Annotated in this window: 51 protein-coding genes, 2 tRNA genes and 1 riboswitch (1 of these 54 cut by a window edge); of the genes, 32 read left to right on the top strand and 21 right to left on the bottom strand. The window is 68.4% G+C overall.

Going from position 1 to position 56533, the window contains the following annotated elements:
* Window positions 1-276, bottom strand: the beginning of a protein-coding gene (locus tag ACWF82_RS00265) for a hypothetical protein (protein ID WP_452496443.1). It extends 369 nt beyond the left edge of the window; 276 of the gene's 645 nt are visible here — the first part of the coding sequence; it begins with the start codon at window positions 274-276; its stop codon lies off the left edge, out of view.
* A gap of 67 nt (window positions 277-343) precedes the next feature.
* Here ACWF82_RS00265 and ACWF82_RS00260 point away from each other — a divergent pair, with 67 nt between their 5' ends.
* Window positions 344-775 carry an NUDIX hydrolase gene (locus ACWF82_RS00260; RefSeq protein ID WP_452496441.1) on the top strand — a complete coding sequence of 144 codons (432 nt, stop codon included), beginning with the start codon at window positions 344-346 and terminating at the stop codon, window positions 773-775.
* Here the strand turns inward: ACWF82_RS00260 and ACWF82_RS00255 are convergent, their stop codons facing one another.
* Complete coding sequence (locus tag ACWF82_RS00255) at window positions 776-2062, bottom strand: hypothetical protein (protein WP_452496440.1); 1287 nt, start codon at window positions 2060-2062, stop codon at window positions 776-778. It abuts the gene before it with no gap.
* A gap of 171 nt (window positions 2063-2233) precedes the next feature.
* Here ACWF82_RS00255 and ACWF82_RS00250 point away from each other — a divergent pair, with 171 nt between their 5' ends.
* Window positions 2234-2437, top strand: a complete 204-nt coding sequence (locus ACWF82_RS00250) for a cold-shock protein (protein WP_452496438.1) — start codon at window positions 2234-2236, stop codon at window positions 2435-2437.
* Here ACWF82_RS00250 and ACWF82_RS00245 read toward each other — a convergent pair.
* Window positions 2434-2709, bottom strand: coding sequence for a hypothetical protein (locus ACWF82_RS00245; RefSeq protein WP_452496436.1), 276 nt, complete (start codon window positions 2707-2709; stop codon window positions 2434-2436). The two genes, ACWF82_RS00250 and ACWF82_RS00245, sit on opposite strands and share 4 nt — an antisense overlap.
* Before the next feature lie 74 nt (window positions 2710-2783).
* Window positions 2784-3566, bottom strand: coding sequence for an MHYT domain-containing protein (locus tag ACWF82_RS00240; RefSeq protein ID WP_452496435.1), 783 nt, complete (start codon window positions 3564-3566; stop codon window positions 2784-2786).
* Window positions 3567-3962: 396 nt separating this feature from the next.
* Here ACWF82_RS00240 and ACWF82_RS00235 point away from each other — a divergent pair, with 396 nt between their 5' ends.
* Window positions 3963-4166, top strand: a complete 204-nt coding sequence (locus ACWF82_RS00235) for a cold-shock protein (RefSeq protein ID WP_014987157.1) — start codon at window positions 3963-3965, stop codon at window positions 4164-4166.
* A 59-nt stretch (window positions 4167-4225) separates the two neighbouring features.
* On the opposite strand, the gene ACWF82_RS00230 is transcribed toward ACWF82_RS00235, so the two are convergent.
* A complete protein-coding gene (locus ACWF82_RS00230; RefSeq protein ID WP_452496433.1) occupies window positions 4226-5035 on the bottom strand; it encodes a nucleotidyltransferase domain-containing protein in 810 nt (269 codons plus the stop codon).
* A 132-nt stretch (window positions 5036-5167) separates the two neighbouring features.
* Here ACWF82_RS00230 and serA point away from each other — a divergent pair, with 132 nt between their 5' ends.
* Together serA and ACWF82_RS00220 are read left to right on the top strand one after the other, a co-directional pair.
* Window positions 5168-6766 (top strand): phosphoglycerate dehydrogenase, encoded by a 1599-nt coding sequence (gene serA / locus ACWF82_RS00225; protein WP_452496431.1) that lies wholly within the window; start codon window positions 5168-5170, stop codon window positions 6764-6766.
* A 210-nt stretch (window positions 6767-6976) separates the two neighbouring features.
* Window positions 6977-7984, top strand: coding sequence for a 3-isopropylmalate dehydrogenase (locus tag ACWF82_RS00220; RefSeq protein WP_357160421.1), 1008 nt, complete (start codon window positions 6977-6979; stop codon window positions 7982-7984).
* A gap of 154 nt (window positions 7985-8138) precedes the next feature.
* On the opposite strand, the gene ACWF82_RS00215 is transcribed toward ACWF82_RS00220, so the two are convergent.
* Window positions 8139-9263: an MFS transporter gene (locus tag ACWF82_RS00215; protein WP_452496979.1), complete on the bottom strand. Its 1125-nt coding sequence runs from the start codon at window positions 9261-9263 to the stop codon at window positions 8139-8141.
* Between the two features lie 356 nt (window positions 9264-9619).
* Here ACWF82_RS00215 and ACWF82_RS00210 point away from each other — a divergent pair, with 356 nt between their 5' ends.
* The 4 genes from ACWF82_RS00210 (at window position 9620) to ACWF82_RS00195 (ending at window position 12248) form a co-directional block, all read left to right on the top strand.
* Complete coding sequence (locus ACWF82_RS00210; protein WP_452496429.1) at window positions 9620-10393, top strand: fumarylacetoacetate hydrolase family protein; 774 nt, start codon at window positions 9620-9622, stop codon at window positions 10391-10393.
* A gap of 18 nt (window positions 10394-10411) precedes the next feature.
* Window positions 10412-11887, top strand: a complete 1476-nt coding sequence (gltX, locus tag ACWF82_RS00205; protein WP_452496427.1) for a glutamate--tRNA ligase — start codon at window positions 10412-10414, stop codon at window positions 11885-11887.
* A gap of 188 nt (window positions 11888-12075) precedes the next feature.
* Window positions 12076-12147, top strand: a tRNA-Gln gene (locus tag ACWF82_RS00200).
* A 28-nt stretch (window positions 12148-12175) separates the two neighbouring features.
* Window positions 12176-12248 (top strand) — tRNA-Glu (locus tag ACWF82_RS00195).
* 45 nt (window positions 12249-12293) lie between these two features.
* Here ACWF82_RS00195 and ACWF82_RS00190 read toward each other — a convergent pair.
* Window positions 12294-12995, bottom strand: a complete 702-nt coding sequence (locus ACWF82_RS00190) for an IclR family transcriptional regulator (protein WP_378851355.1) — start codon at window positions 12993-12995, stop codon at window positions 12294-12296.
* 63 nt (window positions 12996-13058) lie between these two features.
* Between ACWF82_RS00190 and leuC the strand changes: the two genes are divergently transcribed.
* The 3 genes from leuC to ACWF82_RS00175 all read left to right on the top strand — a co-directional run bounded on the left by leuC (window position 13059) and on the right by ACWF82_RS00175 (window position 15940).
* Window positions 13059-14483, top strand: coding sequence for a 3-isopropylmalate dehydratase large subunit (gene leuC / locus ACWF82_RS00185; RefSeq protein ID WP_452496424.1), 1425 nt, complete (start codon window positions 13059-13061; stop codon window positions 14481-14483).
* 34 nt (window positions 14484-14517) lie between these two features.
* A complete protein-coding gene (leuD, locus tag ACWF82_RS00180) occupies window positions 14518-15126 on the top strand; it encodes a 3-isopropylmalate dehydratase small subunit (protein WP_189024488.1) in 609 nt (202 codons plus the stop codon).
* A 157-nt stretch (window positions 15127-15283) separates the two neighbouring features.
* Window positions 15284-15940 (top strand): HU family DNA-binding protein, encoded by a 657-nt coding sequence (locus ACWF82_RS00175; RefSeq protein WP_189024485.1) that lies wholly within the window; start codon window positions 15284-15286, stop codon window positions 15938-15940.
* Between the two features lie 122 nt (window positions 15941-16062).
* Here the strand turns inward: ACWF82_RS00175 and ACWF82_RS00170 are convergent, their stop codons facing one another.
* From ACWF82_RS00170 to cofC, 3 genes are all read right to left on the bottom strand, one after another.
* Window positions 16063-16983, bottom strand: coding sequence for an NUDIX hydrolase (locus ACWF82_RS00170; protein WP_452496422.1), 921 nt, complete (start codon window positions 16981-16983; stop codon window positions 16063-16065).
* Window positions 16984-17003: 20 nt separating this feature from the next.
* Window positions 17004-19160 (bottom strand): RNA degradosome polyphosphate kinase, encoded by a 2157-nt coding sequence (locus ACWF82_RS00165; protein WP_452496420.1) that lies wholly within the window; start codon window positions 19158-19160, stop codon window positions 17004-17006.
* 83 nt (window positions 19161-19243) lie between these two features.
* Complete coding sequence (gene cofC / locus ACWF82_RS00160) at window positions 19244-19924, bottom strand: 2-phospho-L-lactate guanylyltransferase (protein ID WP_452496418.1); 681 nt, start codon at window positions 19922-19924, stop codon at window positions 19244-19246.
* A gap of 31 nt (window positions 19925-19955) precedes the next feature.
* Here cofC and ACWF82_RS00155 point away from each other — a divergent pair, with 31 nt between their 5' ends.
* Both ACWF82_RS00155 and ACWF82_RS00150 read left to right on the top strand, forming a co-directional pair.
* Window positions 19956-20951, top strand: coding sequence for an NAD(P)H-dependent glycerol-3-phosphate dehydrogenase (locus ACWF82_RS00155; RefSeq protein WP_452496416.1), 996 nt, complete (start codon window positions 19956-19958; stop codon window positions 20949-20951).
* Window positions 20952-20994: 43 nt separating this feature from the next.
* Window positions 20995-22089 carry a D-alanine--D-alanine ligase family protein gene (locus ACWF82_RS00150; protein ID WP_452496414.1) on the top strand — a complete coding sequence of 365 codons (1095 nt, stop codon included), beginning with the start codon at window positions 20995-20997 and terminating at the stop codon, window positions 22087-22089.
* A 179-nt stretch (window positions 22090-22268) separates the two neighbouring features.
* Here ACWF82_RS00150 and ACWF82_RS00145 read toward each other — a convergent pair whose 3' ends face one another.
* Window positions 22269-23180 (bottom strand): DUF3515 domain-containing protein, encoded by a 912-nt coding sequence (locus ACWF82_RS00145; protein ID WP_452496412.1) that lies wholly within the window; start codon window positions 23178-23180, stop codon window positions 22269-22271.
* A 95-nt stretch (window positions 23181-23275) separates the two neighbouring features.
* Here ACWF82_RS00145 and ACWF82_RS00140 point away from each other — a divergent pair, with 95 nt between their 5' ends.
* The 3 genes from ACWF82_RS00140 to ACWF82_RS00130 are packed head-to-tail and all read left to right on the top strand — an operon-like array spanning window position 23276 to window position 25276.
* Window positions 23276-24280, top strand: a complete 1005-nt coding sequence (locus ACWF82_RS00140) for a thiamine-phosphate kinase (protein WP_452496977.1) — start codon at window positions 23276-23278, stop codon at window positions 24278-24280.
* Between the two features lie 11 nt (window positions 24281-24291).
* Window positions 24292-24975: a uracil-DNA glycosylase gene (locus ACWF82_RS00135; protein ID WP_452496411.1), complete on the top strand. Its 684-nt coding sequence runs from the start codon at window positions 24292-24294 to the stop codon at window positions 24973-24975.
* Between the two features lie 49 nt (window positions 24976-25024).
* Window positions 25025-25276, top strand: coding sequence for a hypothetical protein (locus ACWF82_RS00130; protein WP_378849454.1), 252 nt, complete (start codon window positions 25025-25027; stop codon window positions 25274-25276).
* A 182-nt stretch (window positions 25277-25458) separates the two neighbouring features.
* Here the strand turns inward: ACWF82_RS00130 and ACWF82_RS00125 are convergent, their stop codons facing one another.
* The 3 genes from ACWF82_RS00125 to rpmB all read right to left on the bottom strand — a co-directional run bounded on the left by ACWF82_RS00125 (window position 25459) and on the right by rpmB (window position 26991).
* Window positions 25459-26247, bottom strand: coding sequence for an enoyl-CoA hydratase/isomerase family protein (locus tag ACWF82_RS00125; protein WP_452496409.1), 789 nt, complete (start codon window positions 26245-26247; stop codon window positions 25459-25461).
* A 9-nt stretch (window positions 26248-26256) separates the two neighbouring features.
* Window positions 26257-26718 carry a GNAT family N-acetyltransferase gene (locus ACWF82_RS00120; RefSeq protein WP_452496408.1) on the bottom strand — a complete coding sequence of 154 codons (462 nt, stop codon included), beginning with the start codon at window positions 26716-26718 and terminating at the stop codon, window positions 26257-26259.
* Window positions 26719-26799: 81 nt separating this feature from the next.
* On the bottom strand, window positions 26800-26991 hold the full coding sequence (rpmB, locus tag ACWF82_RS00115) for a 50S ribosomal protein L28 (protein WP_011210730.1): 192 nt from the start codon (window positions 26989-26991) through the stop codon (window positions 26800-26802).
* A gap of 306 nt (window positions 26992-27297) precedes the next feature.
* On the opposite strand from rpmB, the gene ACWF82_RS00110 reads away from it, so the two are divergent.
* Together ACWF82_RS00110 and recG are read left to right on the top strand one after the other, a co-directional pair.
* Window positions 27298-29100, top strand: a complete 1803-nt coding sequence (locus ACWF82_RS00110) for a DAK2 domain-containing protein (RefSeq protein ID WP_452496406.1) — start codon at window positions 27298-27300, stop codon at window positions 29098-29100.
* Window positions 29100-31364 carry an ATP-dependent DNA helicase RecG gene (recG, locus tag ACWF82_RS00105; protein ID WP_452496404.1) on the top strand — a complete coding sequence of 755 codons (2265 nt, stop codon included), beginning with the start codon at window positions 29100-29102 and terminating at the stop codon, window positions 31362-31364. Before ACWF82_RS00110 ends, recG begins: the two co-directional genes overlap by 1 nt.
* Before the next feature lie 3 nt (window positions 31365-31367).
* Here recG and ACWF82_RS00100 read toward each other — a convergent pair whose 3' ends face one another.
* Window positions 31368-32792, bottom strand: a complete 1425-nt coding sequence (locus tag ACWF82_RS00100) for a short-chain fatty acyl-CoA regulator family protein (protein WP_452496402.1) — start codon at window positions 32790-32792, stop codon at window positions 31368-31370.
* A gap of 183 nt (window positions 32793-32975) precedes the next feature.
* Window positions 32976-35240 (bottom strand): 5-methyltetrahydropteroyltriglutamate--homocysteine S-methyltransferase, encoded by a 2265-nt coding sequence (gene metE / locus ACWF82_RS00095; protein ID WP_452496400.1) that lies wholly within the window; start codon window positions 35238-35240, stop codon window positions 32976-32978.
* Window positions 35241-35383: 143 nt separating this feature from the next.
* Window positions 35384-35582: riboswitch (cobalamin riboswitch) on the bottom strand.
* A gap of 277 nt (window positions 35583-35859) precedes the next feature.
* Here metE and ACWF82_RS00090 point away from each other — a divergent pair.
* The 3 genes from ACWF82_RS00090 to coaD are packed head-to-tail and all read left to right on the top strand — an operon-like array spanning window position 35860 to window position 40307.
* Window positions 35860-39258, top strand: coding sequence for a pyruvate carboxylase (locus ACWF82_RS00090; protein WP_452496398.1), 3399 nt, complete (start codon window positions 35860-35862; stop codon window positions 39256-39258).
* Window positions 39255-39818, top strand: coding sequence for a 16S rRNA (guanine(966)-N(2))-methyltransferase RsmD (gene rsmD / locus ACWF82_RS00085; protein ID WP_452496396.1), 564 nt, complete (start codon window positions 39255-39257; stop codon window positions 39816-39818). Before ACWF82_RS00090 ends, rsmD begins: the two co-directional genes overlap by 4 nt.
* A gap of 3 nt (window positions 39819-39821) precedes the next feature.
* Window positions 39822-40307 (top strand): pantetheine-phosphate adenylyltransferase, encoded by a 486-nt coding sequence (gene coaD / locus ACWF82_RS00080; RefSeq protein ID WP_452496394.1) that lies wholly within the window; start codon window positions 39822-39824, stop codon window positions 40305-40307.
* On the opposite strand, the gene ACWF82_RS00075 is transcribed toward coaD, so the two are convergent.
* Window positions 40304-40834, bottom strand: a complete 531-nt coding sequence (locus ACWF82_RS00075; RefSeq protein ID WP_452496392.1) for a GtrA family protein — start codon at window positions 40832-40834, stop codon at window positions 40304-40306. The two genes, coaD and ACWF82_RS00075, sit on opposite strands and share 4 nt — an antisense overlap.
* A 251-nt stretch (window positions 40835-41085) precedes the next feature.
* On the opposite strand from ACWF82_RS00075, the gene ACWF82_RS00070 reads away from it, so the two are divergent.
* The 5 genes from ACWF82_RS00070 (at window position 41086) to mutM (ending at window position 44406) form a co-directional block, all read left to right on the top strand.
* Window positions 41086-41859, top strand: coding sequence for a DivIVA domain-containing protein (locus tag ACWF82_RS00070; protein ID WP_452496391.1), 774 nt, complete (start codon window positions 41086-41088; stop codon window positions 41857-41859).
* 85 nt (window positions 41860-41944) lie between these two features.
* Complete coding sequence (locus tag ACWF82_RS00065; protein ID WP_452496389.1) at window positions 41945-42628, top strand: YceD family protein; 684 nt, start codon at window positions 41945-41947, stop codon at window positions 42626-42628.
* A gap of 2 nt (window positions 42629-42630) precedes the next feature.
* On the top strand, window positions 42631-42813 hold the full coding sequence (gene rpmF, locus ACWF82_RS00060; RefSeq protein WP_040708879.1) for a 50S ribosomal protein L32: 183 nt from the start codon (window positions 42631-42633) through the stop codon (window positions 42811-42813).
* A gap of 3 nt (window positions 42814-42816) precedes the next feature.
* Entirely contained in the window at window positions 42817-43551 is a 735-nt protein-coding gene (rnc, locus tag ACWF82_RS00055) for a ribonuclease III (RefSeq protein WP_452496387.1), read from the top strand.
* Window positions 43552-43554: 3 nt separating this feature from the next.
* A complete protein-coding gene (gene mutM, locus ACWF82_RS00050) occupies window positions 43555-44406 on the top strand; it encodes a bifunctional DNA-formamidopyrimidine glycosylase/DNA-(apurinic or apyrimidinic site) lyase (RefSeq protein ID WP_452496385.1) in 852 nt (283 codons plus the stop codon).
* Window positions 44407-44559: 153 nt separating this feature from the next.
* On the opposite strand, the gene ACWF82_RS00045 is transcribed toward mutM, so the two are convergent.
* Both ACWF82_RS00045 and ACWF82_RS00040 read right to left on the bottom strand, forming a co-directional pair.
* The gene (locus ACWF82_RS00045) at window positions 44560-45165 is read right to left on the bottom strand and encodes a class I SAM-dependent methyltransferase (protein ID WP_452496384.1); all 606 of its coding nucleotides are present in this window, start codon (window positions 45163-45165) and stop codon (window positions 44560-44562) included.
* A 165-nt stretch (window positions 45166-45330) separates the two neighbouring features.
* Complete coding sequence (locus ACWF82_RS00040) at window positions 45331-46539, bottom strand: RNA-guided endonuclease InsQ/TnpB family protein (protein ID WP_452496382.1); 1209 nt, start codon at window positions 46537-46539, stop codon at window positions 45331-45333.
* Between the two features lie 190 nt (window positions 46540-46729).
* Here ACWF82_RS00040 and ACWF82_RS00035 point away from each other — a divergent pair, with 190 nt between their 5' ends.
* The 5 genes from ACWF82_RS00035 (at window position 46730) to ACWF82_RS00015 (ending at window position 53533) form a co-directional block, all read left to right on the top strand.
* Window positions 46730-47311, top strand: coding sequence for a dihydrofolate reductase family protein (locus ACWF82_RS00035; protein WP_452496380.1), 582 nt, complete (start codon window positions 46730-46732; stop codon window positions 47309-47311).
* A gap of 5 nt (window positions 47312-47316) precedes the next feature.
* On the top strand, window positions 47317-48354 hold the full coding sequence (locus ACWF82_RS00030; RefSeq protein ID WP_452496378.1) for a PHP domain-containing protein: 1038 nt from the start codon (window positions 47317-47319) through the stop codon (window positions 48352-48354).
* Window positions 48355-48448: 94 nt separating this feature from the next.
* A complete protein-coding gene (locus ACWF82_RS00025; RefSeq protein WP_452496377.1) occupies window positions 48449-49939 on the top strand; it encodes a PstS family phosphate ABC transporter substrate-binding protein in 1491 nt (496 codons plus the stop codon).
* Window positions 49940-50222: 283 nt separating this feature from the next.
* Entirely contained in the window at window positions 50223-51392 is a 1170-nt protein-coding gene (locus ACWF82_RS00020) for a glycosyltransferase family 4 protein (protein ID WP_452496975.1), read from the top strand.
* On the top strand, window positions 51389-53533 hold the full coding sequence (locus ACWF82_RS00015) for an amylo-alpha-1,6-glucosidase (RefSeq protein WP_452496375.1): 2145 nt from the start codon (window positions 51389-51391) through the stop codon (window positions 53531-53533). The genes ACWF82_RS00020 and ACWF82_RS00015 overlap by 4 nt, the downstream gene beginning before the upstream one ends.
* Window positions 53534-53650: 117 nt before the next feature.
* Here ACWF82_RS00015 and ACWF82_RS00010 read toward each other — a convergent pair whose 3' ends face one another.
* Window positions 53651-55525 (bottom strand): serine/threonine-protein kinase, encoded by a 1875-nt coding sequence (locus tag ACWF82_RS00010; RefSeq protein WP_452496373.1) that lies wholly within the window; start codon window positions 55523-55525, stop codon window positions 53651-53653.
* A gap of 66 nt (window positions 55526-55591) precedes the next feature.
* The gene (locus ACWF82_RS00005; protein WP_452496371.1) at window positions 55592-56410 is read right to left on the bottom strand and encodes a hypothetical protein; all 819 of its coding nucleotides are present in this window, start codon (window positions 56408-56410) and stop codon (window positions 55592-55594) included.
* Window positions 56411-56533: the final 123 nt, after the last annotated feature.

The raw sequence follows: 56533 nt of genomic DNA, 5'->3' as shown, positions 1-56533 counted from the left end.
GAGTTGGTCGGATTGGCCGGCAACGGGTTTTGCGATGACGTGGGCTGCGGTGATTTCGCCGGTGAGGCCAAGGTAGGTCTGGAGCAGGGTGGCGATCCAGAGGAGGAGGGTGGCGACGAGGAGGAGGGCGAGGGCGGGGGCGCCTCGGCCGAGGACGGCTTTGGGGCCTCGGCGGTGGCGGGCGGCGAGGGCTGCGGAGATGAGGAGGGCTAGGGCGAGCGCGATCAGTGCTAGCAGGACGACCTGGGCGAGCCCGAAGGTCACCGGGAAACTCATGCTCTCGGTATACCCCGAATAGGGCTGTGGGATGGGTGGTCTCGTAGTTCTCGGTAGGGTGGAATTCGTGGACAAGTATCGGGTGCTCGTCGGTGTTCATCTGGTGCTCCTCGACGGGGATGGGCGGGTGTTGTTGGGGCGCAGGCGCGATACCGGGTTCGGGGATGGGCTGTTCCATGTGCCTGCTGGGCATCTCGAGGCGGGCGAGTCGGCAGTGGCGGGGCTGATTCGTGAGGCGCGCGAGGAAGTGGGGGTCGAGATCGCCACCGAGGACGTGGAATTCGCTCATGTGCTGCACAGTGCCGAGCGGGTGCAGATGTTCTTCACCGTCCGGCGCTGGGGTGGTGAGGTGACGAACTGTGAGCCGGAGAAGTGTTCGGAATTGCGGTGGTTCGAGGTGGGGGCGCTGCCGAGCGAGATCGTCGAATACTGCCGGGTGGGGCTCGGGGAAGTGCTGACCGGGCGGGCGTTCTCCGAATTGGGTTGGCAGGACGCCTGACTAGTCGGGCGCGGGGCGGTGACGGATCAGTAGCGCGATGGCGACGGCGCAGCCGACGGCGATGCCGATCGCGATCGTCGCGGGGAGCGGGCCTCGGTTGACGTCGGCGGTGCGGTACCAGGACGACGAGTAGGCGAGGTGGCCGAACTCGGTGTCGCTCAACGCGACTCCCATGGACGGCACGCACAGGATCGACAGGCCGACCGTGGCTGAGGTGGGGCTCGACGGGACGGCGGAGCCGACGCAGTAGCCGCAGATCGCGCCGAGGGCCAGGCAGCCGACCGCGGCATTGAGGGTCGCCGGTGGGTCGAGCATGTCAGTGGCGAGGACGAAGACCGCCAGGATGACCACGCTGACCGCGGCGGCCACGGCGCGGGGACGGCGCAGGCCTGCCAGCAGTCCGGCGCCGAGGGCGAGGACGGTGCCCACATCGACCAGACCCGAACGGGGCAGGGTGATGACGAGACTGCCCGCCACGGCGAAACCGGTCATCAGCAGCACCAGGACACCGTCGCGTTCGGGCAGGATCAGCGCGGCCACGGTCGCGGCCGCGACGACGACGATCGAGCCGACGATCACATACGGGATGCTCGTCTCGCGGGCCGCCACGGCCAGCGACGTCACCAGAATGGTCGAGAAGGCGACGACACCGGCGAACACGGGGGCCAGGGGAATCGCGGTGTCCACACTGGTGCGCGGCGGGGTGGCGGTCGTGATCGCGAAGTAGGTGAGTGCGAGTACCGCGGCCGCGATGAACCACAGCGGCAGCGAACCGGCGAGGACACCGTCGAAGCCGGCCGAGCCCTCGTCGGTGGGTGTCTCGGTGAGGTCGCCGAGCACGGCGGCGGCGGGCACCGCGAACAGGTAGACGGTCCGCAGCAGCGGTTCGGGCCAGACCACGACGGCCATCGCGCCCAGCGTCACGCCGGCGAGCAGCGCGTCGATGAAATTGAGCGTGGCCAGCGAGAGGCCGGTGGAGTTGCCGTTATCGCTGTGGGGGACCAGCAGCAGGTGGCTCAGGACAATGCCGGCGAGTGCGAGCAGCGCCGTCCAGCGGGCGGTGCGCCGGCTGCCGACGGCGACCGTGACCGCCGCGGTGATGATCGCGGCGAACGCGCCACCGGTCATCGCCCGCGGAATGTTGAACACCAGCAGATCGACGTGCCGCGCCTCGGCCAGGTCGGCGAAGCTGATCGGCAGCATGATCGCGAGAACCGCGACCGAGGTGGCCATGAAGACGGTGACCGCTTCGGCGGCGGAACGGACGGTGGTGGCGCTCGGCTGCACCGGCTCTCCGTTCTCCCGGACCCGGCCGGTCCCCAGCGGACCTACCTGGAGTTTATCCAGCGCGGATGCCGCCGGACGGCTGCGACGACTCCACGGCTTTCGTGTCGCGGGGTGAGGCATGCGACCATGGGCGAATCAGCGTGTCAGGCAAATGATTCGGAAGGTCGGTTGATGCCGGGCGGCGTCGTGAGCTGGTTCGACAGCGGCAAGGGATTCGGATTCATCACCCCCGACGCGGGCGGGGCGGAGGTGTTCGTGGAATACACCGAACTGCTCGGGGAGGGATTCCGCACGCTACGCGCTGGTCAGCGGGTGGAATTCGGGATCAGGGAGACCCGGCGCGGGCCGGAAGCGCACCACGTGCGGGTCGTCTAGTAGACGCCGACGGCGTAGATCGCGAAACCGGTCGCCGCCAGCGCCGCCACGGCGCTGACGGTCAGCAGCCGCGTGCTGAGCCGGCGCAGCCGGTCGTGGCGGGCACGCAGGACGAAGAAGCCGCTGGTCGGGTTGCCGTCGCCGATGAAATGCGAGGCGGCCCGCGACGCGAGCAGCGCGTCGGTCGCCTTGGATTCGGCGATCGAGGCGGCGAAAAGGGCGAGAGCGCCCGCGCCCGCGCAGAGCACGGCCGCGATGATGAAAAACAGCATGTGGATCCCCCGTAGAGACTCGGCCGGAGCCGGTGATTGCTACCTCCTCAGTGTCTCAACGGGGTACGACAGATTCAGTTCTGGCCGCTGGGCCAGAAGCGGCTCGCGCGCTGACCGTGCACCGGCCTGGCCAGGTTGGGGTCCTCGGCCTCGGTGATGCCGACCTGCATGAGCAGGATCATGGTGACCATGCTGATCCCGATGATCAGCGGGGTGAGCAGCTGGGTGGCGGTGGCGCCGGAGGCGTGGGCGACGTGGGCGCTGGTGTGCGCGCTCATCGAGAACATGCCGGTGTAGTGCATGCCGGTGACGGCCACACCCATCAGCAGTGCGGCGGCGATGGTGGCGACGAGGCCGTGGATGTGCAGGGCGAACCAGAGCGCGGCCGTGGCGGCGACGACGGCGATGACCATCGAGACGGCGACAACGAACGGGTCGTAGACGATTTCGATGTCGGTCTTCATCGCGTACATGCCGGAATAGTGCATCGCGCCGACGCCGAGACCGGTGATCGTCCCGCCCACCGGGAGGGCGGCGCTGTCCCAGCTGCGGCGCACCACGATGGACAGCCCGAGCCACACCACGCCCATCGCGACGGCGGCGCTGAACAAGGTGATCGGGACGTTGTATCGGATGGTCGCGCCGTGCACGGAAAAGCCGAGCATCGCGATGAAATGCATGACCCAGATGCCGGTCCCGCCGAGTGCGATCGCGGCCGCGGTGAGCCAGCCGCCATGACTACCCGATGCGCGCGAGCGAACCATGCAACGCAGTGCCAGCATCGACCCGAGGACCGACATGAGATACGCCAGCAGCGGGGTTACCCAGCCGTAGGTGAAATGGTTGATGTCCAGCACTCTCTACTCCTTGCGTGATTTCTCCACGAGGTGTGCGCTCCCTCACAAACTCGGAAAATACGCTGGTAGAAAATTTGCCGTACTGGGTTTCTAGAAAATGTCTAGGGATGCTGACGGTGACGGGGCACAGCTGCATAGAGAAGTCGATGGTGAAGCGTGCCAGTCGGTTCGATGGAGGGTATCGATCGAATCCGGCATCCTCGCCGCAACTACCTCGGCATACATCGAGCATCCATCCGGTCGCTTGTGTGACAGCACCGGCCGGCGGCATCGCGGCGTTGGCTTGCTCACAGTCCGCGAAGTCGGGTGTGGAGGAATTCGTCGGAGCATGGCATTGTTGAAGGCGAGACCGGGACCGGACTATTAGGACCTGGCTCGTCTACAGAAGGTTTTGAAATGGCTCAGGGCATTGTGAAGTGGTTCAACAGCGAGAAGGGCTTCGGCTTCATCGCACAGGACGGCGGCGGACCCGACGTCTTCGTGCACTACTCGGCTGTTAGCGGCTCGGGCTTCCGCTCCCTCGACGAGGGTCAGCGTGTGGAGTTCGAGATCGGTCAGGGTCAGAAGGGCCCGCAGGCTCAGGACGTCCGCGTCCTCTGATTCTGCGCTTGACCAGCGTACGAACGTGAAGCTCCGCACCAGTAGGTGCGGAGTTTCTGCTATCTGGGGGCCAGTGCCTCCGTGCGGAAGAACTCGTCGGTCACCGCTCGCGCCGCCGTCAGATCCCGCGGCCCGCGCGCCGCGAATTCCGCTGCCGCCCTGGTGAACTCGTCGTCGATGAAGTCCGCGATCAAGCGCGGCGGGGCGGCCGAGCCCATCTCCCTGGTCTTGGACTTGAGCGCCGTCAGTTCGGTGATCGAGGCGATCAGGTCGGCAGGCAGCTCGCACTGGGCGAGCAGGGTCGGCAGGTGCATCGGGGCCACCGCGGCGCCGGGATGCTCGCGCAACCAGCGCAGCGCCATCGCCGGGCGCAGTGCATAGAACACCTTCTTCAAGCCGCCGTTGCGCTCGAACAGCGCCCACTGGCGCGCGCCGAGGTGCAGATAGTGCCGGGCGATCCGGTCGCGATCGGCCACCTCCTCGGCCACCTCGCGCAGGCGGGCGCGGAACGCCTCGTCGCCGCGGTAGACGATCGGTGACATCAGCCACTCGACCAGCACCGCGTTGCCCTGCACCAGCAGGCGCAGCGCCTTGGCCAGATCCCAGCCGTTCACATCGAGCAGCCCGACCAGCGGCGTCTCGATGACATCGCGACGCGACCACGGTGACAGATAGGTCTCCAGGCTCGCCACATAGACGAACCGGCAGTCGTAGTCGGAATCCGGCGAAGGGAAACCCCAAGCGCGGCTGCCGCTTTCGATGGCCAGCCGGATGGACACGTCGTGCTCGGCCGCCACCCGGTCGAGCTCGGCGTCGACGGCGGCCACGACGGCCGGATCCATCGATTCGGGGACGGTGCGCAAGGACATGGCGTGATAGTAGGTGGCGCGACACCCAGGGTTCACCCGGTTTTCGGCAGGGGGGTAAGGGCAGCCGAACTCCGGCGACTATTCTGGTCGGCGGTAACTGCCGACCCCTTTCTTCCCCAGGAGTACCCCACAGTGAGCCAAGCAGGCCGTCCTGTAGTTCTGATCGCCGACAAGCTCGCCCAGTCGACCGTCGACGCGCTCGGTGACGGTGTCGAGGTTCGCTGGGTCGATGGCCCCGACCGCCCGGCGCTGCTCGCCGCGGTCCCCGAGGCCGACGCGCTGCTCGTGCGCTCCGCCACCACCGTCGACGCCGAGGTGCTCGAGGCGGGCAAGAAGCTCCAGATCGTCGCCCGTGCCGGCGTCGGCCTCGACAACGTCGACGTGCCCGCCGCCACCGAGCGTGGCGTGATGGTCGTCAACGCGCCGACCTCCAACATCCACACCGCCGCCGAGCACGCCGTCACCCTGCTGCTCGCCGCCGCGCGCCAGATCCCGGCCGCCGACGCCACCCTGCGCGAGAACACCTGGAAGCGCAGCAAGTTCAACGGTGTCGAGATCCTCGGCAAGACCGTCGGCGTCATCGGCCTCGGCCGCATCGGCCAGCTGTTCGCGCAGCGTCTCGCCGCTTTCGAGACCAAGATCGTCGCGTACGACCCCTACACCTCGCCCGCTCGCGCCGCCCAGCTCGGCATCGAGCTGCTGAGCCTGGAGGAGGTGCTCGAGCGCGCCGACTTCATCTCCATCCACCTGCCGAAGACGCCCGAGACCAAGGGCATGCTCAACGCCGAGACGCTGGCCAAGACCAAGCCGGGCGTCATCATCGTCAACGCCGCCCGCGGTGGCCTGATCGACGAGCAGGCGCTGGCCGACGCCATCAAGTCCGGCCACGTGCGTGCCGCCGGTCTGGACGTGTTCGAGACCGAGCCGTGCACCGACAGCCCGCTGTTCGAGCTGCCCGAGGTCGTCGTGACCCCGCACCTCGGCGCCTCCACCGCCGAGGCCCAGGACCGCGCAGGCACCGATGTCGCCAAGTCGGTGCTGCTGGCGCTGGCCGGTGAGTTCGTGCCGGGCGCGGTGAACGTCACCGGTGGCGCCGTGAACGATGTCGTCGCGCCGTGGCTGGACGTCGTGCGCAAGCAGGGTGCCCTCCTCGGCGCCATCGCCAGCGAGCTGCCCGTCAGCGTCGAGGTGCAGGTGCGCGGCGAGCTCGCCTCGCAGGATGTCGCCGTGCTGGAGCTGTCCGCCCTGCGCGGCGTGTTCTCGGCGCTGGTCGAGGACCAGGTCACCTTCGTCAACGCGCCCGCGCTGGCCAAGGAGCGTGGCATCACCGCCGAGGTCACCACCGCCACCGAGAGCCCGAACCACCGCAGCATGGTCGACCTGCGCGCCGTGTTCGGCGACGGCTCGACCCTGAACGTGGCAGGCACGCTGACCGAGCCGAACCTGGTCGACAAGATCGTCAACATCAACGGCCGCAACTACGACATGCGCGCCGAGGGCCTGAACCTGGCCGTGCTGAACTACAGCGACAAGCCGGGCGCGCTGGGCAAGATCGGCACCAAGCTGGGCGAGGCCGAGATCGACATCCTGGCCGCGCAGCTGAGCCAGGACGTGGACGCCGAAGGCGCCACCGTGGTGCTGCGCGTCAACCGCGAGGTGTCCGCCGAGGTGCAGACCGCGATCGCCGAGGCCGTCGGCGCCGCCAAGGTCGTCCTGGTCGACCTGGCCTGAATTATTGGAGCGCTGGCGCGCTCGAGGTCGCGGCCCTCAGGTCCCGCCGTTCAGGCACCGCTGCTTGCTCCTGCGTCGCCTACGCGGCGGCACCTGAACGGCGGGACGGCCGCGACGCACGCTTCGCGTGCGGGCCTCCTCGAGGTCGGCCCCGACGGGGTTGGGTGAGGCGGCACCGCAAGATCCGCCTCACCCCGAACGGAGAATTTCATGAAGCTCGCAGTTATCGCCGGTGACGGCATCGGTCCCGAGGTCATCGCCGAGGCGCTCAAGGTGCTCGACGTGGTGTCGCCCGGTGTCGAGAAGACCGAATACGACCTGGGCGCTGCCCGCTACCACCGCACCGGCGAGATCCTGCCGGAGTCGGTGCTGCCCGAGCTGAAGCAGCACGACGCGATCCTGCTCGGCGCGATCGGTGACCCGTCGGTGCCCAGCGGCGTGCTCGAGCGCGGTCTGCTGCTCAAGACCCGCTTCGCGCTGGACCATCACGTGAACCTGCGTCCGTCGCGGCTGTACCCGGGCGTCACCAGCCCGCTGGCGGGCAATCCCGACATCGACTTCGTGGTCGTGCGTGAGGGCACCGAGGGTCCCTACACCGGCACCGGTGGCGCGATCCGCGTCGAGACCCCGCACGAGGTCGCGACCGAGGTGTCCACCAACACCCGCTTCGGCATCGAGCGCGTGGTCCGCTACGCCTTCGCCACCGCACAGGCCCGCCGCAAGCACCTGACCCTGGTGCACAAGAACAACGTGCTCACCTTCGCCGGGTCGCTGTGGCAGCGCACCGTGAACGAGGTCGCCGCCGAGTTCCCCGAGGTGCAGACCGCCTACCAGCACATCGACGCCGCCACCATCCACATGGTGACCGACCCGGGCCGCTTCGACGTGATCGTCACCGACAACCTGTTCGGCGACATCATCACCGACCTGGCCGCCGCCGTCAGCGGTGGCATCGGCCTGGCGGCCTCGGGCAACATCGACGCCTCCGGCGTCAACCCGTCGATGTTCGAGCCGGTCCACGGCAGCGCGCCCGACATCGCGGGCCAGTCCAAGGCCGACCCGACCGCCGCCATCCTGTCGGTCTCGCTGCTGCTCAACCACCTCGGCAACACCGAGGGCGCGGCGCGCATCGAGTCCGCCGTCGCCAAGGACCTGGCCTCGCGCACCGGCACCGCCTCCACCGTCGAGGTGGGCGACCGGATCGCCGCCATCGTCTGAGGACGCTGAACAACCGAAGGCCCGCTCGGCTGTTGCCGGAGCGGGCCTTCGCGTTGTCCGAACAGGGCCAGCTCCGAATCGCACCGGGAGCGGGCCCTCGCTGTCCTGTTGTGTCGCATCAGGATTCGGTTCAGCGAAACATGATGTGGCACAGCTACTTTCGTGGCACCAATGGGACCGCGGCCGCGGCGGCGATGGCGGCCACCGCGAAGGCGGCGGAGAAGCCGGTCGCGGTGATCAGGAGGCCGAAAACCGGTGGGACGGCGGCGATGGCGAGGTTCTGGCCGGTGTTCTGGATGCCAAGGCCGCGGCCGCTCCAGAACGGGCCGGCGATTTCGGCGACGGCGGTGAAGGCCAAGCCGTTGTCGGACACCGAGATCACCGAGGCGGCGACCATCAGGGGGACGGCCAGCCACCACCAGTCTGTCCAGGCGGTGAGCGTCAGGGCGGCCATCGCGACGACGGCACCGACGGCCACCTGACGCAGCGGGCCAAGGCGGCTGCCGACCCGGTCGGACCAGGCGCCCGCGCCGATTCGTCCTGCGGCGCCCAGGAATTGGGTGGCCGTCATCAGCGCGCCGGCGGCGGCCAGCGACCAGCCCAGGTCGCGGTGCAACCACAGCAGGGCGAAGGTCCACAGAGTGGCCTGCGGGAAGACCAGCAGGATCGACACGGCGTGGATGCGCCACAGGGTGGAATCGCCGCGGTAGGGGTTGGCGCGGTCGGCGGCCTTGGCGGGCGGACGCGGCGGGTCGACGATGCCGGCCAGGCAGCCGATCGCCGCGATACCGGCCATCAGCGCGGGGACCAGCAGGGCGGCGGGGACGCCGTGGTGTTCGGCGACCCACGGAATGCTCAGCGCGGCCAGGCCGACGCCCAGCGGCTGGGCGGTCTGGCGGATGCCCATGGCCAGGCCGCGCCGGTCGGGCGGGAACCAGCCGACGATCACGCGGCCGCTCGCGCCGTTGGAACTGGCCGCGCCCACACCGCCGAGGAACAGCAGCGCGCCGAACGCGATCGGGTCGTCCACCAGCGCGGCGGCCACCCCGGCGACGAACATCAGTGCCGTGCCCGCCACCAGCACGATCCGTTCGCCGATCCGGTCGACGACATAGCCCCACGCGATCAGCGTGCACACCAGGCCGACGGTCGGCAGGGCGACCAGCGCGCCCGCGGCGAACAGGGAATCACCGCGCGCGGTGAGTGCGGGCAGGAGAAAAGGGGTGCCGTGGATGAAGATCGAGCTCGAGGTCTGCGCGAACACACCGAGGGCGAGCATCAGCCAGCGTCTGCCGTCGCCGATCCTGGTCACTTCGGCCGTCTGCCGCACCTCTGTCACGATTCTCACCTCGCCGGATTGCACGATTGCATCTCAATATTTGAGATTGATGTCTCATGTGGTGAACATCTGGATTCACGGTACACCCGTGACCGCCGAATGACGCCCCCTGATTCGGTGTCTGACAGATCACAACCGGAGAGGACGGTGCGGAGTGCGAATCCCACAGGCGGGCAGCGGCTTCGAATCACATCGGTGTGAGATTGCCCGCACTCCACCCGCGGGCGTATCACTTGTCGCGCGTTGCGTCCCGGGCGCGTTCGGGCAGGTGGGCGTGTCTCGATAGACTCCGGGGCATGCGCTTAGGTCGAGTTGCCAGTCCCGATGGAGTCGCGTTCGTCAGCATCGAAGGTGACGGCAGCGATGCCACCGCCAAGGAGATCGCCGAACACCCGTTCGGCTCGCCGACGTTCACCGGCCGGAGCTGGCCGCTGGCCGATGTCCGCCTGCTGGCGCCGATCCTGGCGAGCAAGGTCATCTGCATCGGCAAGAACTACGCCGCCCACGCGGCCGAAATGGGCGGCGAGGCGCCGGCCGACCCGGTGATCTTCCTGAAGCCCAACACCGCGATCGTCGGCCCGAACGCGCCGATCATTTTGCCGCCCAGCTCTTCTCAGGTCGACTACGAGGGCGAGCTGGCCGTGGTCATCGGCCGCCCGTGCAAGGACGTGCCCGCGGCCAAGGCGGCCGATGTCATCCTGGGCTACACCGTCGCCAACGACGTCACCGCCCGCGACCAGCAGCGCCACGACGGGCAGTGGACAAGGGCCAAGGGCTACGACACGTTCTGCCCGCTCGGCCCGTGGATCGAAACCGCGCTGGATCCAAGTGATCTGGAGATCGTCACCGAGGTCGATGGCGAGGTCCGCCAGCGCAGCCGCACGTCGCTGTTCCTGCACGACATCCCCAAGATCGTCGAATGGGTGTCGACCGTGATGACCCTGCTGCCCGGTGACGTGATCCTCACCGGCACACCGGAAGGCGTCGGCCCGCTGCGGGCCGGGCAGAACGTGTCGGTCACCGTCGAGGGCATCGGCACCCTTACCAATCCTGTTGCCACCAAGCGCTGATACCGCGGAGAGAGAGTCATGACTGAAGTACGGGTCCGTTTCTGCCCGTCGCCGACCGGCACGCCGCACGTCGGCCTGATCCGCACGGCGCTGTTCAACTGGGCGTACGCGCGCCACCACGGCGGAAGCTTCGTCTTCCGCATCGAAGACACCGACGCCGCACGCGATTCCGAGGATTCCTACCGGGCGATCCTGGACGCGCTGCGCTGGCTCGGCCTGACCTGGGACGAGGGCCCCGAGGTCGGCGGCCCCTACGAGCCGTACCGGCAGTCGCAGCGCCGCGATCAGCACCTCGAGGTCGTGCGCAAGCTGGTCGAGGCGGGCGAGGCCTACGAATCCTTCTCGACGCCGGACGAGGTCGAGGCCCGGCATCGCGCGGCCGGTCGTGACCCGAAATTGGGCTACGACAATTTCGACCGTGACCTGACTGCCGAGCAGATCGCGGCCTACAAGGCCGAGGGTAGGCCCGCGGTGGTCCGGTTGCGAATGCCGAACGAAGATCTCGGCTGGAATGATCTCGTGCGCGGCGAAACCACCTTCAAGGCCGGTACCGTGCCCGACTTCGCGCTCACTCGCGGCAATGGTGATCCGCTCTACACATTGGTGAATCCGGTCGACGACGCGTTGATGAAGATCACCCATGTGCTGCGCGGTGAGGACCTGCTTTCCTCGACGCCACGGCAGCTCGCGCTGTACGCGGCGCTGCAGCGTATCGGGGTCGCGGAGTTCACGCCGGAGTTCGGTCATCTGCCGTTCGTGATGGGCCAGGGCAACAAAAAGCTGTCCAAGCGCGACCCGGAATCGAATCTGTTCGTCCACCGTGATCGTGGATTCATCCCCGAGGGATTGCTGAATTACCTCGCCCTGCTCGGCTGGAGTATCGCCGAGGATCGCGATGTGTTTTCCATGGCGGAGATGGTGGCGGCATTCGACATTTCGACGGTGAATTCGAATCCGGCCCGCTTCGACCAGAAGAAAGCCGACGCCATCAATGCCGAGCAGATTCGTTTGCTCGAGCCGGGTGATTTCGGCCACCGTTTGCGCGAGTACCTGACCGTGCAGGGTCATATCGGCGCCGAAATCAACGAGAAGGCCTTCCTCGCCGCGGCGGAGCTGGTGCAGACCCGCATCGTGGTGCTCGGCGACGCGTGGGACCTGCTGAAGTTCCTGTTCGTCGAGCCGGCGGAGTTCGCGATCGACCAGGCCGCGGGCGGCAAGAACCTCGGCGCCGAGGCCGATCCGGTGCTCGACGCCGCGATCGCCGCCGTTGAGCCGCTGGCCGAGTGGACGACGCCCGCCCTGGAAGAGGCGCTGAAGAAGGCGCTGATCGACGATCTGGGGCTCAAGCCGCGTAAGGCGTTCGCGCCGGTGCGCGTCGCGGTGACGGGTTCGCACATCAGCCCGCCGCTCTACGAGTCGATGGAACTGCTGGGCCGCGAGGTCTCGCTCGACCGGCTGCGTGCCGCGCGTGGCTGGGTGCCCGCAGCGCAGTGAGTGCGTCCGGGGCGGACGCGGCCGGTCCGCAGCCGCCCCGGAACGGTCAAAACAGCTAAAAATAGGCTCCTGACCAGGCGATTTGTAGTTTACCCCACTGTGTTTGGTAATCTTCTCATCGCCGCGGAACACGGCCTCGCAACACCGACAACCAGCCGGTGAGACGCAAGGCCGGGCGTTTCCATCCTTGGGGTATGGTGTAATTGGCAACACAGCTGATTCTGGTTCAGCCATTCTAGGTTCGAGTCCTGGTACCCCAGCAAGGTTTCACTTCGGTGAGATCGTCCTGGCCCCGTCGTCTAGCGGCCTAGGACGCCGCCCTCTCAAGGCGGTAGCGCGGGTTCAAATCCCGTCGGGGCTACAAAGAAAGACCCCCGGTCGAATTCGACCGGGGGTCTTCTTCGTTTTACAACCGCTTGTGCAGCGCCTCCGCGGCGGCGACCAGATCGGCGGCCCAGCGCGCGCCGGGTCGCCTGCCCATCCGGTCGATCGGGCCCGAGACCGACACCGCGGCCACCACGAGGCCCGCCGTGTCACGCACCGGCGCCGAGACGCTCGCCACGCCCTGTGCGCGCTCGGCGGCGCTCTGCGCCCACCCCCGCTTGCGGACCTCGGCCAGCGCGCGATCGCCGAACACCGCGTCGGCCAGGACCGTGCGCTGTAGTTCCGGGTCGGCCCACGCCAGCAGCACCTTGGCCGCCGAGCCCGCGGTGAGCGGGAGCCGGGAGCCGACCGGGACGGTGTCGCGCAGGCCGACGGGCGGCTCGAGCGCGGCCACGCAGACGCGCGCGTGCCCGTCGCGGCAGTACAACTGGACACTCTCGCCGGTGATCTCCCGCAGACGGGGCAGAATGGACCCTGCGGCCTCCACCAGTGGGTCGGCGGCCCCCGCGGACAGTTCGGTGAGCGCGGGGCCCGGACGCCACAGCCCGTTGCCGTCACGTGCCAGCAGCCGGTGCGTCTCCAGCCCGACCGCCAGCCGATGCGCCGTGGCGCGGGGCAGGCCGGTGCGGGTGCACAGGTCGTTGAGACCGCATGGCTCGTCCGCGACGGCGTAGAGCACCGCCACGGCTTTGTCGAGGACACCGATACCGCTATGCTGTCTCATAGAACGATACTAACGTCTCATATGTTGAGATACCAAGTATGCCCGTCGAAAGGTGATCAAGCCATGGCCGAGCGCGCCCGCACACTGGCCGAGAAGGTGTGGGAACAGCACGTCGTCACTACCGGTGCCGGCGAAGGTTCCTCCCGCGAACCCGACCTGATCTACATCGATCTGCACCTCGTGCACGAGGTGACCAGCCCGCAGGCCTTCGACGGGCTCCGCGCGGCGGGCAGGCCGGTACGCAGGCCTGATCTCACCATCGCCACCGAGGACCACAACGTCCCGACCACCGACATCGACAAGCCGATCGCCGACCCCGTCTCGCGCACCCAGGTGGAGACGCTGCGCCGCAACTGCGCCGAGTTCGGCGTCCGCCTGCACCCGATGGGCGATGTAGAGCAGGGCATCGTGCACGTGGTCGGCCCGCAGCTCGGCCTGACCCAGCCGGGCATGACCGTGGTGTGCGGCGACAGCCACACCTCCACCCACGGCGCGTTCGGCGCGCTGGCGATGGGTATCGGCACCAGCGAGGTCGAGCACGTGCTCGCCACCCAGACGCTGTCGCTGCGCCCGTTCAAGACGATGGCCATCACCGTCGACGGCGAATTGGCGCCCGGCGTCACGAGCAAGGACCTGATCCTGGCCGTGATCGCCCAGATCGGCACCGGCGGCGGCCAGGGCTATGTGCTGGAATACCGCGGCGAGGCGATCCGCAAGCTGTCGATGGAAGCGCGGATGACGATCTGCAACATGTCCATCGAGGCGGGCGCCCGTGCGGGCATGATCGCCCCGGACGAGGTGACCTACGAATTCCTGAAGGGCCGCCCGCACGCGCCGCAGGGCGCGGACTGGGACGCCGCGGTGGCCGCCTGGGAGGCGCTGAAGACCGACGAGGGCGCGGCTTTCGACGCCGAGGTCCATATCGACGCGAACACGCTGACCCCGTTCGTCACCTGGGGCACCAACCCGGGCCAGGGCCTGCCGCTGGGCGCGGACGTGCCGGATCCGGCCCAGATCGCCGACGAGAACGAGCGTGACGCCGCCGAGAAGGCGTTGCGCTACATGGACCTGACGCCGGGAATGCCGCTGCGTGCGGTCAGCGTGGACACCGTATTCGTCGGTTCCTGCACCAACGGCCGGATCGAGGATTTGCGTGCGGTCGCCGATGTTTTGAAGGGACGCCACGTCGCCGACGGCGTGCGAATGCTGGTCGTACCCGGGTCGATGAAGGTGCGCGCGCAGGCGGAAAAAGAAGGACTCGGCGAGATTTTCACCGCCGCGGGCGCGGAATGGCGCCAGGCGGGCTGCTCGATGTGCCTGGGCATGAATCCCGATCAGCTCGAGCCGGGCCAGCGCTGCGCGTCCACCTCGAACCGCAATTTCGAAGGCAGGCAGGGCAAGGGTGGCCGTACCCACCTGGTCTCGCCGCTGGTGGCGGCCGCCACCGCGGTCCGCGGAACCCTGTCCTCGCCCGCCGATCTGGCCTGAGCGCCCCGACCACCACGATCGAAGGAGAATCGTTATGGAAGCCTTCACTGTTCACAAAGGCATCGGGGTCCCGCTGCGCCGGTCCAATGTCGACACCGACCAGATCATCCCCGCCGTTTACCTGAAGCGGGTGACCCGCACTGGTTTCGAGGACGGCCTGTTCGCCGGTTGGCGGGCCGATCCGGACTTCATTCTGAACACCGAGCCCTACCGTCACGGCAGTGTTCTGGTGGCCGGCCCGGATTTCGGCACCGGTTCCTCGCGTGAGCACGCGGTGTGGGCGCTGTCGGACTACGGCTTTCGGGTGGTCATCTCGTCGCGTTTCGCCGACATCTTCCGTGGGAATGCGGGCAAGGGCGGCCTGTTGGCCGCGCAGATGTCACAGAACGATGTCGAAATGCTGTGGAAGCTGATGGAGGAACAGCCCGGCCTGGAATTGGTTGTCGACCTGACCGCGCGCACCGTGACGGCGGGAACCGTCGTGTTGCCGTTCGATATTGACGACTACACCCGGTGGCGTCTGCTGGAGGGTTTGGACGACATCGGGCTGACGCTGCGCCAGGCCGACGTCATCGGCGACTTCGAAAAGGGAAGGCCGTCATGGAAACCCGTGACGCTGCCGGAGCCTATTTCGCAAGCGTAATCACCACCGGGGATTGGCGGCGCATCCCCTGGGGGCGGTAGCTGGACGTGTGCTAAACCACATGAATTTTGGCGTGGCACATAGACTCTTGCTCAAACTGGGTTTACCGTGGTACCTAGTCGGTCCGACGACGGGCCATTAGTCTGCGGAGGATTCAATGAACAAGGCGGAACTGATCGACGTTCTGACCGAAAAGTTGGGTACGGACAGGCGCACGGCTACTGCGGCTGTCGAGAACGTGGTCGATACCATCGTCCGTGCCGTGCACAAAGGTCAAAGCGTCACCATCACCGGATTCGGTGTGTTCGAACAGCGCAAGCGTGCCCCCAGGGTTGCCCGTAACCCGCGTACCGGTGAAACCGTGAAGGTGAAGGCGACTTCGGTGCCTGCCTTCCGGCCGGGCGCTCAGTTCAAGGCGGTGATCGCGGGCAAGCAGAAGCTGGCCGCGTCCGGCCCCGCCGTCAAGCGTGGCGTGAACGCCCCGGTGGCGGCGAAGAAGGCGGCAGCCAAGAAGACGGCGGCCAAGAAGACCGCCGCCAAGAAGGCGACGCCGTCGAAGGGTCCGGCCAAGACCACCGCCCGTAAGGCAGCCACCAAGGCACCCGCCGCCAAGAAGACCACGACGGCGGCAGCGAAGAAGACCACCGCCGCCAAGAAGACCACGGCGGCAAAGAAAGTGACCGCGGCCAAGAAGGCGCCGGCGAAGAAGGTCACGGCGGCCAAGAAGACCACCGCGGCCAAGACCACGGCCGCCAAGAAGGCCCCCGCGAAGAAGACTGCTGCGAAGAAGACAGCCACCCGTCGTGCTCGTTGATCCCGCCGCAGCGGGATCAGGTCGGGGAATGTGCACGTAGGCCGCATCACCCACCACTGGACCGAGAACGGCCCCGGGAAACCGGGGCCGTTTCGGCTGTTTGAGGGCACTCAGGCCGGTACTCAGGCGGTGACGATGCCCGTCGACAGCGATCGGTCCATATGGTCGGCGGCGACCAATCGGTCCCCGACGAACGACAATGCCCAGACGCTGCCCTTGCGATTGCGGGCAGGCGGGAGCGTGAGCTCGCTGCGCTGCGCGAGCCACTGCACCAGATCGGGAATCACCCCGCCCTGACTGCACACCACCGGGACACCCCGATCCGTTACCAAAGACAGAAATCGTTGCCGCGCGGCGCTTTTCGCTGAATCGTAACCTTGCTCGGAAAACATTGGCTCGCAATTGATTTCGGCGTTCAACTGTTCCGCCAACGGTGTCACGGTTTGGATACAGCGCAGCGGATCGGCCGAATGGATCTCGGAAGCGCCGAACGCCAGCAGATTCGGCGTCAACGCCTTCGCCTGCTGCTCGCCGGCGGGCTCGAGCGGGCGCAACTCGTCGGGTCCGTCGAAGCGCGCGCGCTTGCCCGCCTTGGCGTGGCGCACCAGCAGCACCGTGTTCGTCGTCGCGGGCAGCCGGGCGAACATCCGCACGACCTGACGGTCCATCGGATACGACAGCTGATCCATCACCTGGTCGAGCGGGAACCAGCGCAGCTGGTCGACTTCGGCGTTGACGGCGAACTCGCCCGCCGCGGCTTCGGCGGCCCAGTAGTCGACCCGCTTGAGCTGCCGGTGGCCGGGGATCGGATAGGTGACGTGCCCGAGATAGCGCCCGAGCGTGCACGGCAGGCCCGTTTCCTCGCCGACCTCGCGGACCGCGGCGACGATCGGGGTCTCGCCGGGGTCGAGCTTGCCCTTGGGCAGCGACCAGTCGCCGTACTTGGGCCGGTGGATCACGGCGATTTCCGGCCCAGCGGCGCCGGTGCGCCACAGGACCGCACCCGCGGCATGGATGTTGGGCCGCACTCTGGGATCACGCATCGGTTTCTGTGCGCCCTTGCTCACGGCTGATCGGGGCGACGCAGCCGCATCAGGAACTGCTGGTGGTCGCGGACCCCGCCGGCGTCGGCCGCGGTCGGGCTGGCCTGCCAGGTGCCGTCGGGACCGAGCACCCAGCAGCGGGTCATCGGGTCGAGCGCCGAATCGAACACCATGGCGAGCTGTTCGATCAGGCGCGGATCCTTCACCTGCACCATGACCTCGACGCGGCGGTCGAGGTTGCGGTGCATCATGTCGGCGCTGCCGATCCAGGTCTGTTCCTGCGCGCCGAACTCGATCACCCGGGAGTGCTCGAGGAAGCGGCCCAGAATCGAGCGCACCTCGATGTTCTCGCTCAGGCCCGTCACGCCGGGGCGCAGGCCGCAGATGCCGCGCACCACGATCTGGACCGGCACACCCGCCTGGGAGGCCCGGTACAGCGCGTCGATGATCTGCTCGTCGACGATCGCGTTGGCCTTGATCCGGATCCGCGCGTCGAGTCCCTGCCCGGCCAGTTCGATCTCGCGGTCGATCCGGTCGATGATGCCCGCCCGCACACCGAGCGGGGCGACCATCAGATTGCGGTAGTCCTCCTTGCGGGAGTAACCGGTCAGCGAATTGAACAGGTCGGTCAGGTCGGCGCCGATCTCCGGTGCGGCCGTGAACAATCCGACGTCCTCGTACAGGCGCGCGGTCTTCGGGTTGTAGTTGCCGGTGCCGATGTGGCAGTAGCGGCGGATGGTCGAGCCCTCGCGGCGCACCACCAGGCAGGTCTTGCAGTGGGTCTTGAGGCCGATGAGGCCGTAGACGACGTGCACGCCCGCCTGTTCCAGCGCGCGCGCCCATTTGATGTTGGCCTGCTCGTCGAAGCGGGCCTTGATCTCGACCAGCGCGACGACCTGCTTGCCCGCCTCGGCGGCCTCGATCAGCGCGTTGATGATGGGCGAGTCACCGGAGGTGCGGTACAGCGTCTGCTTGATCGCGAGCACCTGCGGGTCGGCCGCGGCCTGCTCGATGAACCGCTGCACGCTGGTGGAGAACGAGTCGTAGGGGTGGTGCACCAGCACGTCGCCCTCGCGCAGCGCGGCGAAGACATTGCGCGGAGTCTCGCGCTCGCCGAAGGCCGCCGGGGTGGCCGGGACATACGGCGCGTCCTTGAGATCGGGACGGTCGACGCCGTAGACCTGCCAGAGGCAGGACAGGTCTAGCAGTCCGGGTACCTGGATGACGTCGGCGGGGTCGACCTCCAGCTCACGTAGTAGCAACTCCAGCATGTGCTCGGTCATGTCGTCGGAGACCTCGAGCCGCACCGGCTTGCCGAAACGGCGGCGGGCGAGTTCGCGTTCCATCGCCTGCAGCAGGTCTTCGTCGCGGTCCTCGTCGACCTCGAAATCGGCGTTGCGGGTGATCCGGAACGAATGCGTCTCCACCACGGTCAGACCGGGGAACAGCAGATCCAGGTGCGCGGCGATGAGGTCTTCCATCGGCAGGAACGCCGCGATCGCCGACGGCGCCGCGGTGCGCCGGACGCGGACGAACCGGTCGACATTGTCGGGCACCTTCACGCGGGCGAAATGCTCACCGCCGGTGCCAGCGTCCTTCACCGTCACGGCGAGGTTGAGGCTCAGGCCGGAGATGTAGGGGAACGGGTGCGCCGGGTCGACGGCCAGCGGGGTGAGCACGGGGAACACCTGGTCGGTGAAGTAGCCCGAAAGGCGCTGCCGTTCATCGTCGTCGAGGTCGGCCCAGCCGATGATGTCGATGCCCTCGGTGGCCAGCGCCGGATCGACGTCGTCGAGGAAGACGTTCGCGTGGCGCTCGGCGAGTTCCTGGGCGCGCGCGGTGATCATCTCCAGCTGTTCCGACGGGGAGCGGCCGTCGGCGGAGCGCACCGACAGACCGGTCTCGGCGCGACGTTTGAGCCCGGCGACGCGGACCATGTAGAACTCGTCGAGGTTCGAGGCGAAAATCGCCAGGAACTTGGCGCGTTCGAGCAGGGGCAGGGAGGCGTCCTCGGCGAGGGCGAGTACCCGGGCGTTGAAGTCGAGCCAGCTCAGTTCGCGGTTGAGATAGCGATCCCGGGGCAATCGCTGCGCGGTGGTGTCACCGCCCGAGGCGATGGCGGCCGCAGGTGGCGGGGAAATCGGGGGCTGCTGCTTGATGGTTTCCGTGTCGCTCACGCATCAATCATCCCCTAGATACCGGGCAGTCCGCAGCATGACACCGACCGGTTCGCCCGATGTGAACTGATCGCGGCGATCGGCTAGCACACGGTGCGGACGGGATCATCGATCCTTGCCGGGAGGCCGAATTCGCGGAGCGTGATCGTGGTGTGCGCGCCGACCCCGAGTGAACGGACGGTATCGAGGTCGGCGGGGGTGTCGACGTCGCAGCGCAGGCCGGGCCAGTGCCCGGTGAGAGGGTGTGCGCCGCCGTCACGGTGGGCGCGGGCGGAGTCGGCGCCGAAGCGCGGATCCAGTGCGGCGGTGGTGTCGCGGACCAGTAATGCCGCGGTGCCGGTGCCGGTGTGATCGATCACGACCGAGCGAATTCCGTCGGGCGCGACGGTGAGCAGGTCGGCGAGTTCGGCCGGGCGCAAAGCCGGGAGGTCGGCCTGCAGTGCCAGCAGATGGGCGGGGCCGTGCCGGTCGCGCACGTCGGCGGCGCCCGCGGCCAGGGCTGTGTTGAGCGGATCGTCGGCGCCCACCGGCTCGTCGAGCACGTACGCGCCGAGCTCGCGGGCGCGGGCGGCTACGAGCGGATCGGGCGTGACGACGGTCAGCGACAACACCTCGGGCACGGCGGTCGTCGCCGCGACGGTGTCGGTGAACATGGCCAGCACGAGCTGCCCGCGCTGCTCGGGAGTCAGCACGTCGGCCAGCCTGCTCTTGGCCCGATCGATGTGCTTGACCGCCATCACGGCGTGCACGGTGTGCGGACGCATGGGGTCAATCCTTCCATGGCATATTGAGCTGATGACGAGGGCGGCTGTTATGGGTGCGGGGTCGTGGGGCACCGCGTTCGCGAAGGTGTTGGCAGAGGCGGGGACCGATGTCACGATCTGGGCCAGACGAGCCGAGGTGGCGCAGGCGCTCGACACCGAGCATCGCAATCCGTTCTACCTGCCCGGCGTGCAGTTGCCACCGGTGCGGGCCACCGACGATCACATCGCCGCGCTGGCAGGCGCCGACCTGGTCGTGCTCGCCGTGCCGTCGCAGTCGCTGCGCGCGAATCTGGACCGGTGGAAGGGCGATATCGACCCCGACGCCACCCTGCTCAGTCTCGCCAAGGGCATCGAGACCGGCACGCTGCTGCGGATGAGTCAGGTGATCGCGGAGGTCACCGGGGCCGAGCCGGGACGCATCGCGGTGCTGTCGGGGCCGAACCTGGCCGGTGAGATCGTGCAATGTCAGCCCGCGGCGACGGTGATCGCGTGCACCGACACCGAGCGCGCCGGGGTGGCGCAGCGGGCCTGCGCCACCGGATATTTCCGGCCGTACACCAACACCGATGTGATCGGCTGCGAGATCGGTGGCGCGTGCAAGAACGTCATCGCGCTGGCCTGTGGCATCGCCTCGGGGATGGGGCTGGGCGACAACACCGTCGCCAGCCTGATCACCCGCGGGCTGGCCGAGGTCATCCGGCTCGGGGTCGCGCTCGGGGCGCAGCCGGTCACCCTGGCCGGGCTCGCCGGTGTCGGCGATCTCGTGGCTACCTGCACCTCGCCGCTGTCGCGCAACCGGTCCTTCGGCCATGTGCTCGGCGCGGGCGGGTCGATGCAGGCCGCGCAGGAAGCGACCAATGGGCAGGTCGCCGAAGGTGTGAAGTCGTGCACATCGGTGCGGGCTCTTGCCGCCGCACATCAGGTGGAGATGCCGCTGACCGACGCGGTGCACCGGGTGTGCCACGAGGGACTTTCGGTGCGTGAGGCGGTCGACAGTTTGCTCGGCAGGCGGATCAAACCCGAGTAGGGCGATAGCGCCGCGAACCGGGCAAACAGTTACGGTGACGTTCATGACGAACCGGATCAGGGTGGCCGTGGTTTTCGGCGGGCGCAGCAGCGAGCACGCCGTCTCGTGTGTGTCGGCGAGCAGCGTGCTGCGCAACCTCGATCCAGAACGCTACGAGGTGGTGCCGATCGGGATCACCGCCGACGGCGGCTGGGTGCTCGCCGACGGCATCGGCGAACTCGCGCTCAGCCACGGTTCGCTGCCCGCGGTCGACGCGGCGGGCACCGCGCTCACCCTGGCCGCCGATCCGAGCCGCTCCGGTGCGCTGGTGGCGCTCGACGATCCCTCGGCCGCGCTGGGCCGGGTCGACGTGGTGTTCCCGATCCTGCACGGTCCGTTCGGCGAGGACGGGACCTTACAGGGCATGCTCGAGTTAGCCGGCGTCCCCTACGTGGGGGCGGGCGTGCTGGCCAGTGCCGCGGGCATGGACAAGGAGTTCACCAAGAAATTGCTGGCGGCCGAGGGGTTGCCGGTCGGCGTGCAGGTCGTGCTGCGGCCGGGTACCGCGACGCTGACCGAGGCGCAGCGGGCCCGGATCGGTCTGCCCGCGTTCGTGAAGCCGGCGCGTGGTGGGTCATCGATCGGCATCACCAAGATCACCGACTGGGCCGGTCTCGACGCCGCGATCGCCGCGGCGCGCGAGCACGATCCGAAGGTGATCGTCGAAGCGGGCATCGTCGGCAGGGAAGTCGAGTGCGGCGTGCTGGAATTCGCCGACGGCCAGGTGCGGGCCAGCGTGGTCTCCGAGATCCGGATGCCCGACGCCGATGCCGCCGCCCCCGAGTTCTACGACTTCGCCACCAAATACCTCGACGACGTGTGCGAATTCGATGTGCCCGCCAAGCTCGACGACGCGGTCGCCGACCAGATCCGCGAGCTGTCGGTGGCGGCCTTCCGCGCACTGGACTGCCAGGGGCTGGCGCGGGTCGACTTCTTCGTCACCGCGGACGGTCCGGTGATCAACGAGATCAACACCATGCCCGGGTTCACCCCGATCTCGCAGTACCCGCGGATGTGGGAAGCGACCGGGATCGACTACCCGGCGCTGGTGTCGACGCTGATCGAGACAGCCGTGGCGCGCGGCACCGGCCTGCGCTGAGCTGTGTCTTCGGCGGCTGGCGCCGCGGGTTTTCGGCCTCGTGACCTCGCATCCGAGGGGCGATACTGCGCCTTCGGCGTTACGTCTCGCCCCTCGGATGCGAGGCGGCCGAAAACGTGGTGGTTGCGACTCGCCCCGCACGGTTCGGCGACGCGATCTCCTGGCGCCGAACGCCGAAACTACAGTTCGCCCGGGTTCGGTTGGCGGGCGGGCAGATTCGCGGTGATGACGTCGGACACCGTGGTGATCGCGCCCGTTCCCGAGCCGTCGGGGACGGTCAGGGCGATGTAGGTTTCGCGGTCGACGGCGAACCAGGTGCCGACCTTGCCGACCTCGTCGCGGACCTGGAACCACTGCACGCCGTTGATCTCGGTCAGCGTGGACGCGCGGTTGAATTCCAGTGGCCGGTCCAGGCCGCAGCGCAGGACGATCGGTTCGCCGCCGTCGGGGTGCTGCCAGGCGCGGGTGGCGGGCGGCGCCGGTTCGACGAGGGTGGACTTGGTGTAGTCGCCGAGGTCGGCGGGCAGGGCAGGGAGCAGGGCCTGGCAGGCGGGGCCGTCGGCGGCGGGGGCGGGGACCGGGCCGAGGGGGAGGGGTTCGCGTTCGACGGGGGCGCGCAGGGCGAGGAAGGCGGCTGCGAGGACGCCGACGATCAGGACGATCGGGAGGGCGACGGCGGTGGCGATCAGCGCGGGGGAGTAGGGCGTCGACGCATCTTCGTCATCCGCATCCGCATCCGCATCCGCATCCGCATCCGCATCCGCATCCGCATCCGCATCCGCATCCGGCTTCGCATCGGCCTCGGAGTCGGCCTCCTGCGTCGCGTCGGAGTCGGCGTCCGGCTTCGCGTCGGCGTCTGCGTTCGCATCGGCATCCGGCTTCGCACCCGCACTTGCGTCCGGCATCGCGTCGCTGTCGGTGGCGGGACCGGTGTCGGTCGATGCGGCGCGCGCGTTCGCCGCCGAATCGGCATCCGAGCCGGTCGTCGGCTCGTCCGTCGAGGACTCGGCTGGGGTGTCAGGAGCGTCTCCGGTCGGTGACGTGCCGTCCCGATCGTCCGCGCCTGTCGAGTCCGACGAATCCGCCGCCATAACCGTCCGGTCCTTTCCGTTGTGTCCGATCGCCTCCGAAAGGGTACCGTCGGGGCGATTTCGTCGGTCGTCAGCACAGTGGGAAGGGGCCGGTCATCAGCGAGGACAGCCGTCCGCAGACGGTGCGTGAGCTGGGTGAGTTCGCCTTGATCGACCGGATCAACGCGGGCAGGCAGCAGGCGGCGCACGTCCTGCTCGGACCCGGTGACGACGCCGCGCTGGTCGCCGCGCCCGACGGCCGGTTCGTGGTGAGCACCGACATGCTCGTCGAGGGCAGGCACTTCCGGCTCGACTGGTCGGCGCCCGAGGAGATCGGCCGCAAGGCCATCGCCCAGAACGCCGCCGACATCGTGGCCATGGGCGCGCGTCCGACGGCGTTCGTGGTCGCGCTCGGCTGTCCTGCCGACACCCCGGTGCCGGTGGTGGAGGGCATCGCCGACGGCATGTGGGCCGAGGCGGGGCGCGCGGGCGGGTCGATCGCGGGCGGTGATCTGGTGCTGAGCGAGCAGCTGGTCGTCTCGGTGACCGCGTTCGGTGACCTCGGTGGGCAGGCGGCGATCACCCGCGCGGGCGCCGAGGCAGGCGATATCGTCGCGGTCGCAGGGGAACTCGGCTGGTCGGGTGCGGGGCTTACCGTATTGTCCGGCGGCGCAGACCCTTCCGATCCGGCCTTCGCGCATGCCCTTGCGGCGCATCGCGTTCCGCAGCCGCCGTATGGGGCCGTGCTGGATGTGGTCGGCGGCTCGATCCCGAACGCGCTCACCGATGTCTCCGACGGATTGCTGGCCGACCTCGGCCATCTCGCCGCCGCCTCCGGGGTCGCGATCGACGTGCACAGTGCGGCGCTGGCCGATCCCGAACTGGGCGCGGTCGCCCGTCTGCTCGATGCCGATGCGGCGCAATGGATTCTGGCGGGCGGCGAGGACCACGCTTTCGCGGGAACCTGGCCCGCAGGCACGGCGCTGCCGCCCGGCTGGCGGCCGATCGGGGTCGTCACCGCAGGCAGCGGCGTCACCGTGGACGGTGCGCGGCCCGCGGGCGGCACCGGCTGGGAATCGTTCCGTGGGGCGGACGCCACACCCACCGGCCGGAAACGATAGGTTGTGCGGTCATGGGTGCCAAACCACTGTCGGACATCATCGATCCGGGCTGGGCCCGGGCACTGGAACCGGTCGCCGACCGGATCAGCGAGATGGGCGAATTCCTGCGCGCGGAGAACGCTGCGGGTCGCGGCTATCTACCGGTCGGGGAGAACGTGCTGCGCGCGTTCCGGCGCCCGTTCGACGCGGTGCGCGTGCTGATCGTCGGCCAGGATCCCTACCCGACCCCGGGCCACGCCATGGGCCTGAGTTTCTCTGTCGCGCCGGATGTTTCGCCGGTGCCGCGCAGCCTGTCCAACATCTTCGCCGAGTACAGCAAGGACCTCGGCTTCGATACGCCGAGCTGCGGTGACCTGAGCCCGTGGTCGGATCAGGGTGTGCTGCTGCTGAACCGGGTGCTCACCGTCACCCCCGGTACGCCTGCCTCGCATCGCGGCAAGGGCTGGGAAGCGGTCACCGAGCAGGCCATCCGGGCGCTGGTCGCGCGGGACGAACCGCTCGTCGCCGTGCTGTGGGGCCGCGACGCGGGCTCGCTCAAACCCACCCTCACCGAGGCCGAGATTCCCTATATCGAATCGGCGCACCCCTCACCGCTGTCGGCTTCGCGTGGCTTCTTCGGTTCGCGACCCTTCTCCCGGGTCAACGAACTGCTCGACGAACTGGGCGCCGAACCAGTCGATTGGCGGCTGCCCTGACCCGGGGCGTCGCCCGCACCAGAAGAAAATGATGAAGGAGCACAACCGCATGCACATCACGACCGTTCGCGCTGCCGTCGCGACCGCCGCCGTCGCCGCCGCCCTCACCGCGGGCGCCGCCTCGGCCAACGCGGCCGGGCTCGCCCTCGAGCCTTACGACGAGCAGGCCGCGCCGGTGGCCACCAGCCAGATCGGTGAGGAATGGACCTCCACCGGCACCTCCACCATCTCCGCCGGCGTGAACGCGAAGGTGACCTGCCTGCTGCAGAACACCTTCAGCGCCCTCGGCGCAGCCTGCTGAATCTTTGGCGGCTGGCGCCGCGGGGTTTCGGCCTCGTGACCTCACCGCCGAGGGGCGATACTGCGCCTGCGGCGTTCCGTATCGCCCCTCGGCGGCGAGGCGGCCGAAACCGTTGTGGTCGCCTCGGCCGCGGGGCATTGTTGCCTCGTGCGGGCCAGTCCAGTCGTGGGGCTGGTTGCTGATCAGTTGAGTCCGAGGTAGTTCGGCTTGCGCTTGCCGACGAAGGCATCGACGCCTTCGCGGCCCGTGGCGTTGTTCGCGGCGGCGGAGATGCTGTCGCGTTCGGCGTCGAGCTGCTGGTCCAGGGTCGCCGTTGGCGATTGGGCCAGCAGCTTTTTCATGGCCGAGTAGGTGGCGCGGGGGCCGGAGACGAAACTCTGGGCGACGCGCAGGGCCTCGGCGCGGACCTCGTCGTCGGCGACGGTGCGGCTCAGGATGCCGAGACGCACGGCCTCCTCGGCGCCGATCACGGCGTCGGTGAGCAGGATCTCCCGCGCGCGGCTCGCGCCGACGATGCGGGGCAGCAGCCAGGACATGCCGCCGTCGGGGCTCAGGCCGATGCCGGGGTAGGCGGGGCGCAGCTTGGTCGACGGGCCACCGATGGCGATGTCGGCGGCGCACACCAGGCTCATGCCCGCGCCCGCGGCCCAGCCGTGCACCGAGGCGACGACCGGAACGGGGGTCGCAGCCAGTGCGCGCACGAACTCGTGCAGCTCGTCGGCCAGCTTGTACAGGTAGGCGCCGCGGTCGTCGGCACCGGCGAAGTGATGGACGTTGCCGCCCGCGCAGAAATTGGCGCCGGCACCGGTCAGCAGCACGGCGCCGACCTCGGAGTCGAGCGAGCGCAGAGCTTCGGTGCCCTGATTGATCAGGTCGAAATTCATCGAGGTGCCCGCCGCGGCGGTGGCGATCGTCAGTTGCAGCACGCCGTCGACGAGGGTGACGGCGGTGACCGGTTCGGTGGTACTCATGGCGTCACCCTAGCGAGGGCCTCGGCGCCACAACTGTTCGGGCAGCAGGGTGAAGGGGTCGACGCGGCGGACGCCGGTGTCGGCGAAGCCGTGCCTGCGATAGAAGGCGTGGGCGCGTGGATAGTCGCCGAAGACCCACAGCGTGCACGGTGAACCCGGCGCGGCGGCGTCGATCAGGGCGTCGGCGACGCCGGTGCCGTGCCACGCGGCGCGGACGTAGAGGGCTTCCAGTTCCGTGTCGGTCGCGGCGGCGAAGCCGATCAGCCGGTCACCGGCCAGCGCGATCGGCAACCGGTGGATCCCGTCGGTACGGCGGCGTTCCCAGGTGGCGGCGGAGCGTTCGAGGTCGAATCCGGCGAGCACATGACCGGGGACGAGGGCGTCGTAGGCCTCGCGCCAGCTCGCGATGTGGCAGGCGGCGAGTGCGGTGACGCGCTCGGCGGTCAGTGTCTCGATCCGCCAGTCAGGCACACCGGCCCCCATCGACGACAAAGCCCCGGATCACCCACGCGGGGTGCCGGGGCACTGTCGGCAGAATGTACGGGCTGAGAATCAGCCGCGGACGACCTTGCCCGCCTTCAGGCAGGAGGTGCACACGTTCATCCGGCGGGTGTTGCCAGGGGCAACCTGCGCACGCACGGTCTGGATGTTCGGGTTCCAGCGACGGTTGGTGCGCCGGTGCGAGTGCGAGACCGACTTCCCGAAACCGGGGCCCTTGGCGCAGACGTCGCAAACGGCAGCCATGTCGCGAGCTCCTTCATGTCATAAGCGGACAGCGGTGCACGTATGCCCGCTGAACCGGAAACTGATGTCGTCAAATGCCTTGCCGACTTACGTCGGCCAGCGCAGACCGGGATCGGCCGCACAAGGCAACCCTGCAAGGGTAGCTGGCCGGGCCGTGATCTTCCAAACCGGGTGTCCCGGTCGACACGCCGGGCACGGCCCGGATGCCGGGCCCGTCCGCGGTCAGCATACCGCTGTCGGCGGCTGCCGCTAACCTGGCGTGCGGTGCTCGGCGGGCGGGCACACAGAACGGGGAGCGAGGTGGCGGTGTCGCACGTGCGGGAGGCGCTGGACGGCGCCGATCTTTTGGCCTGGGCCCGGACCTGCCGCACCGACCTGGAACTACGCCGCGCCGAGATCGACGCGCTCAATGTGTTCCCCATCGCCGACTCCGACACCGGAACGAACCTGCTCGCCACGGTGCGGGCGGCGGTCGCCACCGCTGAGCGGGCGATGCCAGGGTCCGCGGATGTCAACCCGGCCGCGGGCAACGGCCCGGCCACCGGCAGCGGCCGGGCCGCAGGCGTCGACCCGGGCGCGGGCGGTGGCCCGTCCGCATATCTGGTCGCGCAGGCGCTCGCGCGCGGAGCGACGATCGGTGCTCGGGGGAACTCCGGGATCATCCTGTCGCAAGTGCTGCGCGGGATCGCCGAATCGGTCGCCGCAGGCCCGCTGACCGGTGAACGGCTGCGCACGGCGTTGCATCGGGCGGCGGTGCTCGTGCGCACCGGACTGAGCGCCCCTGTCGAAGGCACGATCCTGACTGTCCTCGAGCGCGCCGCGGTCGCCGCCGCCGAATCGGTGGACCCCGCCCTCCTCACCGTCGCCCAATCGGCCGCCGACGGCGCCGCGCGTGCGCTGAACGAGACGCCGGCGCAGCTGGGCGTACTGCGCGCGGCCGGAGTGGTCGACGCCGGAGCAAGGGGACTGCTCGTACTGCTCGACAGCCTCGTGGCCCAGATCTGCGGTGCGGCCCCCGCCAGGCACAGCTATACCCGCGATCACGAGGACGACGGGCCGCGGCGCGGAAGTGGTGACGAACGCGCCGACGGTGACGTCGACCACCATGATCAATCCTCCGACCCCCACTTCGAGGTCATGTACGTGATCGCGCAGGCCGACGAGACGGCCGCGGGCACCCTGCGCGACCGCCTCGCCGTCCTCGGCGATTCGGTGGTCGTGGTCGGCGACGGTGACCACACCTGGTCGGCGCACGTGCACTGCCGCGACGCGGGCGCGGCGATCGAAGCCGGACTCGCGATCGGCACCGTCACCGGCATCCGCATCGAGAGTTTCGCGGTGACCGCGCCCCACGGGGCGAGCCACGAGGACCACCGGGACCGCGCCGGAGCCGTGCCGCAGGGCAACGGCCACCAGGATCTCGCGGTACCGGCCCGGCGGCCCGACGGTCTCGCCGACCGCGGCATTCTCGCCGTGGCATCCGGTGCGGCGGCCGCCCGCCTGTTCGAAGACGCGGGCGCGGTGGTGCTGCACGGCGACCGGCAGCTCGACACCACCGCGCTGCTGACCGCGATCCGCGCGATGCCGCACCGGGAAGTCCTGGTCCTGCCCAACGGCGCGCTGCCCGCGCAGGAACTCGTCGCCGCCGGTGTGGCCGCCCGTGACGGGTCACGTGATGTCCTGCTGCTGCCGAGCGCGTCGATGGTGCAGGGCCTGGCCGCGCTGGCGGTCCATGATCGCGGGCGGATCGCGGTCGACGACGCGTTCGCGATGTCGGAGGCGGCCGCGACCACGCGATGGGGCGCGCTGCGGGCGGCCAGGGTGCGCGCCTTGACCATGGTCGGAATGTGTTCGCCCGGTGACGGACTCGGCCTCGTCGGCCACGACGTGGTGGTGATCGACCCCGACGTGGTCGGCGCGGGACGCATCCTGCTGGACCGGATGCTCGGTCTCGGTGGCGAATTGGTGACCCTGCTGATGGGCGCCGACGCCGGCCCCGAACTGGGCGCGGTCCTGGCCGATCACGTGACGGCCGGTTTCCCCGGAGTCGAGGTCGTGGTGTATTCCGGTGGGCAGCAAGCGGATCTGGTGCAGATAGGGGTCGAGTGATGGCGACGTTGAGTGACCGGCTCGACCACGTGCTTGGCGTGAAGGCGGCCGACCGGCTGACCGAGGCCTTCGACATGACCACGGTCGAGGACCTGCTGCGCCACTATCCGGCGCGCTACGCCACCCAGGGGCAGCCGCTCACCGAGGAGGAACCGGAGGAGAGCGCGCACATCACCGTCATCGGCCGGATCACCAAAACCGAACTGCGCCCGATGAAGAACCGCCGCGGCTCGCTGCTGAAGGTACAGCTCGACACCGGCGCCGCGCGCCCGATCGAGGCCACCTTCTTCAACGGCGACAAGGTGCGCTACCTGGTGAAAGAGGGTGTGCGGGCGATGATGTCGGGCACCGTGCACTGGTGGCGCCCCGACCGCTGGAACCTCTCGCACCCGGACTATCTGATCCTGCCCGACAAGGCCGAGGCCGGCGTCGAGGAGCTCACCTCCGTGCGAGGCAGCGGTGCGCTGCGGGGTCTGGCGCAGAGTGCGAAAGGCGCGGGGGGAGTGGACGCGGCGTTCTTCGAGCGCGAGTTCGTCCCGGTCTATCCGGCGACGGCGAAGGTACAGAGCTGGGACCTGCTGGCCTGTATCCGCCAGGTGCTCGACCAGCTCGACCCGATCGACGACCCGCTGCCCGCCGACCTGCGCGAGGAACGCAACCTCCTCGAGGTCTCCGACGCGCTGCGCCTGATCCACCTGCCCGAACACAAGCTCGACATCGAGAAGGCAAGGGACCGGCTGCGTTTCGACGAGGCGCTGGCGCTGCAACTGGTGCTGGCCGAGCGCAGGCACGAGGTCGAGGGCCGCACCGCCCCCGCGTGCCCGCCGAGCTCCGCCGGCATCGCCGCCGCCTTCGACGACCGGCTGCCGTTCGAACTGACCGAGGGTCAGCGGCAGGTGATCGACGAGATCTCCGCCGACCTGTCGCGCACCCGCCCGATGCATCGGCTGCTGCAGGGTGAGGTGGGTTCGGGCAAGACGATCGTCGCGCTGCACGCGATGCTGCAGGTGGTCGACTCCGGACGGCAGTGTGCGCTGCTCGCGCCGACCGAAGTCCTTGCCGCCCAGCACTATCGTTCGCTGCGGGCGATGCTCGGCGACCTCGGCACCGCAGGGGAGCTCGGTGCGGCCGAGCAGTCCACCAAGGTCGTGCTGCTGACCGGATCGATGACCGCGGCGGCGAAGAAGACGGCGCTGCTGGACGCGATGACCGGCGAGGCCGGCATCGTCATCGGCACCCACGCGCTCATCCAGGACGCGGTCGAGTTCTTCGACCTCGGCCTTGTGGTGGTCGACGAGCAGCACCGTTTCGGCGTCGAACAGCGAGACGCGTTGCGGGCCAAGGCGAAAGGCGGCATCAGTCCGCATCTGCTCGTCATGACCGCGACCCCCATTCCGCGCACCATCGCGATGACCACCCTCGGCGACCTGGAGACCTCCACCCTCACCCAGCTGCCGCGTGGCCGCTCGCCGATCGTGTCGAAAGTCGTTCCGCGCAAACTGCATCCGGGCTGGGTCGACCGCGCGTGGGAGCGCATTCTCGAGGAAGTCGGCGCGGGCAGGCAGGCATACGTGGTGTGCTCGCGCATCGGCGAGGACCCCGATGCTCCGCCTGCCAAGGGCAAGAAGTCGGCGGAGGAGAAGGAAGGGCCGACCACGCAGGCGGCGGTCGACATGTACGAGACGCTGAGCGCGGGACCGCTGGCCGGAGTCCGGGTCGGCCTGCTGCACGGCAGGCTGCCCGCCGACGAGAAGGACCAGGTGATGCGCCAGTTCAACGACGGCGCCATCGATGTCCTGGTCTGCACCACGGTCGTCGAGGTCGGTGTCGACGTGCCGAACGCGACGGTGATGGTGATCGTCGACGCCGACCGGTTCGGCGTCAGCCAGCTGCATCAGCTGCGCGGCCGGATCGGCCGTGGCAAGCACCCCGGCCTGTGCCTGCTCGTCACCGATGCCGCCCCGGGCGGGACGGCGATGGCCCGGCTCGAGGCGGTCGCCGCGACCACCGACGGCTTCGAACTCTCGGTGCTCGACCTGCGTCAGCGCCGCGAGGGTGACGTGCTTGGCGCCGCCCAATCCGGCACCGCTCGCTCGCTGCGACTGCTGTCGCTGCTCGACGACCTCGAGGTGATCACCGCGGCCCAGGAGCTGGCCAGGCAGGTCGTCGCCGACGACCCCGGCCTGGTGAAGCATCCCGGCCTGGCTGGCATGATGGACGCCGCCGTCGACGGCGAACGCATCGAATACCTCGCGAAGTCCTGACGCTCAGCGCGGCAGGCGCGGATACGGCAGATCGGTGCTGGTGTGCTCGGCCACCGACAGCGGCCGCCCGATCTGCGGGAACGCGCGCTGCGGGCACGAGGGCCGCTCGCACACCTTGCAGCCGGCCCCGATCGGGACCGCCACCTGCGGGTCGTCGAGCTGCATGCCCTGGGAGTACACCAGCCGGTCGGCGTATTCGATATCGCAGCCGAGCCCGATGACGAAGTTCTTCGACGCCGCCCCGAACCCCTGGGCGCTGGCCGGGGTGGTGCGGGCGATCCACAGGTAGCGGCGCCCGTCGGGCATCTCCGAGATCTGGGTGAGGATCCTGCCCGGATGCGCGAACGCCTCGTGGGTGACCCACAGCGGGCAGCTGCCGCCAACCCGGGAGAAATGGAACGCGGTGGCGGACTGGCGTTTCGAGATATTGCCCGCCCTGTCCGTACGGACCAGGAAGAACGGGACACCGCGCTGACCCTGTCGTTGCAGCGTGCTGAGCCGGTGGCAGACCGTCTCGAAACCGACCTCGAACCGCAGGGCGAGCAGGTCGGCGTCGTAGCGCAATTCCTCGGCCGACCGCAGGAACCGCCCGTAGGGCAGGATCAGCGCGCCCGCGAAATAGTTGGCCAGCCCGACCCTGGCCAGGGTGCGGGATTCGCCGGTGAGCCCCCTGGACTCGGCGAGCACATTGTCGATCTCGCGACCGTAGAGCAGCAGGCCGAGGGTGGTGGCGATCTGGAAGGCACGCTGGCCGGGACGCAGCCGCCTGGCCAGGGTGAGCGTGCGGGTGTCGGGGTCGTAGTGGCGTTTCGGGATGGTCGGGTCGGCACCGTCGCCGCGGACCAGCACGGTGACACCGGCGCGTTCCTCGGCGATCCTGGCCAGCTGGCGATCCAGCGAGCCGATGCTCAGCCCGGATTCCTCGAAGAGCTGCTCGGCCGCGTGATCGAGGGTGGAGATGTGGTTGCGGTGGTCGTAGAAGAAGTCCCGCACGTCCTCGTACGGCATCGGGGTACCCGGCGCGCCGCTGGGCGTGTCGACCCGCGACGACAGCAGGTCGAGCTGATCGGTGGCCGCGCGCAACCGCCGGTGCATGGCGATGACGATCCGCGCGACCTCGGGCAGCCGGGTCGCGAGTTCCTCGACTTCGGTGATCGGCGCGGTGTCGCCGCCTCCCGCGGCTTCGACGAGCACCTCGTGCAGATCCGAGACCAGGCGCGCGTCGGAGTCGGCGGCGAAGAACTGCACATCCAGATCGAAGGTCGAGTTCAGTTTCAGCAGAACGGGAATGGTGAGCGGGCGCTGATCGCGCTCGAGCTGATTGAGATAGCTGGGGGAAAGATCCAGCGATTTCGCGAGCGCCGCCTGAGTCATCCGTCGTTCTTCACGCAGCCGTCGTAGCCTGGCCCCCGCGTACATCTTCCGCACGCGGAGATCCTAACTCTCCGGGTTTGCAATGTTCGCTCGAAATGGCGATTGTCCGGGGAGAAGTCCAGTCCTGCAAGGGAATTTACCTGTGACTACTGGTGCGTAACGTGCGAAGGGAGACGATCGGGACAAGCGGGACTCGCCGTCCCGGACGGATGCGCTCCGTCCGGGACGGCGGTCTGCTCAGCGCAGTGCGGCCGCGGCCGTCACCAGGTTGCGCAGTGACGCCTCGACTTCCACCGGGCCACGGGTCTTGAGACCGCAGTCGGGGTTCACCCAGAGCCGTTCGGCGGGCACCGCTTTCAGCGCGGCGGCCAGCGAGGTGGTGATCTCCTCGACCGAGGGGACGCGCGGGGAGTGGATGTCGTAGACACCGGGGCCGACGCCGAGCGCGAAACCGGCCGCGTTCAGGTCGTCGAGGACCTCCATGTGCGAGCGCGCCGCCTCGATCGAGGTGACATCGGCGTCCAGACCCGCGATCGCCGAGATCACCTCACCGAACTCCGAGTAGCACAGGTGGGTGTGCACCTGGGTGGTGTCGGCGACACCGGCGGTCGAGAGACGGAACGAGTCCACCGACCACTGCAGGTAGGCGGGCTGATCCGCCGCGCGCAGCGGCAGCAGCTCGCGCAGGGCGGGCTCGTCGACCTGGATGATCCGGGTCCCCTGGGCTTCCAGATCGACCGTCTCGTCGCGGATCGCCAGCGCGACCTGACGCGCCGACTCGCCCAGCGGCTGGTCGTCGCGGACGAACGACCACGCCAGGATCGTCACCGGGCCGGTGAGCATGCCCTTGACCGGCTTGCTGGTCAGCGACTGGGCGTGACCGATCCACGACAGCGTCATCGGCTCGGGGCGGGAGACGTCGCCGAACAGGATCGGCGGACGCACGCAGCGGGTGCCGTAGGACTGCACCCAGCCGTTCTCGGTGGCGGCGAAGCCGTCGAGAAGCTCGGCGAAGTACTGCACCATGTCGTTGCGCTCGGGCTCGCCGTGCACCAGCACGTCCAGGCCCAGCTTCTCCTGCAGCGTGATCACCTCGGCGATCTCGGCCTGCATCCGCCGCACATACTCGGCCTGGTCGATCTCGCCCTTGCGCAGCGCGGCGCGCGCCAGCCGGATGGCCGAGGTCTGCGGGTACGAGCCGATCGTGGTGGTCGGCAGCAGCGGCAGATCGAGGTGATCGCGCTGCAGCGCCCGGCGCTCGTCGGCCGGGAGCCGGTTCAGATCGCCCTCGCCGAGTCCGGCCAGCCGGGCCCGCACCTGCTCGTTGTGCAGGCGGGGGTCGGTCCGGCGGGATTCGGCGGCCTCGCGAGCCCCGGCCAGCTCGGTGGCAACGGCCCCGGTGCCCGAGGTCAGTGCCGTGGCGAGGACGCGCACCTCCGCGACCTTCTCGGCGCCGAAGGCCAGCCACGACCGCAGCCGCTCGTCGAGCCCGGCCTCGGGGGTCAGCGAATACGGAACGTGCAGCAGCGAGGACGAGCTGGACACGGCCACGGAGGCGGCGCTGCCGAGCAGGGTGCCCAGCGTGCCGAGGGTGGCGTCGAGATCGGTGCGCCAGATGTTGCGTCCGTCGACGACACCGGCGACGAGCAGCTTGCCTGCCAGCGCGGGCAGCACCGCGATGTCGGCGACCGTCGTGCCCGCGGTGAAGTCGACCGCGACGGCCTCGACGGCGGTGTCGGCGAGTGCGCCCAGCGCCGCGTCGGGATGCCCGAAGTAGGTCGCGACCAGGATCGCGGGCCGCTGCGGCACGCTCGACAGCGCGGTGTAAGTCTCGCGTACGGCGGCGAGCTCGGCCTCGGTGAGGTCGGTGACCAGCACCGGCTCGTCGATCTGCACCCACTGCGCGCCCGCGTCGGCCAGCCGGGTCAGCAGGTCGCCGTAGAGCGCGACCAGCTCGGGCAGCCGGTCGATGGCGTCGCTGTCGGCCGCCTTGGCCAGCTTCAGGAAGGTGATCGGGCCGACGACGACCGGACGGGCCGCGACGCCGAGCTCGAGCGCCTCGGCCAGCTCGGCCAGCAGCTTCTCCGGGTTCAGCGAGAAGACGGTGGCCGCGTCGATCTCGGGCACCAGGTAGTGGTAGTTGGTGTCGAACCACTTGGTCATCTCGAGCGGGGCGACGGTGTCGGTGCCGCGCGCGGCCGCGAAATAGCGGTCGAGCGGGTCGGCGATTCCGGCCACGCGGGGCGGCAGTGCGCCGAGCAGGACCGCGGTGTCGAGCATCTGGTCGTAGTAGGAGAAGGTGCCGACGGGCACCGAATCCAGGCCGGCCGCCCGCAGTTCGGTGAGCTGCGCCCGGCGCAGCTCGCGGCCGACAGTGTGCAGGTGCTCGGCATCGACGCGACCTGCCCAGTAGGCCTCGGTGGCGCGCTTGAGTTCCCGGTTCGGGCCGACCCGCGGCAAGCCGAGAACCGTTGCGGTGAACGGAGAGTGCGAAACAGTCACGGAGATTCTCCAGTGTCGTGCAGGGAGAGCCGTCGCCTTTCCGCGGGCAGACGCCGACACCGGAGGGACCCGCCGCGAAGTCGCGACAGGTCGGCACAGGTGGTCAGCGCGCCCGATCCACGAGGCGGTGGCCGCCGGATACGGCGTATCCGGCACAGTCGGCAGGTCTTCGGACTCGCTGGCACCGGTCGTGTGATCGACCGACCTACTGGCCGTCGCTTCCCAGGCGTCGTGCCCAGTGCTGATGACGGCGGTCGTTCCTGCATACCGCTGCGGGACAGTCCCGGATTCCCACCGGGTTCCCTCTTCACCCGGCACGCGACGACGCGTGCCCGGGTTTCGACGCCGGTGCGGGAGGTCGGGGCTCCGACTCTTCCACCGCGCAGGCGAACCAGCTGCATCACTCAGCATAGGGCCTCGCAGGCGGTGACAGCTACTGGCCCTGTCGACGTAAACGGCGTGACCTGCGCGTTGCGGGCGCACCGCCGACCGGTCGCCACGGTGAGATGTGACGGCCGGATGAACGCAACTTCGCAGGTGGGCGGGTGTGCGATGTGAAGAATGCTGCGAAGGCACCTTGCGTGTCGGTCGTGCGGTCACGGCCGGGTACCGTGGGCGAATGTTCTCGAAAGTCTTGGTCGCAAATCGTGGTGAGATCGCCATTCGCGCCTTCCGCGCGGCATACGAACTCGGCATCGGAACGGTCGCGGTGTTCCCGCATGAGGACCGCAACTCCGTGCACCGTCTGAAGGCGGCCGAGTCGTATCAGATCGGCGAGGAAGGGCACCCGGTCCGGGCGTACCTGTCGATCGAGGCGATCATCGACGCGGCCAAGTCGGCGGGCGCCGACGCCATCTACCCAGGTTACGGGTTCCTGTCGGAGAACCCCGACCTCGCCGCCGCCTGTGAGCGTGAGGGGATCACGTTCATCGGCCCGTCGGCCTCGGTGCTCGAGATGGCCGGTAACAAGGCCACCGCCATCGCCGCCGCCAAGGCCGCCGGGCTGCCGGTGTTGAAGTCGAGTGAGCCTTCCGCCGATATCGACGCGCTGCTGGCGGCGTCGCAGGAGTTCGAGTACCCGATCTTCGTCAAGGCTGTGGCCGGTGGTGGTGGTCGCGGTATGCGCCGGGTCGCCGCGCCGGAGCAGCTGCGTGAGTCGATCGAGGCGGCGTCGCGGGAGGCCGAGTCGGCGTTCGGTGATCCGACGGTGTTCCTCGAGCAGGCGGTGGTGAACCCGCGCCACATCGAGGTGCAGATTCTGGCTGATCAGCATGGCAATGTGATGCACCTGTTCGAGCGGGATTGTTCGTTGCAGCGTCGTCATCAGAAGGTGATCGAGCTCGCACCGGCCCCGAATCTGGATCCCGCGCTGCGGGAACGGATTTGCGCGGATGCGGTGGCTTTCGCCCGGCAGATCGGGTACAGCAACGCGGGCACGGTGGAGTTTCTGCTGGACGAGCGTGGCAAGCATGTGTTCATCGAGATGAACCCGCGGATTCAGGTCGAGCACACGGTGACCGAGGAGATCACCGATGTCGATCTGGTGCAGTCGCAGTTGCGGATCGCCTCCGGTGAGACTCTCGCTGATCTCGGTCTGAGTCAGGACAAGGTGTCGATCCGCGGTGCCGCACTCCAGTGTCGTATCACCACCGAGGACCCGGCCAACGGGTTCCGTCCCGATACCGGTCGTATCACCGCCTACCGCACCCCCGGCGGCGCGGGTATCCGCCTCGACGGCGGCGCGAACCTGGGCGCGGAGATCGGCGCCTACTTCGACTCGATGCTGGTCAAGCTGACCTGCCGTGGTCGCGACCTGCCCGCAGCGGCCGCCCGCGCCCGGCGCGCGCTGGCCGAGTTCCGTATCCGTGGCGTCACGACCAACATCCCGTTCCTGCTGTCGGTGCTCGACGACCCCGACTTCCAGGCGGGCCGGGTCACCACCTCGTTCATCGACGAGCGACCCGAACTGCTGACCTCGCGCGGCTCGGCCGACCGTGGCACCAAGATCCTGAGCTACCTGGCCGATGTCACCGTCAACAAGCCGCACGGTGACCGCCCGACCACGGTGTACCCCTACGACAAGCTGCCCGCTGTCGATCTGACGGTGGCGCCGCCGGACGGGTCGCGTCAGCGGCTGCTCACCCTCGGGCCCGAGGGATTCGCGCGGGCGCTGCGTGAGCAGAAGGCGCTCGGCGTCACCGACACCACCTTCCGTGACGCGCATCAGTCGCTGCTGGCGACCCGCGTGCGGACCAACGGTCTGCTCGGCGTGGCCGGGCACGTCGCCCGGCTGACCCCCGAACTGCTCTCCATCGAGGCGTGGGGCGGCGCGACTTACGATGTGGCGCTGCGCTTCCTGCACGAGGACCCGTGGGAGCGGCTGGCCGCGCTGCGCGAGGCCGTGCCCAACATCTGTCTGCAGATGCTGCTGCGTGGCCGCAACACCGTCGGCTACACGCCGTACCCGGAGCAGGTCACCCGCTCGTTCGTGTCCGAGGCCGCGACGACCGGTATCGATATCTTCCGGATCTTCGACGCGCTCAACAATGTCGACCAGATGCGCCCGGCGATCGACGCCGTGCGCGAAACCGGTACGGCCATCGCCGAAGTCGCGCTGTCCTACACCGGTGACCTGCTGGATCCGAACGAGTCGCTCTACACCCTCGACTACTACCTGAAGCTGGCCGAGCAGATCGTCGACGCCGGCGCCCACGTGCTCGCCATCAAGGACATGGCCGGACTGCTGCGGGCCCCCGCCGCGGCGAAGCTGGTCACCGCGCTGCGCAGCAACTTCGACCTGCCGGTGCACGTGCACACCCACGACACTCCCGGCGGTCAGCTCGCGACCTACCTGGCGGCGTGGCAGGCCGGTGCGGACGCGGTCGACGGTGCGTCCGCGGCGATGGCGGGCACCACCTCGCAGCCCGCGCTGTCGGCGATCGTGGCCGCGGCCGCGCACACCGAGCGTGACACCGGTCTGAACCTGCAGAACGTGTGTGACCTGGAGCCGTACTGGGAGGCGCTGCGCAAGGTGTACGCGCCGTTCGAGTCGGGTCTGCCCGCGCCGACCGGTCGCGTGTACACCCACGAGATCCCGGGTGGTCAGCTGTCGAACCTGCGTCAGCAGGCGATCGCGTTGGGCTTGGGTGACCGGTTCGAGGAGGTCGAAGCCAAGTACGCCGCCGCAGACCGGCTGCTGGGTCGTCTGGTCAAGGTGACCCCGTCGTCGAAGGTCGTCGGTGACCTGGCGCTGGCGTTGGTCGGTACCGGTGTCGGTATCGAGGACTTCGCCGCCGATCCGGGTCGTTACGACATTCCGGATTCGGTGATCGGTTTCCTGCGTGGTGAACTCGGTACCCCGGCCGGTGGCTGGCCGGAGCCGTTCCGTAGCAAGGCGTTGGCCGGGCGTAATGAGCCCAAGGCGGAGACCCCGTTGACTCCGGCGGATCAGAAGGGCCTCGACGGTTCCTCGCAGGAGCGTCGCGACACCCTCAACCGTCTGCTGTTCCCCGGCCCGACCGCGGAGTTCCAGGCGCATCGGGACAAGTACGGCGATACCACCGGTCTGTCGGAGAACCAGTTCTTCTACGGTCTGCGCCGTGGCGAGGAACACCGGGTGCAGTTGGAGAAGGGTGTCACCCTGCTCATCGGTCTGGAGGCGATCTCCGAGCCGGACGAGAAGGGTATGCGCACGGTCATGTGCATCATGAACGGGCAGTTGCGCCCGATCGCGGTGCGCGACCGCTCGATCGCTTCGGAGGTTCCGGCCGCGGAGAAGGCCGACAAGAACAACCCGGGCCACATCGCCGCGCCGTTCGCCGGTGTCGTCACCCTGGCCGTGTCTGAGGGCGATGAGATCCACGCGGGCGACACCGTCGGCACCATCGAGGCCATGAAGATGGAAGCGGCCATCACCGCGCCGCGCGGCGGCATCGTCGGCCGGATCGCGACCGCCAAGGTGCAGCAGGTCGAGGGCGGCGATCTGCTGGTGGAACTGGCTGCGCGCGAGTCGGAATGACGCGCATCGTCGCGGGCACGGCAGGCGGGCGGCGGCTGAAGGTGCCGCCCGCCGGTACCAGGCCCACCTCGGACCGGGTGCGGGAAGCCCTGTTCAGCGCCATCGACGCGCGCCTCGACCTCGACGGTGCACGGGTCGTCGACCTGTACGCGGGGTCGGGCGCGCTCGGTCTAGAGGCGCTGTCGCGTGGCGCCGCGCACGCCCTGCTGATCGAGGCCGACCGCAAGGCGGCCGCGATCGTGCGCGCCAACATCGCCGAGCTCGGCCTGCCAGGGGCCGAACTGCGCCTCGGCACGGTCGGCTCGGTGCTGGCGCACCCCGCGCCCGCCGCCTGCGACCTGGTCCTGTCCGACCCGCCGTACGACGTGAGCACCGAGGACGTCATCGCCGACCTCACCGCGCTGGCGGCCAACGGCTGGCTCGCACCGGACGCGCTGGTGATCGTCGAGCGATCCATTCGTTCGCCCGAAATCGCTTGGCCCGCAGGCTATGCGCCGCTGAAGCCACGCAAATACGGGGAGACCAGAATCGAGCTGGCCGAATTCGGTGCTAGCGTCTGACCCATGGCTGCAGCACTGTGCCCCGGCTCCTTCGACCCGGTCACCAACGGTCACCTCGACGTGTTCGCCCGCGCGGCCGCGCAGTTCGACGAGGTGATCATCACCGTCAATGTGAACCCCAAGAAACAGGGCATGTTCACCGTCGAGGAGCGCATGGAACTGCTGCGCGAAGCGGTCGCCCACCTGCCCAACGTGCGTGTCGCGTCCTGGCAGGGCCTGACGGTCGACTTCGCCAAGCAGGAGGGCGTCACCGCGATCGTCAAGGGCCTGCGCGACGCGGGCGACTTCGGCTACGAACTCCAGATGGCCCAGATGAACCACAAGCTGGCCGGCGTCGACACCTTCTTCATCGCCACCAACCCGTCGCTGAGCTTCCTGTCCAGTTCACTGGTCAAGGAAGTCGCGGCCCTCGGCGGCGATGTCAGCGACATGCTCCCGCCCGCCGTGCACAAGCGCCTGCTCGACCGCCTGGCCGAACGCCGCGCTTAGAAGACCCAGCCGCGCAGGGCGAGAAAACGCATTCCGCCGACCGCCGCGGTGATGGCCAGGACCGCCAGCGCCTGGACGCTGTCGCCCAGGCCGGGGGCCCACACGCCCAGCGCGGCAAGGCCTGCCGTCGTGATGCCCAACCCGAGCAGCGCGAGTCCGCCGCCCTCCCACTGCGCGGTGAACCAGGTGACGCGGTCGGCGGCGTGGAAGGTGAGCTGGCGATGCAGTTCGTTGGCGATGACCGTGCTGACCACCGAGCCGGCCACATTGGCGATCAGCGGGCCGATGCCGTGCATGGCGAAGAACAGCAGCACATAGGCGACATTGCTGAATCCGCCGACCAGGGCGAAGCGAATGAGCTGGGGGAGTGCGCGATCACCGCGCAGGTAGACCAGCGCCCGGTCGACCTGCGGACGCGCCGTCGGCGCCGACGCGCGCGGCGCGGGCAGGGGGTACGGACCGATCCAGGGAGTGAACATGCCCGCGACGTGCGACACCGCGCTTCGCGGTGTTTCCAGAACGGTCATGGTCGACTCCGATCGCAATGAACGAACGTCGAGGAGTACAACAGCAATAAACGTGCAGTGCTTCCCGGCGGACGGCGTTGTCGTGCCCTCCGATGGTAGCGGAAGTGGAGGGGTTCACTCCACTTGATATCTGTGCGATCTAGGACACTGTCGCGACACACCGCGACGACATTCGGAACACGCGCCGCAGGCAGGCAGACTGGGCCACGGCGGTAGTGGTTGCGCCGTTAGTCGGCAGGAGGGTAGTGAGCATGTATCGCGTATTCGAAGCACTCGACGAGCTGGTCGCCATCGTCGAAGAGGCGCGCGGCATCCCGCCGACCCGCAGTTGCATCGTGCCCCGCGGCGATGTCCTCGAACTGCTCGACGACGTCCGCGACGCCCTGCCCGGTGAGCTCGACGACGCCCAGGACGTTCTCGACCACCGCGACAAGATCGTCGGTGACGCCCGCACCGGCGCCGAGGCCACGGTCACCGCCGCCAACGAACAGGCGCGTACCACCATCGAGAAGGCCCGCGCCGAGGCCGACCGCATCCTCGCCGACGCCAAGGCGCACGCCGACCGGATGGTCGCCGAGGCGACAACGCACGCCGACCGCCTGGTCGCGACCGCGCAGGCCGAGGCCGGCCAGGTGATCGCCGACGGCAACGCCGAATACGACGAGCTCACCGGCCGCGCCCAGATCGACGCCGACCGGGCCATTCAGGCGGGCAAGGACTCCTACGAGCGCTCGGTCGCCGACGGCAAGGCCGAGCAGGCCAGGCTGGTCGCCCAGACCGAGGTCGTGCGGGCCGCGCACGCCGAGTCGGCGCGCCTGATCGACGACGCCCAGTCCGAGGCCGACCGGGTACGCGCCGAATGTGACGACTACGTCGACGAGCAGATGGCCGATTTCGACGGCAAGCTCGCCGCGCTCGGCGAGACGCTGGCCACCACCCGCCGCACGGTCACCCGCGGCCGTCAGCACATGCGTGGCGGTCAGGCGCCCGAATACCCCGAATACGTCGCCGACCACCGGCGCTGAGCGCGCACGCGTTTTGAGTTCCGACGGGGTCCTGCCGTACTGTTGAGTGGTTGCCCAAATCCCCTCAGAAGTAAGTGAGTCAGTGATGCCCGCCGCTTCCGGTTCGCCGTCGCGTCCGCACAAGACCAGTGGTCCTGTGTCCGACGCGGGCTTCGTGCTGGATGTCCGCAGTCTCGGCCGTCGGCCGGGAACCATGCGGGAGCTGCGTCGCACCGTCACCGACCATGAGCGGCTGGGTCTCGACCTGATCGCCATCCCGGCCGACGCCGCGGTGGAACTCGATCTGCAGCTGCAGGCGGTCTCGGAAGGTGTGCTGGTCACCGGCACGGCGTCCGGGCCGACGGTGGGGGAGTGCTCGCGCTGCCTCGAACCGTTCGACGACCAGGTGGAGATTCGTCTGACGGAGCTGTTCGCGTATCCGGACAGCACCACCGAGCAGACGACCGAGGACGACGAGGTCTACCGCATGGAAGACGACCTCATCGATCTCGAGCCGGTGATCCTCGACGCCATCGGCCTGGAGCTTCCGCTGCAGCCGCTGTGCACCCCGGACTGCGCGGGCCTGTGCCCCGAGTGCGGTGTGCGGATGGCGATTGCGGGTCCTGATCATGGGCATGAGATACTGGACCCTCGCTGGGCCAAGTTGGCGAGTTTCGCCGCAGAGGCGCCCGGCACCGGCGACCCCGCTGAGGGTTCCACCACCCCAGACCGATCCGCTCCCGTGGCAAACGATGCCGACGTGGTCAGCGAAAACACAGAGGAGAAGTAGCCGTGGCTGTTCCCAAGCGCCGGATGTCCCGTTCCAACACCCGGTCGCGGCGCAGCCAGTGGAAGGCCACCGCGCCGACCCTGGTCACCTGCCCGAACCGTGCCTGCGGTGAGAAGACCCTCCCGCACATCGCGTGCCCGTCCTGCGGCACCTACAAGGGCCGCCAGGTCACCTCTGCTGTCTGATTCGTGACAGCCAGCAAAGACACAGCGGGTTCGGCCGATCACGCCAGCCTGCTCACCGCCCTCGGTGTCGACGTACGACCGGAGCTGCTGCGCCTCGCGCTGACGCACCGGTCGTACGCGTACGAGAACGGCGGCCTGCCGACCAACGAGCGCCTCGAGTTCCTCGGCGACTCGGTGCTCGGCCTCAGCATCACCGAGCGTCTCTACACCGAGCACCCGGATAAGTCCGAGGGTGAGCTCGCGAAGCTGCGCGCCAGTGTGGTGAACATGCACGCGCTCGCCGAGGTGGCGCGTGGTCTCGGTGACGGCGGACTCGGTCAGTACCTGCTGCTCGGCAAGGGCGAAGAGCTCACCGGCGGCCGCGACAAGCCGAGCATCCTCGCCGACGGCATGGAGTCCCTGCTCGGCGCCGTGCATCTCGAGCACGGCATCGAAGTGGCCCGTGGCGTCGTGCTTCGCCTGTTCGCCGAACTCCTCGAGCGTGGCCCCCGCATGGGCGCGGGCCTCGACTGGAAGACCAGCTTGCAGGAGCTCACCGCCGAACGCGGACTCGGAGTGCCCAACTACGAGATCACCTCCACCGGCCCGGACCACAACAAGGAGTTCACCGCCACCACGGTGATCGCCGGTAGTCCGTACGGTCAGGGTGTCGGCCGCTCCAAGAAGGAAGCCGAGCAGAAGGCCGCAGGCACCGCCTACAAGGCACTCACCGACGAATCCGTCGCCGACGAAATCTGATCTGTGCCCGAACTGCCCGAAGTCGAGGTGGTACGGCGCGGTCTGGCCGAGCACGCGGTCGGCCGTGTCATCGATTCCGTCACCGTCACCCACCCGCGAGCTGTGCGCAGGCACGTCGCGGGTGGTGTCGATCTGGCGGCCCGGCTCACCGGGCTGAAGATCGAGAGCGCGCGGCGTCGCGGTAAGTACCTGTGGCTCACCTTCGACGAACCCGATGCCGCGCTGGTCGTCCATCTGGGGATGAGCGGTCAGATGCTGGTGCAGCCCGCGGGCGCCCCCGTCGAGAAGCACGCCCACATTCGCGCCGCTCTCGGTGACGGCAGCGAACTGCGGTTCGTCGATCAGCGGACCTTCGGCGGCTGGGCGCTGGCCGACCTCGTCGAGGTCGACGGCACCGTCGTCCCGGACACGGTCGCCCACATCGCCCGTGATCCGCTGGATCCACGTTTCGACCGCGAAGCCGTGGTGGCGAAGATCCGGGCCAAGAACACCGAGATCAAGCGGGTGCTGCTCGACCAGACCGTCGTCTCGGGCATCGGCAACATCTACGCCGACGAGGCGCTGTGGCGTGCCGGGCTGCACGGCACCCGGATCGCCGCCGACCTCACCCGGCCGGTGGTGCGCGTCCTGCTCGACAGTGTCACCGCGGTCATGACCGAGGCGCTGGCCGTCGGCGGCACCTCCTTCGACGCGCTGTATGTGAATGTGAACGGCGAATCGGGGTACTTCAGCAGAAGACTCGAGGTTTATGGCCGCGTTGACGAGCCATGCAGCCGGTGCGGAACTCCGATCGAGCGGGCCCCATTCATGAACCGCTCGTCCCATTTCTGCCCGAGATGCCAGCCGATCCGGTGAATCTGCAAGGTAGATCCAGTCGCAGAGCAACGGGATCTACGTCGAAGTGGACGGATCTGGACAGTCGTTGAACTCCGACGTCACGGCGAGTTGCCCTTTATCGATGATCGTGACAGGGAGATATCCGATGTCGCAGAAGCAGTGATTCAGTTTTCAGGGGCGGCGATCTTGCGGCGCGCGAGAATGATCCCGCCGAGTGGACTTTCGGCCGAGGTCAGAGTTCTGTTGGCCTCGACGGCGAAGCCGGCAGCGCATTCGGCTGTGCTGGCGCCGATAGATGTACAGATGCATCGGGTGCCCGCCGTAGCCTCGGGTTTTCAACTGCGACTCGTCTCCGACGTGGAAGCCGAGTAACAATGGCCCACCCGGGCGAAGCACTCTCTGGAAGTTGTCGAACACAGAACCGAGCTCGCCATCGGGAACGTGGATCAGTGAATACCACGCGACCACGCCGGCTATCGAGGCGTCCGCGAGGGCGAGGTTCGTCATGGAGCCGATGTCGAACCGGAGGCCGGGGTGATCACGGCGGGCCACTTCGATCATTCTGGGCGACAGGTCGATTCCGAAGGCGTCGACATCCAGTAGGCGCAAGTGGGTGGTGATCCGCCCCGCCCCGCAACCCACATCCGCAACCGGCCCCCAGCCCTGGGTACGCACGATATCGGCGAAAGAAGCCAAGGCTGAGCGCTCTTCGGGTGTTTCGTCCAGTAGGTGACGGGTGAGGTCTGCATAGGTTGTCGCGACGGTGTCGTACGACATCCTCGTCTCCTCCAGCCAGCCGTCCGCGTCCCGTTCCGCTCCCACGCTCGAAGGCTACCCAAGAACCCGAGCGGAACGGCCCTCGATCGATCCCAATGTCCGGTCATGCGGTACACCGCGCTGACCCAAACACGCCAGATTTTGGAAGCGATCCGCGAGCAATTCTTAACCCTTCCCCACGCATGAAGGCGGGGGATTTCCGACTCGGCTCGCATCGGATACCTCGGAGAGAGGTAGCCGATGTCTTACAGCGTCAACGGCGGCACGGTCGGGCTCTACCATGGCCAGAATCACTCTGGCGGCGTTCCGGTCGCGGTCTGCGGCATGGCCGCAGTACGCGCACCGGAAGGTCCGGTGACCCAGGTCGAGCCGCTTGTTTATCGCCAAGCACGACGCGCAGGTCATGGTGGTGTAGGCGGGTGGAACCAGCACTACCTTCCGGCCCGCCCGCTTTCCTTGCTCAATTAACTCTCGTTTGGCCGTGCCGATGGCGGCGTCGGCGGCTTTCCTGGCCATCGTGGACCGGGACAAGAAGCGTGGTTTGAAGTCCTCCACCACGATCACAGCGTTGTCGGAGATGACCTTCCGCGCCCAGTGGCGCGTGGTGTGCACGTTCTGCCGGGAAGCCTTCTTGTGCAGCTTCGCCGCCTCGCGCCGCGCCCGTTGGTAGCCCTTCGACGGAGTTTGCCCCTTCGGGCGACGACGCCGGGCCATCTTCCGTTGGGCCTTGGCCAGCTCGGCAGCACAGCGTTTGCGGTAGCCATGGTACGGCAAGTCGAACCTCGGATCGCTCGCGGTCGCTGTGGTGGTGACGCCCCAGTCGATACCGACCGCGCCGTCGGTATCAGCGGCAGGTCGGCGTTCGCGACGGACGACAAACGACGCGTACCAGTGCCCTAGCGAATCGCGGTAGACGCGAACCGAAGTGGGCTCGGCCGGCAGCGCGCGCGACCACACCACGGGAATCGTCATACCCTTCGGCAGTGCCAGTCGCTCGTCGCGGATCGAGAACCCACGTGTTGTGTACTCCAATGTCGGCAGCGCCGTCTTGCGCTTCTTGACCGTCGGCTTGCCCCGTCCTTTTACCTGGTACGAGTGCTGCAACGCCGACGCATAGGCGCGCAATGTCTGTTGCTGACAGACCTGCGAGCCCTCTCGCAACCACGCCGTCGTCTTGCGGGCGTCGGTGAGCAGTTTCGACAACTTGCACAGTGTTGGCTTACGCCCGGACCTCCGCTGGTGGACGGCCTCGTTCCAGAGGAACCGGCAACGGTGCCACTCGGCCTCCAGTGCGGCCGACGCTCGAGCGCCGGGTCGCAGCCGGTAGGTGTAGCGCACCGTCTCCATCGTCACGTCGAGCAGCATATAGCGCATAGCTATTTTTGGGCGGTGTGGGTGAGGCCGGATCGAACAACAACGTCGTATGCCGCAACCTAATCAAGGCCAGCAGCTCACGGCTGTTCTCCGGCCCAAGTGTCAGCGGAAGGCGCGGCGCAGCGGAGCCAGGCGCGCTACCGTTGCCCATAACAGGTCGTTTCGGACCGGGTCCGTGCAGGAGGACGTTATGCGCAAGCTGACCTATTTCGTGGCATCGACGATCGACGGGTTCATCGCCGCCGAGGACGGGACCCTGGATTTCTTCCCGGTGGGCGGCGACCACGGGCCATCGATCTCCTCGCAGTACCCCGAGACCTTGCCGACCAAGGTGCGCGAGTCGCGCGGCATCGCGGCGGGCAACGTGTACTTCGACACCGTGATCATGGGCCGCAAGACCCACGATTTCGGGGTGCGCACCGGCACCGCAAGCCCGTACGAGCACCTGCGGCAGTTCGTGGTGTCCACAACGCTGCCCGAGTCGCCCGCGCCCGGGGTCGAGCTGATCACTGCCGATCCGGTCGCCGCCGTCCGGGAGCTGAAACGCGAAGCGGGACTCGGCATCTGGCTGTGTGGCGGCGGTGAGCTGGCGCAGGCGCTGCTGCCCGAGATCGACCAGGTGTTCCTCAAACTGCATCCGGTGGTGCTCGGCACCGGTCGCCCGCTGTTCGGCGGTGGCACGAAACTGCCCGCGCCGGAACGGTTCCGGGTGATCACCAGCCGCGTGTACGCCGACGGCGTCGCGTTCCTCAAGTACGGCCGGATCAGGTAGCGCCCATGGCGTCGGCGGCGGGCCCGGGGCCCGTGGCGGCCCTGCGTGAGATCGCGTTCTGGCTCGAACGCTCTCGCGCGGAGACCCACCGGGTGAAGGCATACCGCCGCGCCGCCGACGTCGTCGCCGCCCTGTCCGACGCCGAGCGGGCGACCCGGGCGAGCGAGCACAGCTGGCGTGAGCTTGCCGGCATCGGGCCCAAGACCGCCGCTGTCATCGAACAGGCGTATGCCGGTGAGGTTCCCGATTATCTGGCCGAATTGCGCAGCGCCGCGCAACCTGTCGGACCGGCCGGTGACCCGCTGCGCACATTGCTGCGCGGTGATCTGCACACGCACTCGGACTGGTCCGACGGGGGCAGCCCGATCGCCGAGATGATGGGCGTCGCCGCCGCGCTCGGCCACGAATACTGCGCGCTGACCGATCATTCGCCGCGTCTGACCGTCGCCAACGGGTTGTCCGCCGAACGCCTGTTGCGCCAGCTCGACGTGGTCGCCGAACTCAACGAACAACTCGCGCCCTTCCGCGTCCTCACCGGCATCGAGGTCGACATTCTCGACGACGGCACCCTGGACCAGCGTGCCGATCTGCTCGAACGCCTGGATGTCGTTGTCGCCAGCGTGCATTCGCATCTGCGTGCCGACAGCGCCACCATGACCGAACGCATGGTCTACGCCGTCGCGAATCCGAATGTCGACGTGCTGGGCCACTGCACGGGTCGCCTCGTCACCGGCGGCCGCGGCACCCGCCCCGAATCCACCTTCGACGCCGAACTCGTCTTCGAGGCCTGCCGCAAGTACAGCACCGCCGTGGAGATCAACTGCCGCCCCGAACGCCGCGACCCGCCCGGCCGCCTCATCGACCTGGCCGTGGAGATGGGCTGCCACTTCAGCATCGACACCGACGCGCACGCCCCCGGCCAGTTGTCCTGGCAGGGTTACGGATGCGAGCGGGCGCTGGCCCACGGCGTCACCGCCGACCGGGTGATCAACACCTGGCCGGTCGACGAGCTGCTGACCTGGTGCACGACGACCACCGGGTGAAAAGCCGACGAACACCTGGCGTCGGGCATTGTGGTCACGAATCGACCTGGTAGACAGTCGGATACAGGCATCCGGTGTGTGGGGAGGGGAGCCGATGGGGGAGTTCCCGGTCGAGATCGTGCTGTCGACGCTCGGTCTGTTCGTTGCGACGGCCACTTTTCTTCGTGAGTTCGTTTTCGTCGGCCGCAAGCGCCTCGGCTACCGCGTGCAGATGAACACGCCGGCCAGCCGGATCCAGCTCACCGACGCCAACGGTTCAGCGGCACAGGGGGGCAGCTCGGCGGCGGAGCCGGTGTCGGTGGTGCTGATCCGGATCGAGAACTACGGCTCAACGGTGATCGAGGACGACGACTACGCCGCGGGCGAGAGTCCACGACTGCTCTTCCCGCATCACACGATCCGGGCGCTCGAGGTCACCGAGCGGGTGAACCGCACGGGGCAACCGGTGACCGCGCTCAGCGATGCCTTGCGGGAGCTGGCTCCCAGCGTAGGCGCGGACAATGCCGCGCGGATCGTGCTGCCGAGCGAACGGCTCGAACGCGGTGAGCACTACAAGGTGCTGGCTGTGCTGGAGGGTCCGGCGCCCGATCCGCAAGACGTCAACGCGGAGAAGGTGGTGAGCAAGGCGGGCAGCCTCAAGGGCGGCAGGTTCGTCGAGACCACCAGCCGTTCCCGGCGGGAACCCGCACTGCTCGGCCTGAGTGTGTTTCTCGCCCTGGTGGTGATGGTGCAATTGCTGGCCACCGTCCTGCGCGGCGATCCGCCGCCGCGCGACTGTGCCGCGGGCGATCTCACCGTGGTCGGCTCCACCGCGATGGCGCCGATGATCCGCAAGGCGGCGCAGAACTACGAGAAGACCTGTACCGGTGCGCGATTCCGGTTCGACTTCGCCGGCACCGAGCCGGGGCTGCGCGCGTTGGCCAAAGCGGGGCCGACGCAGAACATGCTCGCGATCGGTGACGGGTCGAAGGGCACCTCGTTCGCGGTGCTCACCGAGCAGTCGCTGGCCCGCGCGTCGTTCGCCATGGTCGTGCACCCGGGTGTCGGGCTGAAAGACCTGACGACTCAGCAGGTCAGGGACCTCTACCGCGGAAGCATCAGGAACTGGAACCAGATCGGCGGGCCCGATCTGCCGGTGGTGCTGATCGACCGGACCGCGGGCTCGGGGACGCGCCGCGCGCTGGAGTCCAGACTGCTCGAGGACAACCGCAAGGTGTTCCGCTACACCAGTTGCCTCGGGATGGCCGCGGGGGGCGAGCAGTGTGAGGTCGACGTGACCGAGGAAGTGGCTACGTTCGTTGCCAAAATACCTGGTGCCGTGGGGTATCTGGAGACCTCGGCGGTCGGCGGTGAGGTCGCGGCCGTCACGATCGACGGGGTGGCTCCCACGCCCGACACGATCCGTTCCGGCGCCTACCGCTTCACCGGTGTCGAGTACGCCTACACTCATGGACCGGTCGCCGGTGATTCGCTGATCGCTCAGTTCCTGGACTATCTGACGCGGGGTAAGGCCAGGCTTACCATGACCGAGTTCGGCAACATCCCATGCGTCGATCCGGTCGAACCGAAATTCTGTACGCCGTAGACCGCCTCTGACGGCGTAATCTCCTGTCGCGGCGCGGAATCGCCGAAGCGAAAACCCAGCAACCCACTGGTTTACTCCCCGGTAGCGGGGTACCTTCCACTACGGCCCCTCTGTTCAGGCGGGCACCCATGCGGTGCGCTCCACGTCTGACCAGGCCAACCATGCCCCATGGACGGCGGTGAAGCTCTCGTCTCCACCCCGCCGAGGCGGCCATCTCTTGTTCGCGCAAGTGTTGCGAGGTTGTGTCCCTGGAAGGAAGGTCATGAGTGCAGATACGTCGGCAATGTCGCCGACCGGGTTCTCCACGTCCGATCTCTACTCGATCGAGCACAACGGCGGCCCACTGCGGATCGCGATGGTGGTTCCACCGTATTTCGATGTGCCCCCCAAGGCGTACGGCGGCGTCGAGGCCGTCGTAGCCGATCTGGTCGATTCGCTCTGTGAGCGCGGCCATCACGTCACCCTGTTCGGTGCGGGCGAGCCGGGTACCAAGGCGAATTTCGTCCCGCTGTGGGACCGGATCGTCCCGGAACGACTCGGTGATCCGTTCCCCGAGGTGGTGCACGCCCTGCGGGTGCGCCGCGCGATCGAGCGCCTGGCCGAGACCGAAGGTATCGACCTGGTCCACGATCACACCTTCGCGGGCCCGCTGAACGCGCCCGCCTACGCCAATCTCGGCCTGCCGACCGTGGTCACCGTGCACGGACCCGTGCAGGACGACTGCTACCGCTATTACCGCGAACTGGGCGAGGAATGCTCGCTCGTCTCGATCAGCGACCGGCAGCGCGAACTCGCGCCCGACCTGCCGTGGGCAGGCCGCGTGCACAACGCGCTGCGGCCGGATCTGTGGCCGTTCCAGACCGAGAAGCAGGACTACGCGCTGTTCCTCGGCCGCTTCACGATGGACAAGGGCCCGCATCTGGCGCTCGACGCCGCCCACGCGGCCGGAATCCCGCTCATCCTGGCGGGCAAGTGTTCCGAGCCGCTGGAGAAGACCTACTTCGAGGAGTACGTGCGCCCACGGCTGACCGACAACGATCATGTATTCGGTCTCGCCGACGCGGCGGCCAAGCGTAAACTCTTGGCTGGAGCTCGGTGTCTGCTGTTCCCCATTCGCTGGGAGGAGCCGTTCGGCATGGTGATGATCGAGGCAATGGTCTGCGGAACGCCGGTGGTCGCGTTGCGCGGCGGCGCGGTGGCCGAGGTGCTGGTCGACGGCGTCACCGGACGCATCTGCGAGGACCCGGACGAGCTGCCCGGCGCCATCGCGGAAGTCGCGACGTTCGATCCGGCGGACTGCCGGGCGCACGTCGAGGCGAATTTCGGCGCCGACACTCTCGGTGGTGGCTACGAGCAGGTGTACCGGGAATTGTTGGCCCGCACCACGATCGGGTACGGCAACGCGTTCGCGATGCCGATGCCGTTCGGGGCGGCGGTCAGCGGGCGCGTATGAGCCTGAACAGCGCGTCGCCGCCGAGTCCGCTCAACGCGGGGGAACCCGCGGGACTCGGCGGCAACGGCGGCAACGTCACCCTCGTCGAAGGCGGCACCTTCTGCCTGTCCGACCGGCTCGGCGACATCGAGCCGGGCAAGCCGCAGGGCCTGTTCTTCCGTGACGCCAGGGTGATTTCGCGCTGGGAGCTGATGATCGACGGCAGACGGCCCGAACCGCTGTCTGTGCTGAGCCCGGAGGCCTTCGCGGCACGGTTCGTGCAGCGAAGGCCGCCGCAGCAGGGCAGGGCCGACAGCACCCTGCTCGTCGTGCGCGATCGCCTCGTCGCCGAGGGCATGCACGAGCTCATCACGCTGGAGAACATGAGCCGCGAGGCCACCGCGGTGGTGATCGAGCTGCACGTCGACGCCGATTTCGTCGACCTGTTCTCGGTGAAGGAAGGCCGGATGAACGGCCACCGGGCGGAGATGACGACCTCCGACGGCGAGCTGCTGCTGCACGACCGGGCCGACCTCTCGCGCGGGCTCGCGCTCACCTCGACCGTCGAGCCGATGGTGCTGAACGGCACCATGATCTGGCGCGTCGTCGTCCCCGCGGGCGGACGCTGGCAGACCGAGATCACCGCCCAGCCCGCGGGCGCCGCGCAGCGCCCGCAGACCCAGGGCACCCCGGGCGAGCGGTACCGGGCCAGTGAGCCGGTGCGCAAGATCCAGGCGTGGCGGGCCACCGCCACCGACATCGCCGCCGATTCCGGACTGCTCAACCAGATACTGCGCCGCAGCGAAAGTGACCTGGGCGCCTTGCAGATCCAGCCCGACTCGGGCACCGGCAGGCCGTTCGTCGCGGCGGGCGCGCCCTGGTTCATGACCCTGTTCGGCCGGGACTCCCTGCTCACGGCATGGATGTCGCTGCCGCTGGAGACCGATCTCGCGCTCGGCACGCTGCAGCAGCTGGCCGAATTGCAGGGCCAGACGGTCGATCCGCTGGTGGAAGAGGAACCGGGCCGGATCATGCACGAGATGCGGCGCGGTCCCGCGGTCGGGCAGGTGCTGGGCGGCCAGATCTACTACGGAACCGTCGACGCCACACCGCTGTTCGTGATGCTGCTCGCCGAATGCCTGCGCTGGGGCGCCGAACCGGCCTCCATCGCGACCCTGCTGCCCGCGGCGGACGCGGCGATCGGCTGGATCACCGACTTCGGTGACCGCGACGACGACGGTTTCGTCGAATACGTGCGCGCCACCGATCGCGGTCTGATCAACCAGGGCTGGAAGGACAGCTTCGACGGGATCAACGACGCCGCGGGACATATCGCGCAGGCACCGATCGCGCTGTGCGAGGTGCAGGGGTATGTGTACGCGGCGTACCTGGCCAGGGCGGAGCTGGCCGACGCGTTCGACGATCCCGCGCTGGCCGGTCGCATGCGCGAACGCGCCGCCGATCTGCGGACCAAGTTCGCGGAGCAGTTCTGGCTACCCCAGTGCGGCTGGTACGCCGTGGCACTGGACGGCAGCAAGCGGCAGGTCGACGCGTTGACCAGCAATGCCGCGCACTGTCTCTGGTCGGGCATCGCCACCGACGAGCACGCCGAGCTGTTGATCAGGAACCTGGCCAAGGCGGAGATGGATTCCGGCTTCGGACTGCGCACCCTGGCGTCGAACATGGGCGCCTACAACCCGATGAGCTATCACAGCGGGTCGGTATGGCCGCACGACACGGCGATCGCGGTCGCCGGGCTCATGCGGTACCAGCACGTGCCGGGCGCGGTGGAACTGGCGACCAAGCTCTCGGCCGGACTGCTCGACGCCGCGGCGGCGTTCGACGGCAGGCTGCCCGAGTTGTTCTGCGGTTTCCCGCGTACCCGCTTCGCGGCGCCGGTGCCCTATCCCACCTCGTGCTCGCCGCAGGCGTGGGCGAGTGCGGCGCCGCTGCTGCTGGTGCGCTCGTTCCTCGGGCTCGACCCCGATGTGCCGGCCCGGACCCTGACCCTGCGGCCGCAGGTGCCGCCGTCCTGGGGATGCGTGCGGATGTCGGAGTTCCGGCTCGGCGAGGTCACCGTCGATATCGAGGTCTGCGGGTCCGCTGTCACCGTGACGGGACTGCCCGACGGCTGGGCGCTGATCACCGACGAGGACGAGTAGCGCACAGCCGGATCGGGGCCGGATCCCACCCGGATCCGGGCCCGACCGGTCAGCTCGGGACCGGGAAACGATCGTCCAGGGCGAGATCGAGCTCGACGACGTTCGCCGCGATGGCCGTCAGAGATATCGGATGCAATAGGTGATCGAGTCCCCGTGGAATGACAAGGAGGCATGTCCGCCGCATCCGGACACCGATCGTGTGGTACGCAGGGCAACGAAGTTTCCGGGCGAGCACGACGCCGGGAGGATGGGACCCTGGGGGTCGGTCAGGCGGTAACAATAGTTCGCGACCATAAAGATGGTGAGGCACAGGCCGTAACCCTCATCGACAATGAAGCCATCTCTCGAATCCGGGCATTCCCAGTCGGGGTCGTCTGGAAACAATATCGCGCTGACCTTGTAGGGACGGTCTCCGTTCTCGCAGTCGGAACCAGCGTGCGTCAGATTCCCGGTGGCGTTCACCGCTATGCAGTCACCCACCAACGCGCGCGGTCGCGGCCGCGCCGCCGGTGTGGTCGTTGTCACCGCCGTGCTCCGATCGATGGCCGAGGTCGCCGACGCCGATGTGGTGGGTCGGCGGGTAGTCGTCGTGGCATCCGAGCTGCTGCGCTCCGCCGGTGTCGTACTCGGCGACGCCGTTCGAGTGTAGGCGGCCTGCTCGTCCAACGCCTGGGTCGTTCTGTACGCACTGGGTGTCGCGCCATCGTCGTCGCTCGTGCCGTTCGCCGAAATGCCCCAGACCATGAGAGTCAAGACCAGGAAGACCACAAAGCCCACCCCCCACGTCTGTCCGAGTTCGATCTGCCGATCGCCCGGCCCTGGCAGCATCGGTTCCGTCAATCGGTGGCGTATCGGGGACTTCGCGGGCAGCGTGCTCCGGCGAACTCCGCTGTTGTGAGCGCCTGCCGACCTCATGCCCGAGGTGGGAGGGGACGATTCGGAGTGTTCACCTGTGGTACCGGTCGTGATCGGCCGAGCTTGTTCGGTCGGTGACCGGTGGTGGTAGTCGAGGTCGAGCCGGAAAGCGGGAACCCATCCGTCTGCCGCCGTGTCCGTGGGCACCCGCGTCGTGCCGGTCACAGGAGGCGTCGGTTCAGCGGCAGGTGGTGCGGCCATGGTGGCGTGGGTACCGCCGGATCCAGGCAGATCGGCCGTGCCCGTGAGTGATCGTCGCGTCGCCTCGATGAACTGGGCGCAGCTCGCATATCGATCGTCGGGCTTCTTGGCCAGGACTTTCGCGATGACGGCATCGAGCGCTACGGGAAGGTCCGGTCGGATGCCGTGCGGTGACGGAGGGTCGGCTCGAAGGTGTGCACCCATGACCGCGGCCTGGGTGTCGAGCGGGTACGGAACCTGTCCGGTGAGAAGTTCGTGGAGAGTGCAGCCGAGGGAATAGATATCCGCCCGGTGATCGACCTTGCTGTCCATGAACCTTTCCGGCGCCGCATAGGCGAAGGTCACCGCCATCGCCGAGGCAGTCGCTGTCTCGTCGAGTGCGCGCGCGATACCGAAATCGCACAGCACAGCACGCAGCCCACCGTGGGATACCTGTTCGATCAGCAGGTTCGCCGGTTTGACATCGCGGTGCAGGATACCCCTGGAGTGAGCGAAGTCCAGTGCGTCGGCGGCATCGGAGAGCAGCCGTAGCACCAATTCCGGTGACAATCCCTGCGGCGAATCAGCGAGCAGCGCCTTGACGTCGCCGCCAGGGACATGACGCATCGATAGCCACAATGCTGGATCATCGGCCGGGTTCCGGTCGTGGATCGTGACAATGTTGGGGTGTTGGAGGTCGGCCGCCAACGCCGCCTCCCGGTCGAAAGCGCGACGGGCAGCCGCATTGCCTGCGAGCGCGTCGGCGAGAACCTTCAACGCCACGCGGCGCTTTTCGATCCGTGGGTGCAGGGCCAGATAGACGATGCCCATGCCGCCGACGCCGAGAATGCCTTCGATGATGTATCCGGCGAATGTGTCTCCTGGCCGCAGGGCCATCTTCCAGCACCTCTGTGTCGCCGCGGCGGATCTTGCCGCCGTCGTGGAGATTTCGTCGGGCTACCGTCACACCGGCTCGGCCGAGTCGTCGTCGAGGGTGTTGTCGAGCATTCGGAGGTCTGCCGCTGCCAGTGTCGCAGATCGTAGCAGAGCCTGTATGAGATTGTGGCTCAAGGTATTACCGACAGGTTCACCGATTCCGTCCTCGGTCCGGATCCCATCGATCGGATCGGGGGCGATCGCCAGCCGATTTCGCACCACCTCGACGATGTAGGACGCAGTCCTGGGTGACCACATCCGCTCATCCGGGCGGCTGTTCAGCTCTTCGGCCACCTGCCGCCACGACAGGGGCTGCGGGAAGCGTTCCTGGCGCAGATACCGTTGAGCGAGGGCGGTCAGAACCAATCTCTCGTCCGTGCTCAAGGGATACGCCTTCGGCGGCACGGTGCGGCTGTGCTGTCGTTCGGTGGAATTCTCGGTGTGGGCACGGACCACATGAACCTCCAGCAGATGCGACCGTTCCTTCCTGGAACCGATGAACATCGGCGTGTAGCCGGGTTCGATGGCCCTCTGCTGGCCGTTCAGCAGCAGCGCCTCGCCGGGAAACTCGATCGGCAGCTGCCCCAAGTTGCTGATCCGCCACTGTTGTCCGTCGTACTCGAAGGCGCCGTGTCTACGGCTGACACGCTCGTCACAGACCCCGACGGGTACATGGACGTCGTCCGCGGATCTGCCGAAGTACATGGTGAATTCCCTCGGCGGGACGGCGAAGCCGCCGTCGGTCCCCAGTACGAAGATCGTGCCGAGCGGCGCGGGTGGGACTCCACCCGCCAAACTCCGCATCGAACTCGACAACGCCTGCGGCAGAAAACCGTCGCTGGCCATAGCATCATCCCTTCCGTCGAAACCGCCGACCGAACGGTATCGGAGCGTCCTCGTGAGCCCTCACAAAACGGACATCGAACCGCGCTGCGGCCCGCCGGGCGCTGCGTAGCACCGTCGCGTCGG

Source organism: Nocardia sp. NPDC055053, assembly GCF_053608285.1.
This window is presented reverse-complemented; position numbering and strand designations above follow the sequence as displayed.

Coding starts and splice junctions, on each gene's coding strand:
- ACWF82_RS00045 (WP_452496384.1), bottom strand. CDS start 45,165: ATGTCGTACGACACCGTCGCGACAACCTATGCAGACCTCACCCGTCAC.
- ACWF82_RS00170 (WP_452496422.1), bottom strand. CDS start 16,983: ATGCGTGATCCCAGAGTGCGGCCCAACATCCATGCCGCGGGTGCGGTC.
- ACWF82_RS00030 (WP_452496378.1), top strand. CDS start 47,317: ATGGCGTCGGCGGCGGGCCCGGGGCCCGTGGCGGCCCTGCGTGAGATC.
- leuC (WP_452496424.1), top strand. CDS start 13,059: ATGGCCGAGCGCGCCCGCACACTGGCCGAGAAGGTGTGGGAACAGCAC.
- ACWF82_RS00245 (WP_452496436.1), bottom strand. CDS start 2,709: ATGCTGTTTTTCATCATCGCGGCCGTGCTCTGCGCGGGCGCGGGCGCT.
- coaD (WP_452496394.1), top strand. CDS start 39,822: ATGGCTGCAGCACTGTGCCCCGGCTCCTTCGACCCGGTCACCAACGGT.
- ACWF82_RS00075 (WP_452496392.1), bottom strand. CDS start 40,834: ATGACCGTTCTGGAAACACCGCGAAGCGCGGTGTCGCACGTCGCGGGC.
- ACWF82_RS00005 (WP_452496371.1), bottom strand. CDS start 56,410: ATGGCCAGCGACGGTTTTCTGCCGCAGGCGTTGTCGAGTTCGATGCGG.
- ACWF82_RS00125 (WP_452496409.1), bottom strand. CDS start 26,247: ATGAGTACCACCGAACCGGTCACCGCCGTCACCCTCGTCGACGGCGTG.
- cofC (WP_452496418.1), bottom strand. CDS start 19,924: ATGCGTCCGCACACCGTGCACGCCGTGATGGCGGTCAAGCACATCGAT.
- ACWF82_RS00070 (WP_452496391.1), top strand. CDS start 41,086: ATGTATCGCGTATTCGAAGCACTCGACGAGCTGGTCGCCATCGTCGAA.
- ACWF82_RS00010 (WP_452496373.1), bottom strand. CDS start 55,525: ATGGCCCTGCGGCCAGGAGACACATTCGCCGGATACATCATCGAAGGC.
- ACWF82_RS00145 (WP_452496412.1), bottom strand. CDS start 23,180: ATGGCGGCGGATTCGTCGGACTCGACAGGCGCGGACGATCGGGACGGC.
- ACWF82_RS00130 (WP_378849454.1), top strand. CDS start 25,025: ATGCACATCACGACCGTTCGCGCTGCCGTCGCGACCGCCGCCGTCGCC.
- ACWF82_RS00150 (WP_452496414.1), top strand. CDS start 20,995: ATGACGAACCGGATCAGGGTGGCCGTGGTTTTCGGCGGGCGCAGCAGC.
- ACWF82_RS00235 (WP_014987157.1), top strand. CDS start 3,963: ATGGCTCAGGGCATTGTGAAGTGGTTCAACAGCGAGAAGGGCTTCGGC.
- ACWF82_RS00230 (WP_452496433.1), bottom strand. CDS start 5,035: ATGTCCTTGCGCACCGTCCCCGAATCGATGGATCCGGCCGTCGTGGCC.
- ACWF82_RS00135 (WP_452496411.1), top strand. CDS start 24,292: ATGGGTGCCAAACCACTGTCGGACATCATCGATCCGGGCTGGGCCCGG.
- ACWF82_RS00025 (WP_452496377.1), top strand. CDS start 48,449: ATGGGGGAGTTCCCGGTCGAGATCGTGCTGTCGACGCTCGGTCTGTTC.
- ACWF82_RS00250 (WP_452496438.1), top strand. CDS start 2,234: ATGCCGGGCGGCGTCGTGAGCTGGTTCGACAGCGGCAAGGGATTCGGA.
- ACWF82_RS00090 (WP_452496398.1), top strand. CDS start 35,860: ATGTTCTCGAAAGTCTTGGTCGCAAATCGTGGTGAGATCGCCATTCGC.
- ACWF82_RS00220 (WP_357160421.1), top strand. CDS start 6,977: ATGAAGCTCGCAGTTATCGCCGGTGACGGCATCGGTCCCGAGGTCATC.
- gltX (WP_452496427.1), top strand. CDS start 10,412: ATGACTGAAGTACGGGTCCGTTTCTGCCCGTCGCCGACCGGCACGCCG.
- ACWF82_RS00175 (WP_189024485.1), top strand. CDS start 15,284: ATGAACAAGGCGGAACTGATCGACGTTCTGACCGAAAAGTTGGGTACG.
- ACWF82_RS00035 (WP_452496380.1), top strand. CDS start 46,730: ATGCGCAAGCTGACCTATTTCGTGGCATCGACGATCGACGGGTTCATC.
- ACWF82_RS00065 (WP_452496389.1), top strand. CDS start 41,945: ATGCCCGCCGCTTCCGGTTCGCCGTCGCGTCCGCACAAGACCAGTGGT.
- ACWF82_RS00040 (WP_452496382.1), bottom strand. CDS start 46,539: ATGCGCTATATGCTGCTCGACGTGACGATGGAGACGGTGCGCTACACC.
- rsmD (WP_452496396.1), top strand. CDS start 39,255: ATGACGCGCATCGTCGCGGGCACGGCAGGCGGGCGGCGGCTGAAGGTG.
- ACWF82_RS00210 (WP_452496429.1), top strand. CDS start 9,620: ATGCGCTTAGGTCGAGTTGCCAGTCCCGATGGAGTCGCGTTCGTCAGC.
- ACWF82_RS00155 (WP_452496416.1), top strand. CDS start 19,956: ATGACGAGGGCGGCTGTTATGGGTGCGGGGTCGTGGGGCACCGCGTTC.
- recG (WP_452496404.1), top strand. CDS start 29,100: ATGGCGACGTTGAGTGACCGGCTCGACCACGTGCTTGGCGTGAAGGCG.
- ACWF82_RS00015 (WP_452496375.1), top strand. CDS start 51,389: ATGAGCCTGAACAGCGCGTCGCCGCCGAGTCCGCTCAACGCGGGGGAA.
- rpmB (WP_011210730.1), bottom strand. CDS start 26,991: ATGGCTGCCGTTTGCGACGTCTGCGCCAAGGGCCCCGGTTTCGGGAAG.
- ACWF82_RS00215 (WP_452496979.1), bottom strand. CDS start 9,263: ATGCTCGCCCTCGGTGTGTTCGCGCAGACCTCGAGCTCGATCTTCATC.
- leuD (WP_189024488.1), top strand. CDS start 14,518: ATGGAAGCCTTCACTGTTCACAAAGGCATCGGGGTCCCGCTGCGCCGG.
- ACWF82_RS00020 (WP_452496975.1), top strand. CDS start 50,223: ATGTCGCCGACCGGGTTCTCCACGTCCGATCTCTACTCGATCGAGCAC.
- ACWF82_RS00190 (WP_378851355.1), bottom strand. CDS start 12,995: ATGAGACAGCATAGCGGTATCGGTGTCCTCGACAAAGCCGTGGCGGTG.